At 72.4% G+C, this 45723-nt stretch carries 32 protein-coding genes and 1 pseudogene; 16 read left to right on the forward strand and 17 right to left on the reverse strand.

Annotated features, from left to right (window positions below; translation table 11 throughout):
- Positions 1-347 precede the first annotated feature (347 nt).
- Together ABT023_RS29170 and ABT023_RS23820 are read right to left on the reverse strand one after the other, a co-directional pair.
- A pseudogene (locus tag ABT023_RS29170) lies at positions 348-659 on the reverse strand (CG0192-related protein); the annotation flags it as partial.
- Positions 660-832: 173 nt separating this feature from the next.
- A complete protein-coding gene (locus tag ABT023_RS23820) occupies positions 833-1156 on the reverse strand; it encodes a CU044_2847 family protein (RefSeq protein WP_161689692.1) in 324 nt (107 codons plus the stop codon).
- 404 nt (positions 1157-1560) lie between these two features.
- Here ABT023_RS23820 and ABT023_RS23825 point away from each other — a divergent pair, with 404 nt between their 5' ends.
- Positions 1561-2805, forward strand: coding sequence for an MFS transporter (locus ABT023_RS23825; RefSeq protein WP_350888612.1), 1245 nt, complete (start codon positions 1561-1563; stop codon positions 2803-2805).
- A 115-nt stretch (positions 2806-2920) separates the two neighbouring features.
- On the forward strand, positions 2921-3847 hold the full coding sequence (locus ABT023_RS23830) for an alpha/beta fold hydrolase (RefSeq protein WP_350888613.1): 927 nt from the start codon (positions 2921-2923) through the stop codon (positions 3845-3847).
- A gap of 91 nt (positions 3848-3938) precedes the next feature.
- Here ABT023_RS23830 and ABT023_RS23835 read toward each other — a convergent pair whose 3' ends face one another.
- On the reverse strand, positions 3939-5168 hold the full coding sequence (locus ABT023_RS23835; protein WP_350888614.1) for a PucR family transcriptional regulator: 1230 nt from the start codon (positions 5166-5168) through the stop codon (positions 3939-3941).
- An 86-nt stretch (positions 5169-5254) separates the two neighbouring features.
- Between ABT023_RS23835 and ABT023_RS23840 the strand changes: the two genes are divergently transcribed.
- The 5 genes from ABT023_RS23840 to ABT023_RS23860 all read left to right on the forward strand — a co-directional run bounded on the left by ABT023_RS23840 (position 5255) and on the right by ABT023_RS23860 (position 11028).
- Positions 5255-6346: a ferredoxin reductase gene (locus ABT023_RS23840; RefSeq protein WP_350888615.1), complete on the forward strand. Its 1092-nt coding sequence runs from the start codon at positions 5255-5257 to the stop codon at positions 6344-6346.
- A gap of 14 nt (positions 6347-6360) precedes the next feature.
- A complete protein-coding gene (locus ABT023_RS23845; protein WP_350888616.1) occupies positions 6361-7503 on the forward strand; it encodes a fatty acid desaturase family protein in 1143 nt (380 codons plus the stop codon).
- 333 nt (positions 7504-7836) lie between these two features.
- Positions 7837-8550, forward strand: coding sequence for a cupin domain-containing protein (locus ABT023_RS23850; protein ID WP_350888617.1), 714 nt, complete (start codon positions 7837-7839; stop codon positions 8548-8550).
- 112 nt (positions 8551-8662) lie between these two features.
- Positions 8663-9442 carry a TauD/TfdA family dioxygenase gene (locus tag ABT023_RS23855; protein ID WP_350888618.1) on the forward strand — a complete coding sequence of 260 codons (780 nt, stop codon included), beginning with the start codon at positions 8663-8665 and terminating at the stop codon, positions 9440-9442.
- Positions 9439-11028 (forward strand): pyridoxal phosphate-dependent aminotransferase, encoded by a 1590-nt coding sequence (locus ABT023_RS23860; RefSeq protein WP_350888619.1) that lies wholly within the window; start codon positions 9439-9441, stop codon positions 11026-11028. The genes ABT023_RS23855 and ABT023_RS23860 overlap by 4 nt, the downstream gene beginning before the upstream one ends.
- On the opposite strand, the gene ABT023_RS23865 is transcribed toward ABT023_RS23860, so the two are convergent.
- Complete coding sequence (locus ABT023_RS23865) at positions 11015-12397, reverse strand: aldehyde dehydrogenase family protein (RefSeq protein ID WP_350888620.1); 1383 nt, start codon at positions 12395-12397, stop codon at positions 11015-11017. The two genes, ABT023_RS23860 and ABT023_RS23865, sit on opposite strands and share 14 nt — an antisense overlap.
- Positions 12398-12559: 162 nt before the next feature.
- On the opposite strand from ABT023_RS23865, the gene ABT023_RS23870 reads away from it, so the two are divergent.
- From ABT023_RS23870 to ABT023_RS23885, 4 genes are read left to right on the forward strand one after another with little or no spacing between them, the layout of a single operon-like run.
- Positions 12560-13369 carry a BtpA/SgcQ family protein gene (locus tag ABT023_RS23870; protein ID WP_350888621.1) on the forward strand — a complete coding sequence of 270 codons (810 nt, stop codon included), beginning with the start codon at positions 12560-12562 and terminating at the stop codon, positions 13367-13369.
- Positions 13366-14421 carry an SIS domain-containing protein gene (locus tag ABT023_RS23875; RefSeq protein WP_350888622.1) on the forward strand — a complete coding sequence of 352 codons (1056 nt, stop codon included), beginning with the start codon at positions 13366-13368 and terminating at the stop codon, positions 14419-14421. Before ABT023_RS23870 ends, ABT023_RS23875 begins: the two co-directional genes overlap by 4 nt.
- Positions 14422-14471: 50 nt before the next feature.
- Positions 14472-15494: an LLM class flavin-dependent oxidoreductase gene (locus tag ABT023_RS23880; protein ID WP_350888623.1), complete on the forward strand. Its 1023-nt coding sequence runs from the start codon at positions 14472-14474 to the stop codon at positions 15492-15494.
- Positions 15491-16501, forward strand: coding sequence for an aldose epimerase family protein (locus ABT023_RS23885; RefSeq protein WP_350888624.1), 1011 nt, complete (start codon positions 15491-15493; stop codon positions 16499-16501). Before ABT023_RS23880 ends, ABT023_RS23885 begins: the two co-directional genes overlap by 4 nt.
- A gap of 54 nt (positions 16502-16555) precedes the next feature.
- Here ABT023_RS23885 and ileS read toward each other — a convergent pair whose 3' ends face one another.
- The 5 genes from ileS to ABT023_RS23910 form a co-directional block, all read right to left on the reverse strand.
- Positions 16556-19678, reverse strand: a complete 3123-nt coding sequence (gene ileS / locus ABT023_RS23890) for an isoleucine--tRNA ligase (protein WP_350888625.1) — start codon at positions 19676-19678, stop codon at positions 16556-16558.
- Positions 19679-20016: 338 nt separating this feature from the next.
- Positions 20017-21021, reverse strand: coding sequence for an NAD(+) diphosphatase (gene nudC, locus ABT023_RS23895; RefSeq protein ID WP_350888626.1), 1005 nt, complete (start codon positions 21019-21021; stop codon positions 20017-20019).
- Positions 21022-21023: 2 nt separating this feature from the next.
- Positions 21024-22637 carry a class I adenylate-forming enzyme family protein gene (locus tag ABT023_RS23900; RefSeq protein WP_350888627.1) on the reverse strand — a complete coding sequence of 538 codons (1614 nt, stop codon included), beginning with the start codon at positions 22635-22637 and terminating at the stop codon, positions 21024-21026.
- A 2-nt stretch (positions 22638-22639) separates the two neighbouring features.
- Positions 22640-22951, reverse strand: a complete 312-nt coding sequence (locus tag ABT023_RS23905) for a phosphopantetheine-binding protein (protein ID WP_350888628.1) — start codon at positions 22949-22951, stop codon at positions 22640-22642.
- Positions 22952-23068: 117 nt separating this feature from the next.
- Positions 23069-23593, reverse strand: a complete 525-nt coding sequence (locus tag ABT023_RS23910) for a GNAT family N-acetyltransferase (protein WP_350888629.1) — start codon at positions 23591-23593, stop codon at positions 23069-23071.
- Positions 23594-23684: 91 nt separating this feature from the next.
- Between ABT023_RS23910 and ABT023_RS23915 the strand changes: the two genes are divergently transcribed.
- The 3 genes from ABT023_RS23915 (at position 23685) to ABT023_RS23925 (ending at position 28686) form a co-directional block, all read left to right on the forward strand.
- Positions 23685-24866 carry a hypothetical protein gene (locus tag ABT023_RS23915; RefSeq protein ID WP_350888630.1) on the forward strand — a complete coding sequence of 394 codons (1182 nt, stop codon included), beginning with the start codon at positions 23685-23687 and terminating at the stop codon, positions 24864-24866.
- A 95-nt stretch (positions 24867-24961) separates the two neighbouring features.
- Positions 24962-26830 carry an ABC transporter ATP-binding protein gene (locus ABT023_RS23920; protein WP_350888631.1) on the forward strand — a complete coding sequence of 623 codons (1869 nt, stop codon included), beginning with the start codon at positions 24962-24964 and terminating at the stop codon, positions 26828-26830.
- A complete protein-coding gene (locus ABT023_RS23925; protein WP_350888632.1) occupies positions 26827-28686 on the forward strand; it encodes an ABC transporter ATP-binding protein in 1860 nt (619 codons plus the stop codon). The genes ABT023_RS23920 and ABT023_RS23925 overlap by 4 nt, the downstream gene beginning before the upstream one ends.
- A gap of 82 nt (positions 28687-28768) precedes the next feature.
- Here ABT023_RS23925 and ABT023_RS23930 read toward each other — a convergent pair whose 3' ends face one another.
- The 3 genes from ABT023_RS23930 to ABT023_RS23940 all read right to left on the reverse strand — a co-directional run bounded on the left by ABT023_RS23930 (position 28769) and on the right by ABT023_RS23940 (position 33426).
- On the reverse strand, positions 28769-29962 hold the full coding sequence (locus tag ABT023_RS23930) for a glycosyltransferase (protein WP_350888633.1): 1194 nt from the start codon (positions 29960-29962) through the stop codon (positions 28769-28771).
- A gap of 29 nt (positions 29963-29991) precedes the next feature.
- Complete coding sequence (locus ABT023_RS23935; protein WP_350888634.1) at positions 29992-31152, reverse strand: BtrH N-terminal domain-containing protein; 1161 nt, start codon at positions 31150-31152, stop codon at positions 29992-29994.
- Positions 31153-31293: 141 nt separating this feature from the next.
- Complete coding sequence (locus ABT023_RS23940; RefSeq protein ID WP_350888635.1) at positions 31294-33426, reverse strand: B12-binding domain-containing radical SAM protein; 2133 nt, start codon at positions 33424-33426, stop codon at positions 31294-31296.
- A 705-nt stretch (positions 33427-34131) separates the two neighbouring features.
- On the opposite strand from ABT023_RS23940, the gene ABT023_RS23945 reads away from it, so the two are divergent.
- The gene (locus ABT023_RS23945; RefSeq protein ID WP_350888636.1) at positions 34132-34929 is read left to right on the forward strand and encodes a putative protein N(5)-glutamine methyltransferase; all 798 of its coding nucleotides are present in this window, start codon (positions 34132-34134) and stop codon (positions 34927-34929) included.
- Between the two features lie 26 nt (positions 34930-34955).
- Here ABT023_RS23945 and ABT023_RS23950 read toward each other — a convergent pair whose 3' ends face one another.
- Together ABT023_RS23950 and ABT023_RS23955 are read right to left on the reverse strand one after the other, a co-directional pair.
- The gene (locus tag ABT023_RS23950; protein ID WP_350888637.1) at positions 34956-36641 is read right to left on the reverse strand and encodes a long-chain-fatty-acid--CoA ligase; all 1686 of its coding nucleotides are present in this window, start codon (positions 36639-36641) and stop codon (positions 34956-34958) included.
- A gap of 208 nt (positions 36642-36849) precedes the next feature.
- Positions 36850-37563, reverse strand: a complete 714-nt coding sequence (locus ABT023_RS23955; protein ID WP_350888638.1) for a polyamine aminopropyltransferase — start codon at positions 37561-37563, stop codon at positions 36850-36852.
- Between the two features lie 161 nt (positions 37564-37724).
- On the opposite strand from ABT023_RS23955, the gene ABT023_RS23960 reads away from it, so the two are divergent.
- Positions 37725-38747, forward strand: coding sequence for a zinc-binding dehydrogenase (locus ABT023_RS23960; protein ID WP_350888639.1), 1023 nt, complete (start codon positions 37725-37727; stop codon positions 38745-38747).
- Positions 38748-38871: 124 nt separating this feature from the next.
- Here ABT023_RS23960 and ABT023_RS23965 read toward each other — a convergent pair whose 3' ends face one another.
- The 3 genes from ABT023_RS23965 to ABT023_RS23975 all read right to left on the reverse strand — a co-directional run bounded on the left by ABT023_RS23965 (position 38872) and on the right by ABT023_RS23975 (position 45339).
- Entirely contained in the window at positions 38872-39240 is a 369-nt protein-coding gene (locus tag ABT023_RS23965) for a DUF4180 domain-containing protein (RefSeq protein ID WP_350888640.1), read from the reverse strand.
- Entirely contained in the window at positions 39233-39691 is a 459-nt protein-coding gene (locus ABT023_RS23970) for a helix-turn-helix domain-containing protein (RefSeq protein ID WP_350888641.1), read from the reverse strand. Before ABT023_RS23970 ends, ABT023_RS23965 begins: the two co-directional genes overlap by 8 nt.
- Positions 39692-39873: 182 nt before the next feature.
- On the reverse strand, positions 39874-45339 hold the full coding sequence (locus tag ABT023_RS23975) for an ATP-binding protein (RefSeq protein ID WP_350888642.1): 5466 nt from the start codon (positions 45337-45339) through the stop codon (positions 39874-39876).
- Positions 45340-45723 lie beyond the last annotated feature (384 nt).

The raw sequence follows: 45723 nt of genomic DNA on the forward strand, positions 1-45723 counted from the left end.
GGACACCCTCGTCGCGCAGCCGGTTGAGCACCCGGTCGACCACGTCGAGCTGGCTGAGGGTCAGCGTCTCGGTCACACGTCCCGGTCAGCCGGTGCCCGGTCAGGCCGGTGTCGGCACCGAGGCAGCGGACGACGGCCAGCTCGACCGGGCCGGCGACGATCCGGGTCGGGTCGCCGTCCTCGACCCGGTCGACCGGACCGATCGCCGGGACGTCGGCCGGCCGGGGGCCGTCGGCGGCAACCGCCATGCTGGGTGCCCGGTGTTCGCGTCGGCCGTCCACCTCGACGTACTCCTCCGCCTGGGCGCCGTCGGTGAGGACCGCCCGGGCCAGGGCCGCGGCGTAGACCGGGTCGCCGCAGGCGTCGTACACCCAGCGCCGGCCCAGCACCGAGTGCTCGCAGGTCCCGACGAGCCACGCCTCGCCGCCGTCCAGCGGCGTGCCCCGGTAGGTCAGCGGCACCTGGTGCACCGGTCCCGCCCCGGACCGGACCAGCATGGTCTCGATCCCCACCGCGCCGGCGGGGTCGTCGAACCGGTACGCCGCGACCCGTTCGACCGCGTCCCCGTCGGTGCCCCGGAACCACGGGCGGCCCGGGAGCCAGGTCGCCAGGAGTTCGAGCTTGGTGGGGCGCAGTTCCGCCCGGTGTAGCAACGCCATACCCGGATCATAGGGAGGCCCGGTCGCTCCCGGCCGCCGGGTGAGCGAGGTCGCCACCCGGGTCGGCAACGCCGCCCGCTTCGTTCGTCGGCCGGACAGCGGCCCGGTCGGGGTCCGCGTACGGCGGGGGCGGGGCCCGACCACCGTGCCGGCGGTGTCCTGAGCGGAGTCGGTCAGGCGGTGGGGGACCGGTGCCAGCGCACGGTCACCTGGAGCTGCCCCTGCACCCCCGTGCGGGCGATCAGCGCGCCCGCCTCGGCGCTGAGCTGGACCCCGAAGCTGATCTCCACCTCGTCCGGCCGGTCGGCCATGGACCGGAACTCGGTCAGCGCGGCGGACGCCGCGTCGCGTGCCTGGCCGATCGCCCGGTTGAAGCTGACCCCGGCCTTGCGCAGCACGTCCTCGGCGGCGGAGGCCGGGGCGATCCCCGGCGTGTCGTCCACGGCGACGAGCACACTGCCGCCGCCGTCCAGGGCGAACTCGACCACCTCGGTCATCGGCCACGTCCTTTCTCGATCGACTGCCGTCAGGCGCTGAGGCAGGGTAGCCTCATCCACTGGTCCTCCGGCGTCCGGCCCCGCACGGTATCGAACTCGGTCAACAGCCTGTCGAGCAGCGCGGGATCGGCCAGGCGCTGCAGCACGACGGACTGGAACGCCGTCGGGTCGGTGCCCGCGTTGAGGGTGAACGCCAGTCAGGGGCGCTGTAGTCAGGAGACCCGGTATTCGCACGATCTTCATTGCGTGGGGTGCGGTATCGGCCGTTGCAAGAAATGCGAATCGGGTGCGGAACGATTGGCCCCCACTATTCGGCCAGTTGTGAGTGGCGCAATTCGCGCCGGCCGTGGCCAGCCGAAGTGGTCCGTCCGGCCGCCGCACGGCCGTCGGCTACGCTCGGCCCGGTGACGGTCACCACGGGGGTGTCAGCCGCGCCCGCCTCGCTGTGGCGCAACCGTGGCTTCAACGCGTTCTGGTCGGCGCAGATCCTCTCCGTGCTCGGGGACTCGTTCTCCCAGCTCGCCGTGCCGCTGCTGGTGCTCGACGCGACCGGCTCGATCGCCACGGCCGGGCTGCTCACCGGCGTCTCCGGCACGGCGGCGGTGGTCGCCGGCCTGCTCGCCGGGGTCGTGGTCGACCGGTTCGACCGGCGGGCGCTGCTGATCGGCGCCGACGTGGCGCGGATGCTGCTGTTCGCGGCGGTCCCCCTGGTGTGGTGGCTGGCACCGGCCCCGCCGATCTGGCCGCTGTTCGTGCTGTTGCCCCTGGCTGCGGCGGCCGGGATGCTGTTCCAGGTCGCCGCCGTCAGCGCGATGCGCGGCCTGGTCCCCGGCCCGGAGCTGACCCGGGCGAACGGCCGGCTGTACGCCGGCACCGCCCTGGCCTCGGTCGGGGGGCCCGCGCTGGCCGGCCTGGTGTCCGGCTGGCTCGGCCCGGCGGGCGCGATCGCCGTCGACGCCGCGAGCTTCGGACTCTCCGCGGCGCTGCTGATGCTGGTGCGGCTGCCCGGACGGGCAGCCGCGTCGGCCGACGCGGGCGACCGGACAGGGCCGTTTGCGGAGTTCCTGGCCGGCGCGCGGTTCCTGCTCCGTCACCCGGTGCTGCGCCCGCTGACCGCGCTGCTGACCGTCTTCCTCCTGCTCACCTACGGCATGGACGACGTGGTCATCTACCACCTCAAGCACGGCCTCGGCCAGCCCGACGGCATGGTCGGCCTGGTGCTCACCGCCGGGGCGGCCGGGACGGTGACCGGCTCGCTGGTCGTCGCGCCGCTGCGCCGGCGGTTCGGGTTCGGCGCGTGCTGGATCGGCGCGGTCGCGGTCACCGGCGTCGCCGTCGCGGCGCTCGCGCTGACCGGCCGGCCCGTCGAGGTCGGCGCGCTGATGCTGGTCTACTTCGGCTGCCTGAGCATCGGCGGCATCTGCTCGCTGTCGCTGCGCCAGGAGGTGACCCCGGAGCATCTGCTCGGCCGGGTCACCGCCGCGTTCTGGACGATCCACTTCTCTCTCGGCGGCGTCGGCGCGGCGGTGTTCACCTGGCTGGCCCAGCACCACGGGGCCCCGCTCACGTTCGCCCTGGCCGGCGGCGGCTGCCTGGCCGTGGCCCTCGCCGCCCTGTTCACGGCGGTCCGCCGGGCGGGCCCGGCCTGACCACAAACCGCAGTGGAGGTCGCAGGTGTACGCGGCGACGACGGGCGGTCACCCGATCGGGTGACCGCCCGTCGTTGCGACTCGGGGTCGAACGGTCGCTGCCAGACTCGGCCGCATGTCCAGCACCGGGGAGATCATCGCGCTCAGGGACGGCCGCCGGGCGATGGTGCACCGGCTCGGGGCGGCCGGCAACCGGGTGGTGGTGTTCTGCCACTCCGCCCCGGGGGCGGGCGCCTTCGATCCGGACCCGGCCGTCACCCGCGTCGCCGGGGTCACCCTGCTCGCCGTCGACCGGCCCGGCTACGGCGGCTCCGACCCGGCCACCGGCTGGGCCGACGTGCCCGCAGCCGCCGACGACCTCGCCGAGGTGCTCGACCAGCGGGGCCTCGGCCCGGTGCCCGTGGTGGGCTGGTCGGGTGGGGGACGGGTCGCCCTCGCGCTGGCCGCCCGCCGGCCGGAGTTGGTGAGCCGGCTCGCGGTGCTGGCCACCCCCGCCCCCGACGAGGAGGTCCCCTGGACCGACCCGGGGCAGCGGGACATGATGGCGACGCTGCGCGGCCAGCCGGTCGACCAGGTCCGCGCCCAGCTCGACGCCGGGCTGGCCGGCATGGTCCCGGCCGACCCGTGGGACACGCGGGCGTACCGGATGCTGCTCGGGGCGGGCCCGGCCGACCAGCCCGCGCTGGACGCCCCCGGCGCCGCCCAACGGGTCGGCGGCATGCTCGCCGAGGCGTTCGCGCAGGGCGCGCGGGGGATGGTCGACGACATCGCCGGGTACGTGCTGCGCCCCTGGGGCTTCACCCCCGACCAGGTACACGCGGCCACTTTGCTGCTGTACGGCGCCGACGACGGCCTGGCCGGGCCGGAGCACGGTCGGTGGTGGCGCGACGCGCTGCCCGACGCGCGCCTGGAGGTCGTCCCGGACGCCGGTCACCTGCTGGTGGTGCCGGCCTGGTCCCGGGTCCTCGACCACCTGGTCGGGCCGCCGGCGCGAAGCACCTCCGCCCGGGAGGCGGTCGCGTTCATCCTGCGCGCCCCGTGATCCCGGGGTCCGCGCCGTACCTGCGTGCCGGCCTGAGCCGACGACGGCCCGCCGTCGGGCCGGGGCCTGCCGCCCGTGCCGGACCGGACCGTCAGTCCGGTTCCGTCGGGGCGGGCAGGACCGCCAGGGCCAGCGTCAGGTCCAGCACGGTCGCCGGGTCGTGCAGCCGGTCGCCGTACATCTCCCGCACCTTGGCCATCCGGTAGCGCACGGTCTGCGGGTGCACGAACAGGGTCGCCGCCACGTCGTCGCGGCGACCCTGGTGCAGCAGCCAGGCGCGCAGCGTCTCGGCGAGCCGGTGGGCGGTGGCCGGCGGCAGCGACGCCAGCGGACGCAGCACCTGGGCGCGCAGGTCGGCCAGGGCATCCGGGTCGGCGCTGAGCAGCAGCTCGGCGAGGTGCTGCTCGGTGTCCAGCGGCGCGTCGGCCCCGGTGCGGGACAGCCCGAGCCGCAGTGCCCGGGTGGCCCGCACGTACGACCCGGCCACCCGGTGCCACGGCCGCGCGGGCCCCAGCACCGCCCGGTGCCCGTGCAGCACCCGGGCGAGCGGCCGCCGCCGACCGCCGTGCGCGTCCGGCACCAGCAGCACGGCCAGTTCCTCGGTCGGGTCCACCCCCGACATGTCCTCGCCGCTCTCCAGCGTGTGTGGGCTCAGCGCGGTGAGCACGGTGCGCAGGCTGCTGCGGGGCAGCAGGACGACGGTCAGGGTCTGCGGCACCGGCCAGTCCGCCCGCTCGGCGCCGAGGCGCAGCACGTCCTCGGCCTCGCCGGCCAGCAGTTGATGGGTCAGTCGCTCCAGGTACCGCCGCCGGGCCCGGCCGACGGTGGCCAGCTCGTCGGCGTGCCCCGCCACGCTGGCGGCGGACAGCTCGTCGATGTAGGCGAACATCAGCTCGGCGAACTCGGCGACCGTCGCCGCGGCGAGCCCGCCGCGCACGGTGGCGGTGGAGACCTCCCGCCAGGACACCCGCGCTCCCACCCGGTACGCGGCGAGCAGCGCGTCCATGCTGCGCCCGGAGCGGGCCTCGCCGCTGCCCAGCGCGTACGCGGCCTCCAGGGCCGAGAGCAGCGGGGCGCTCGGCTCCGAGGGCTGGGGACGCCCGAGGAGCTGGAGGAACGTGCCCAGCGCGATGCGAACCGCGTTCTCGATCTTCGCCCGCATCTGGCCGGTCAGTGTGCCGGAGTAGGCGGGCACCTCGGCGGTGATCGCGGTGATCGTCCGCTCGGCGACCAGGGGCAGCGCGGCGCGTAGCCGGGCGGCCATCGGCTCGTCCAGTTCGAGGCGGGCAGCGCGGCGGCTGGTCCCGGACCCTTCCGACATAGATTGTTCTCCCGGAACAAGACCCTGCGGTTGATTCACCTTCCTTGGCCAAGATGTTATGCGATCGGGCGGGTAACCCTGGTGGTATGACCACCACCGTCCCGCGCCCGCCCGGCAAGCTCACAGTCCGGGACAGGCTGTTCCGGCTCGCCGAGACGGCCACCACGCCGCTGCTGCCCGAGGACTACCTCGACCTGGTCGCCCCGCTGCGTTCCGGGGCAGCCCTGCGCGGGCGGATCGTCGACGTCCGCCCCGAGACGCGGGACGCGGCGACGGTGACCATCCGGCCGGGGCGGGGCTGGCGCGGACACACCCCCGGGCAGTACGTCCGCCTCGGCGTGGACGTCGACGGCGTCCGCCAGTGGCGGGCGTACTCGCTCACCTCGGTCCCCGGCCACCGCGACGGGCTGATCTCGGTCACCGTGAAGGCCATCCCGGACGGCCGGGTCAGCAACTACCTGGTTCGCCGGGCGCGGCCCGGCACGCTGGTCCAGCTCGACCAGGCCCAGGGCGACTTCGTGCAGCCCGCGACCGCCCCGGAGCGGATCCTTTTCGTCACCGCGGGCAGCGGCGTCACCCCGGTGATGGGGATGCTCCGCGCCGGCGCGACCGGCCCGGCCGATGTCGTGCTGGTGCACTCCGCGCCGACCCCGGCCGACGTGGTGTTCGCCGACGAGCTGCGCGACCTGGCCGGGCGGGGCGCGATCCGCCTCGTGGAGCGGCACACCGACACCGACGGCGTGCTCGGCGTGGCCGAGCTGGCCGACCTGGTGCCCGACCACCTCGACCGGCAGACCTGGGCGTGCGGCCCGGTCGGCCTGCTCGACGCGGTCGAGGCGCACTGGGCCGCCCACGGGGCGGCGGACCGGCTGCACACCGAGCGGTTCCGGCCCACGGTGATCTCCCCCGGGGCCGGGGGCGCGGTCACCTTCACCCGGGCCGGGGTCACCGTCGACGCCGACGGCGGCGCGGCCCTGCTCGACGTGGGCGAGGACGCCGGGGTGCTCATGCCGTCCGGGTGCCGGATGGGCATCTGCTTCGGCTGCGTGGTGCCGCTGCGCCAGGGCGCCGTCCGCGACCTGCGCAACGGCGACGTCACCACCGCCGTTCCCGGTGACGGCGTGCTCATCCAGACCTGCGTGTCGGCGGCGGCCGGTACCTGCGACATCGACCTCTGACAGGAGAATCGGACTTGACCACGATCCAGAAGAAGCCCGTCAACCCGATCGCCCACCTCACCGCCGAGGACATCGACGCCCTGGGCAGCGAGCTCGACGCCATCCGTGACCGGGTGATCGCCGGCCGGGGGGAGTCCGACGCCGCCTACATCCGCAAGGTGATCTCCACCCAGCGCCGGCTGGAGCTGGGCAGCCGGGCCGTGCTGCTGTTCTCGCTCTTCCCGCCGGCCTGGCTGGTCGGCACCGCCGGTCTCGCCGTGGCCAAGATCCTGGAGAACATGGAGATCGGCCACAACGTCCTGCACGGCCAGTGGGACTGGATGCGCGACCCGAAGATCCACTCGACCACCTGGGAGTGGGACCACGTCTCCCCGGCCGAGCAGTGGAAGCACTCGCACAACGAGCTGCACCACACCTACACCAACGTGATCGGCAAGGACAACGACCTCGGGTACGGCATCATGCGCGTCGACGAGGAGCAGCGCTGGCACCCGATGCACCTGGGCCAGCCGCTGTGGAACCTGGTCAACGCCTGCTTCTTCGAGTACGGCATCGCCGCGTACGACCTGGAGCTGGGCCGCAACCTGCGCAAGGGCCGGCACAAGGCCCCCGAGTTCCGGGCCCGGGCCCGGGCGGTCGGCCGTAAGATCCGCCGACAGTTCCTCAAGGACTACATCGTCCACCCGCTGCTGTCCGGGCCGTCGTTCCTCAGCACCCTGGCCGCCACCTTCACCGCGAACCTGATCCGCAACCTGTGGAGCCACTCGGTGATCATGTGCGGGCACTTCCCGGAGGGGGTGGAGACCTTCGAGAGGAGGTCCATCGTGGGCGAGACCCGGGGCGAGTGGTACCTGCGGCAGATGCTCGGCTCGGCCAACATCAGCGGCAGCCGGCTGATGCACATCATGACCGGCAACCTGTCGTTCCAGATCGAGCACCACCTCTTCCCGGACCTGCCGAGCAACCGGTACCAGGAGATCGCCCCCGAGGTGCGGGCGCTGTTCGCGAAGTACGGCCTGACCTACACCGTCGGCCCCCTGCCGAAGCAGGTCGCCTCGGCCTGGTGGAAGGTCATCCGGCTCTCCCTGCCCAACCGCTCCACCCCGGCCCCGCGCCCGACGGACGACCTGCCCACCCCGGCGCTGGCCCACGTGTAACCGGCCGTAGCGTCCGAGCCCGGCCGGCCACCGCCGACCGGGCTCGACGACGCTGAGCCCGATCCGCTTCGCTGACCGGCCTTCGACCGCCCAGTAGGTCATGTCGTGACCGGGCGTGGCCTCCCTGCGCCCCGGCGTCGTCAACTTGCGCCCCGGCGTCGTCAAAAGGACACGGCCAATGGCTGCCATGGTTATCGGAACTGCCCCGTTGTGGGTATCCTGACCTGGATATATGACAGTGCGTCAATGTGTTGCAGCTTTCGGTGACTTCATAACTGTTTCAAGCTTCGGTAGCCTGATCAACAACCGGCGTGTTGACTACGGAGGGTACCAATGGCGCAAACGAACCGCTCCGTTGTTTCCATGGTGGATTCCTTGAGCCACGAGCTCGAGAACCTTGATCCGCGTGAGCGTCGAGAGCTGTTGATGCAGATGGTCCGCCTCCTGGCGGCCACCCCGGGCACGCACCTCCAGATCGGTGACGGCACGTCCGACCGGGCCGGAGAGAACCGCGCGGTGGCGCTCTGCGAGTGGGCCCTCGACGCAGGGGCCACGGAGAGTGAGCAGCTGCTCAAGGTCGACATGCGGCCCGGCGAGATCCAGATCGCCAAGACGCGCGAGGCGACCGGCCGTTCGTTGATCACCAACGGGTTCCTCGGCGCCGACCTCATCCATGTTCCCGCGGGCGAGGGCTTCGCTCCGCACACCCACCCCGGCGACCACCTTCTCTTCGTGGTGGGCGGTCGCGGCACCATCACCGCCGCCGGCGAGATCCTGGAGACCACGCCCGGCCTGGTGTACATGGTGGACGGCGCGCAACCGCACGCGGTCGGCGCGATCACCGACCACGTCCTGCTCTCGGTGGGCGTCGCCCACCAGCCGCTCGACAGTGCGAACCGGCAGGAACTGAGGCCGTTCGAGGACCTGCTGACCGACGACGGGCACATCGTCTGCCGTATCTGCGGCATCAAGGCCGGCAGCGGGGACGAGTTGCGTGCCGCGGGGTGCTCGCACGGTCCCGTCGTGTTCGGCGCCACCGGTGCCTGACAGCCCAGGGCCGACAACCACGCGGGGGAGCTTTCTGGAGCGACCCCACGACCGGCACGTCCCGAAGCGGGCCGAACTCCTCGGCGGTCGACCGCTGCCCCAGCCCGAGCTGGTGCCGGAGCCCGTGCCGGCCGAGTGCCCGGTGGGTCAGGTCGAGGCGGTGCTGCGGCGCCAGCTCACCGAGCACGGACTCGGCCTCGTCGACCTCGGTGAGCCGATGACCAGCGCTCACCTGCTGGAGCTCGGCCACCGGTTCGGCGAGGTCATGCCGGAGACCGACCCGGCCGTGCTGCCCAACGTCGAGGACGGCCGGATCCTGCACCTGATCAGCGCCGAGGGTGACACCGCCGACGCCACGCGGCAACCGTTCGCCACGAGCGCCCTGAGCCTGCACACCGAGGGCAGCGGGCGGCCGGCCGGTGACCAGCCGCGATACATCGTCCTGATGTGCCTGCACGCCGGGGACGACGAGAACGCCGCGCAGACCGTCCTGGTCCCGTTCGCCGGGGTCGACGAGCGGCTCCGGCAGACCGACCGTGAGATCCTCGCGCACGTCCGGTACGACCGCCCCGGCGTGCCGCCGATCCGGCGACGGGTGGACGGGCGGCCGGTCTTCTCGTTCCGCGACTTCCAGGCCGACACGCTGCGCTGGGTGTCCGACACCGACCGGTTCGACGCCACGGCGGTCCGCGACGCCCTCGCCGCACTGCTCGCCGGGATGTACGAGGGCGGCGTCGCCCGCGGGCTCCAGTGGCGCCGTGGGCTACTCGCGGTCCTGGACAACACGTACGCCTTCCACGGCCGATCCGCGGCGCCGTTCCACGGCTCGACCCGGCACCGGCATCTCAAGCGACTGCGGATCACGGACCGATCGGGGGAGATGGCCGGATGACGGATGTCCAAGGGCTGTTCGGCGACGTCGGAGAGCCTCGGCTGTCGGTCGTGCCCGCCGAGGTCGAGATGCTCGCGGCACAGCGCCCCGACCCCTCGCGGGTGCCGATGGCCCTGGACCCGGGCCCCGACGCGCGCCTGCTGGAGGTGTACGCCCGCGCGGTGAACCCGCAGGACCCGATCGAGCTCCGCGATCTCTACCTGGGCCGGGTCGAGTGCGAACTCGGGGTGGAGAGCCACCGTCCCGACCTGGCGGCCCGGTGGCGACAGTCCCGGCGCAGACGTGAGGTCGACGCCGCCACGGTGCTCAACTCACGGGCGACCGTACGTTTCGTCAAGGAGCTGTTCAACTCCTACTTCCGCGACGACCTCTACGGCGACCTGCGCTCGCAGGCGGGGATCATCCTCTCCAGCGGGTCCGTGGACGAGGAACACTGGGGTCTGCCCGGCCCGTTGAAGGACTGCATCGCGTACGCCCTGAACCGGGACTGGTACGGGTACTCCGACTCCCGGGGCCGCGAGCCGGCCCGGGAGGCGGTCGCGGCGTACGAGTCGGCCCGGCTGCCCAGCGCGGGATACACGGCTGACAACGTCGCGCTGACCATGGGCGCGACGCTGGCGATCAGCACGGTGGTCGACTTCATCCTGCTCGAGGCGAGCCCGGGTGGCGCCGCCTCGCTGTGCGCCATACCCAACTATCCGCCCCTGGTGGAGTCGGTGGCCCGTCGAGGGCCGGTGTCGCTGGTCCCGCTGTCGTCCAGCGCGGACGGTCGGACGTCGCTGCGACCGCTGATCGACGCGCTGCGTCCGGACACGCCGATCGTGTTGCTCCAGACGGCCGCGAACCCGACCGGCGCCCTGGTCTGCGAGGACGAGCTGGAGCTGCTGATCAAGTCCGCCTCGCCGAACACCCTGATCGTGCTGGACGAGTGCCACGAGTGGTTGGGGGAGCCGGTGGCCACCTCACCGGCTCGCGCCGCGGCCAACGTCATCCGGGTCAGCAGCCTGTCGAAGAACTGGTCCGCCCCGGGCCTCAAGGTCGGCTGGTTGCTGGCCGACAGCGGCTTCATCGATCGCTACTACGAGTACGCGTCGACCACCTTCGGCGGGCCGCCGTCGTTCTTCTACACCGTGGTCGAGGTGCTGGCCCGGATGGAACGGTGGCTGGTCAGCGGTGACGAGGAGCTGACCCCCACGCACTGTCGGGAGTTCGAGTCGACGTACGGCCTGCGCCTGCCCGGCCTGCAGCGCGCGTACGACAACTATCGGGTCGAGCGGAGGTCCCGGGAACGGTCCCTGACGCTGATCCGCGACGCCTACCACAACGGCATCCGGTTGCCTGGTGTCTCGGTGCTGCCTGCGCGCTACTCCATCAACCTGACCACGTCGTTCGACGACCACGAGGACTCGTACCTCTGCTTCCGGGAACTGCTGCGGGAGACCAACGTGTCCCTTTTCCCCGGCATCCTGACCTTCTGCCTCTCCGGCGCGTTCATGCGGCTGACGACGTCCCGGCCCTGGTCGGACTTCGCCGAGGCGATGCCCCGGCTGCGGCGCTACCAGGAGCGTGAGGTCAGACCAGCCTGACCGTCACCGTCTTCGGTCGCTGGAACTCGGTGAGGGCGAGGACGCTCAGGTCGGTGCCGTGACCTGACGCTCCTCGCCCGCCGTGTGGCAGCTCGGGGCACTGCTCCAGCACGCAGTTGACCCACACCTCGCCGGCGTCGAGCGCCCGGGCGACGGAGAGCAACTGGCCGGTCGCGGCGCCCCAGACGCTGCCGGCCAGCGCCTGGTCGACACTGTTGGCCAGGCGGACGGCGTCATCGATGTCCTCGGCGGCCTGCACGGTCAGGCAGGGGCCGAACAACTCGTTGGCGACCGCCGGATCGTCGGGTTCCAGGTCGGCCAGGATCCGCCCCTCGGCCCAGTAGCCGTCCTCGTGGGAGTCGTCGCCGAGCGCCAGTCCGGCGGCGTGGCTCACCCCGGCGGCGGAGCCCGAGAGGATCTGCCGGTAGCGGCGGATCTGGTCGGCGTTGTTCAGCGGGCCGAACGAACGGCCCGCCTGCCGCCGGCTCATCGCCTCGGCGAGACGGTCCACCACCTCGGCGTAGTTCGACCGTAGCGTGATCACCCGAGCCGGTGCGGCGCAGCTCTGCCCGGCGTTGTAGGTGGCCGCGCCGGTCAGGTCGGCGTAGGTGTGCTCGGGCGCGTCCGGCAGCACGATCGCCGGGCAGTTGCCCCCGAGTTCCAGGCTGACCCGGCGCAGCCCCGCCCGGGCGGCCACGTCCCGCCCGCCGGCGATGCTGCCGGTGAACGCGATCGCGTCGATGGGACTCTCCACCAGCAGCCGGCCCGTCGCCCGGTCGCCGGGCAGCGCGTTGAGCACCCCCGGACCGAGCGAGTCCCTGGCGTCCCTGGCCAGCAGCAGCGCGCTGTCGGGAGTGCTCTCGGCCGGCTTGAGGAGCACCGCGTTCCCCGCGGCGAGCGCCGGCCCGATGCGCCAGGCGGCCATCAGGATCGGATAGTTCCACGGCACGATCGCGCCGACCACGCCCAGCGGCTCCCACCGCACCCAACTCTCCCGGTCCGGGAGGTGATGCCCGGCAGCGGGGGCCAGCGCGGCGCGCACGGCGCCGGCGTAGAACCGCAACAGGTCGACGCTGTCGCGGATCTCGCCCTCGGCCTCGTGGGCGGGCTTGCCGGTGCCGGCCTGTTCGGCGGCGACGTACTCGCTCAGGGCGCCGTCGATCCGGTCGGCGAACGCCAGAAGACGACGACTCCGCTCGCCCGTCGGCAGCCCCGCCCAGGACCGCTGGGCCTCCCGCGCCGCCTCGACCGTGTCGGTGACCGTCGACTCGCCCGCACCGGCCAGGCCGGCGCGGTTCCGCCCGGTCCGTGGGTCGGTGAGCCGGAGACCGGGCGGCGAATGCGGGACGTCAACGGTTTCTGCGGTCATGGGCATGATCCTATCCGCAGTGGAGAGCCCGATCTGAGTTCCGTGGCCCCGCCTCCCACGCGGTCGGCCGGACACCTGCAAGCCCCGGCCGCCATCGACTACGCTCGCCGGGCACGGGGAACGGCCGACGACAGGGCCCGGCGGGGCGGTGAGGGAGATGCCATGGGACTGCCGGGGCCGACCAGAACCTGTTACGGGGTCGTGCATCTGGCCCCGCTGCCCGGCACGCCGTTCTACGAGCCCGATTCGTTGCGCCACACCCTGGCCCGCGCGGTCGAGTCGGCGCGCGCCCTCGACCGGGGTGGCGCGCACGGCTGCCTGCTGCAGACCGCGGACCGGGTCTACGGGGTCGAGGACGACTGCGATCCCGCCCGGCTCGCGGCCGTCACGGTGATCACCGAGGCCGTCCGGGCGGCGACGGACCCGGCCTTCCAGGTCGGCGTCCAGATCATGCGGAACGCGACCAGGGCGTCGCTGGCCGTCGCGAAGGTCTGCGGCGGGGGTTTCGTCCGGATGGGCGCCATCGTCGGTGAGACGTTGAGCTGGCAGGGCACGGTGCGACCCGATCCCGCCACGGTGATGGCGTACCGCCGGGCCATCGACGCGTGGGACGTCAAGGTGATCGCCGATGTCGCCAGCATGCACTTCAGCTGGCCGAACGGCGACAAGCAGCCCGGCGAGGTGGCCCGCTCGGCGATGAACGCGGGCGCCGACGCCGTCTGCCTGGGCGACCCGGACGAGTCCCGTACCCTCGAACTGATCTCGCAGGTCCGGCGCGCGGCCCCGGCGGCTCCGATCTACCTGGCCGGTCACACGGACCACGACAACGCCGCCCGGCTGGTCGGTGCCGCCGACGGCGTCTTCGTCGGTGGCTGCGTCACCGTCGGCGGCTGGGCCGGGGATGTGTCCGAGCAGAAGGTCCGGTCGTACATGGACATTCTGAACTCGCTGCCGCACCGGGAGACCGCATGAGCGCCTACACGGTGGCCGCGATGCGTGCGGAGGTCGACGGCCTCGCCGCCGACCTGGCCGTGCTGACCGGTGCGCTCGGCACGCGGCTGGACGAACTGCGCTCCGTCGAGCCGGCCCCCCGCCGGATCGTCCTGTCCGGCAGCGGGGACTCCCTGTACGCCGCCCAGGCGGCCGAGTACGCCTTCGACCGGCTGCCGCGCACCACGTGCGTGCTTCGCAGCACGCAACGGCTGCTCGACTACGGCGTCGGCCGATCGCTCTCGGAGCCCGCCGCGGCGACCCTGGTGGTCGGCGTCTCGGCCTCGGGCACCAGCGCCACGCTGGCGGCCGGGCTGGAACGGGCCCGGGCGGACGGCTTCCGTACCGTCGCGATCGTCGGATCCGCCGACACTCCGGTGGCCCGCAGCGCACACCACAGCGTCACCACGGAGCTGCCGAAGCGCCCGCCGTCCCCGGGGATCCGGAGCTACCAGGCCAGTCTTCTCACCCTCCTGCTCCTGGCCGAGGGGTGGACGGACGCCTCGTCGCGCCCCGCCGTGCTCGGGTCCGGCGGGCTCGCCGCCCTGCCGGACCTCGTGGAGCGGACGGTGCGGCAGCAGGCGGAGCCGTGCCGACAGTTGGCGGAGCAGATCCTGCGGACGGCTCCGGTGCAGGTGCTGGGCGGGGGGCCGGCTCTGGGAACGGCACGGTACGCGGCGGCCAAGGTCATCGAGGGTGCCGGGGTCCCGGCGCTGGGCCGGGATCTTGAGGAGTGGTGGCACGTCGAGCGGTTCGCCACCGAGTCCGCCGCCCCCCTGATCGTGCTGGCGCCGCCGGGGCCCAGCCACGAGCGCGCCGTACGGCTGTGCGCGCAGGCCCGCGGCCGCGGTCACCTGGTGGCCGCGTTGGCCGAGCCCGGCGACCAGGAGATCCGGGAGCAGGCGCACCTGGTGCTGCCGCTGCCCGAGGGGGTTTCCCCGGCCTGGTCCCCCTTGATCGAGCACGTCTTCGCCGCGCCGCTGGCCGCCGACCTGGCCGAACTGCTGGGCCGGCCTCCGTTCCACCGTCGTTGACGGCGTCCGCGGGTGGGCGACGGGCCGCCGGAGACCCTAGGGTCGTCGCCATGGACGCTGCCAGCCCGGCCCGCGACGGCCACGCGCACCCCCTGCCCCCGACGAGGCTGTACGGTGACGCCCTCCGGTTCGGGATCCACTCCGGTCAGTTGCACGGCAGCTACGAGATCTGCCGTGATCTCTGGCGGCGGGCGGAGCACCTGGGCTACGACTGGATCTCGCTGATCGACCATCTGAGGCCGCACCTGTACGGCCCCGACCAGCCCTGTTTCGAGGGCATGACGCTGCTGGCCGCTCTCGCCGCGCAGACCGAGCGGATCCGCTGCGCGATGCTGGTCACCGGCGCGATGTGGCGTCATCCCGCCGTCACCGCCGCCGCCATGGCCACCATCGACCACGTCTGCGACGGGCGGCTCGAGGTGGGCCTCGGCGCGGGCGGACCGGATCTGGCCTACGAGCAGTACGGCATCCCGTTCCCCGCCGCCGGGGAGCGGCTGGACCGGCTCGAGGAGACCTGCGAGATCCTCCGGCGGCTCTGGACGGAGCCCGAGACGACGTTCGAGGGGCGGCACTTCCAGCTGGACCGGGCCCGGCTCGCGCCGAAGCCCCGGCAGGCCCACCTGCCCCTCGTGGTGGGCGGGAGCGGGGTGCGGCGGACGCTGCGGACGGCGGCCCGGCATGCCGATATCTGGAACACCCTCGCGACCACCACCGAGGACTACGGTCGCCAACTCGCCGCCCTGCGTGGGCACTGCGTGGAGGTGGGGCGCGACGAGGCCAGCATCCGTCGATCGGTCACGTTCCGGGCGGTGCTGGTCGAGCGTGCCTCCGGCATCGACACGCGATCGGCGGAGCTGTTGCGCGGAGCGCCGGACGAGGTGCGCGCCGAGTACCTGAGCCTCGGTACGCCCGAGCAGTGCGTGGCGGACCTCAGGCCGTATGTCGACCTCGGCGTCCGGGACTTCCTGCTGGCGGTCAAGCCGCCGATCGACTGGCAGACCGTGGAACTGATGATCACGCGGGTGGCCCCGGCGCTACGTGAGTACGCGTCGTCGCGGGAGGTCCGCGGATGACGCCGCCCGACGCGACGCGCGTGCGACAGCGGCAGGTCGGCGTGACCGGCCCCGACGGCCCCGACGCCGGACGCGCCGTCGACGAGATCACGCTCTCGGCGGGTGACATCGACGTGACGGTCTGGACGTACGGCGCGACCCTCGTCGAGGTGGTGGTGCCCGACCGGGCCGGCGACCGCAGCAACGTCGTGTGCCGGCTGCCGGACCTGGCCGCGTACGAGGACCGGGCGCTCAACGCCTATGTCGGGTCCACCGTCGGGCGGTACTGCCGTGGCGTCCGGGACGGGACCTTCCTCCTCGACGGCACCCGGTACACGCTGGACCGCAACGCCGGCCGCCACCACCTGCACGGCGGTACGGACGGTTTCGACCGCCGGGTGTGGCAGGCCCGCGTCGAGGAGGGCCCGGACCAGGTGGCGGCGGTCCTGACGCTGGTCAGCCCGGACGGGGACCAGGGATACCCGGGGGAGCTGACCGCCGAGGTGGCGTACCGTCTGCACGCCGCGGGCCGGCTCACCTTCGAGTACCGGGCGTCGACCACCGCCCCGACGCTCGTCGGTCTGACCAACCACGCGTTCTGGAATCTGGCCGGTGCGGGGACCGTGGACAGCCACCTGCTCGCGCTCAACGCCGAGCGGATCGTCCCGTTCGACGAGGAGCTGTTCCCACTGGCCGGCCCACTGTTCCCGCTGGCCGGGACCCGCCTGGACTTCCGCGTCCCGCGCCGCATCGGGGCCGACCGGCTGGACAACTTCTTCGTCCTCGACGAACCACGGTGGGCCGCCGAGCTGCACGACGAGCGCAGCGGTCGCCGGATGCGGGTGGTCACCGACCAGCCGGGGCTCGGCGTGTACAGCGGCGACGGGCTGTTCGCGCCCCGCGCGGGGCTGGCCCTGGAGGCCGGCGCGTGGCCGGACGCGCCTAACCTTTCGGACGTGCCGTCGGTCCGGCTCGACCCCGGGCAGACCTACCGGCACCGTACGGTGCACGAGTTCTCCGTCGGCTGAGCCGGCCCGTCGCGCCCCGGCCCACCCACGTGGGTGGGCCGGGGCGCCGCGACGTCAGGCCTTGCGGAGCCAGAACGTCAGGCCGAGCGACTCGTCGGCGAACGGCTCGGGGTCGGCCCACGACGGTTCCCCGTCGGCGCAGTCGACGGCCAGCACCTCATCCGCGACCAGGTCGCGGTGCTCGGCGAGGGCCAGGGCCGTCTCCTCACGGGCCGCCCGGTACCGCAGCACGATCCGGTCGGTCACGTCCAGGCCGCTGGCCTTGCGTGCCTCCTGGATCTGCCGGATCGCGTCGCGGGCCACCCCGGCCCGCCGTAGCTCGGGCGTCAGGTGCAGGTCCAGCGCCAGGGTGGCACCGGCATCGCTGGCGACCGCCCAGCCCTCGCGCGGCGTCTCGACGATGATCACCTCGTCCGGGCCGAGGGTGACGGGCTCGTCGCCCACCACGACCGTCGCGGATCCGGACTCCCGCAGCGAGTCCTTGAGGGCGGTGGCGTCGGCCGCCGCGATCGCTGCGGCCACCTGCTGCACGGTCTTCCCGAACCGCCGGCCGAGGGTGCGGAAGTTGGCCTTCGCCGTGGTGTCCACCAGCGATTCGCCGGCCCCGCCCACGGCGGTCACCGACCCGATGTTCAGCTCGGCGGTGATCTCCGCGAGCAGCTCCGCGGACAGCTCCTCGAAGCCCTGTGCCGAGGCCAGCGCCCGGGACAGCGGCTGCCGGACCTTCATCCCGGAGTCGGCGCGGGCGGCGCGGCCCAGCTCGACCAGCCGCCGCGCGAGCGCCGACTGCCGGGACAGGGCCGGGTCGATCAGGGACTCGTCCGCGACCGGGTACGGGGCCAGGTGCACCGACGGCGGCGCGTCCGGGGTGACCGGCACGACCATGTCCTGCCACACCCGCTCGGTGATGAACGGCGTGATCGGCGCCATGAGCAGCGTGACGGTGGAGAGCACCTCGTGCAGGGTGGCGAGCGCCGCCGGGTCGCCCCGCCAGAAACGCCGCCGGCTGCGCCGGACGTACCAGTTGGAGAGGTCGTCGACGAACGCGGACAGCAGCCGGCCCGCCTGGTGGGTGTCGAACGTGTCCATCGCGGCGTCCACCTGCTGGACCAGCGTGTTCAGCTCGGAGAGCAGCCACCGGTCCAGGACCGGCCGGTCCGCGGGGGCCGGGTCGGCGTCGGACGGGGACCAGCCGGCGGTCCGGCCGTACAGCGCCTGGAAGGCCACCGTGTTCCAGTAGGTCAGCAGGATCTTGCGGACCACCTCCTGGAGCGCGGTGTGCCCGACCCGTCGAGCCGACCAGGGCGAGCCGACGGCGGCCATGAACCAGCGCACCGCGTCCGCGCCGTGCTGGTCCATCAGGGGGATCGGTTCGAGGATGTTGCCCAGGTGCTTGGACATCTTCCGGCCGTCCTCGGCCAGGATGTGGCCGAGGCAGACCACGTTCTCGTACGGCGACCGGTCGAACACCAGCGTGCCGATCGCCATCAGGGTGTAGAACCACCCACGGGTCTGGTCGATGGCCTCGGAGATGAACTGCGCCGGGTACCGCTTCTCGAACAGCTCGACGTTCTGGTACGGATAGCCGAACTGCGCGAACGGCATGGAACCCGAGTCGTACCAGGCGTCGATCACCTCGGGAACCCGCCGGGCGGTCGCCCCGCAGTGGCAGGTGAACGTGACGTCGTCGATGAACGGCCGGTGCGGGTCGAGGCCGGTCACGTCGGTCCCGGTCAGCTCACTGAGCTCGGCCAGCGACCCGACGCAGGTCAGGTGCTCGTTGTCGCAACGCCAGATCGGCAGCGGGGTGCCCCAGTAGCGCCGCCGCGACAGCGCCCAGTCGACGTTGTTGTTGAGCCAGTCGCCGTACCGGCCGTACTTCACCGTGCCGGGGTGCCAGGTGGTGCGGTCGTTCTCGCGCAGCAGGGCCTCGCGCACCGCGGTCGTCCGGACGTACCAGGAGGGCTGGGCGTAGTAGATCAGCGCGGTGTGGCAGCGCCAGCAGTGCGGGTAGCTGTGCTCGTACGGGACGTGGCGGAAGAGCAACCCCCGGGCGGCCAGGTCGTCGATGAGCGGGCGGTCCGCCTCCTTGAAGAAGACGCCACCGACGAGGGGCAGTTGCGGCTCGAACCGGCCGTTGGGCTGCACCGGGTTCACCATCGGCAGACCGTACGACCGGCAGTTCGCCAGGTCGTCCGCGCCGAAGGCCGGTGCCTGGTGGACCAGGCCCGAGCCGCTGTCCGTCGTCACGTACGACGCGAGGATCACGATGTGCGCGTCGGGGATGTCGACCAGGTCGAACGGCGCGTGGTAGCCCCACCGCTCGAGCTCCTGGCCCTTGAACGACTCCCCGGTGAGGTCCCAGCCGTCGCCGAGCACCTGGGCCATCAGGGGCTCGGCGACCACCAGCTGCTCGTTGCCGTCGGTCGCCACCACGTACGTCACGTCGGGGTGCACGGCCACCGCGACGTTCGACACCAGGGTCCATGGCGTGGTGGTCCAGACCAGCAGCGACGCCCGCCCGGCCAGCGGCCCCGAGGCGAGCGGGAAGCGGACGTACACCGACGGGTCGACGACCGTCTCGTACCCCTGGGCGAGCTCGTGGTCGGACAGGCCGGTCTCGTCCCGGGGGCACCACGGCGCGACCCGGAAGTCCTCGACCAGCAGGCCCTTGTCGAAGATCTGCTTCAACGACCACCAGACGGACTCGATGTACTCCGGGTCCATCGTCCGGTAGGCGTCGTCCATGTCCACCCAGTAGCCCATGCGCTCGGTGAGGCGGGCGAACGCGTCGGTGTGCCGGGTCACCGACTCGCGGCAGCGGGCGTTGAACTCCGCGACACCGAACTTCTCGATGTCCTGCTTGCCGGAGAAGCCCAGTTCCTTCTCGACGGCGAGCTCGACGGGCAGGCCGTGGCAGTCCCAGCCCGCCTTCCGGGCGACGTGGAAGCCCTTCATGGTCTTGTAGCGCGGGAAGACGTCCTTGAAGACCCGCGCCTCGATGTGGTGGGCGCCCGGCATGCCGTTGGCCGTGGGCGGCCCCTCATAGAACACCCACTCCGGGCGGCTGCTGGACTGTTCGAGGCTGCGCGCGAAGACGCTGTTGGCGTGCCAGAAGTGCAGGACCTCGTGTTCGAGATCGGGCAGATCGACCTGGGTCGGGACGCTGCGGTACATGGTTCCTCCGACGGATGCATGGGGTGAAGCTCCGGCGGAGGGACGAGGCCTGCGGCCCCGCGGTACCACCCTCCTTGGCCGCGTGCGGCCCTCTCTCTTCGGGTGCGGTCGGTTCTACTCGGCCTCGCGGCCTTTCCTCCGACGGCTCCGGGGTGATCTTCCCGCCGTGCAACACCCCCGGGCTTCCACCATCCCCGGGTCGCTCCTGGCTGCGTGCGGCGGTACTCGTCCCCATCTGCGCCTCGCGGCAACATCGTAACCCACGCGCCACATCGCCGGAGCGGCCCCGAGGCCGGCGGCCCGGGGGCGACCGGTGGCGTCGTTCCGGCGCCCCGCCGTCACGCCGGCCCTTCGTCCGCCGCCGGGCGCCGCCCGGTCGGTGCCGAACGACCAGCCGGGCCGCGCGCCCAGTCGGCGAGCAGCGACCAGGCCAGCGACGCCCGTGGGGGCAGGGCGAGGAGTCCGCCGGCGACGGTCTCCACCGGGGCGCCGGCGAGGGCCTCGGCGATCTGCCGACGGGTGAACCAGCCGGCGGCGGCGATCTCGGTCGGGTCGGTCCGGATCGGTTCCCGGGGATCCGCCAGGGCGCGGAAGCCCAGCATCAGGCAGCCGGGATACGGCCAGGCCTGGCTGCCCGCGTACCGGAGGCCGGTGAGCGTGACACCGATCTCCTCAGCGACCTCCCGGGCCGCCGCCTGCTCCGGCGACTCCCCGGGCTCGACGAATCCGGCGACGCTGGAGAACTGCCGGGTCCCCGCCACCATCGTGCCCGGCGCCCGGTGCGCCAGCAGGCAGCGCCCGTCGGGCCCGGACCCGCCGTCGTGCACCAGCACGAGAACCGCGGGGTCGACCCGCGGCCGGACCAGGTCGCCGCGGTCGTCGGCCCTGGCCCAGCCGCCCGTGACGGGCCTGGTCACCGCCCCGGTGGCGGGGGAGTACCCGGCGGCGGCGTGCCAGTTTCCCAGGGCGGTCGCCACGGTGAGCAGCGCCGCCTCCGTCTCGGCGAGCCGGTGCCCGATCCCGCGCAGGTTCCCCCTGCCCGTACCCGCGACGACGGGCAGGGGGGCGACGACGGCGAAGACGGGTGTGCCGTCGATCGCGCCGAGGAACAGCCGTTCCCCCGGCGGCGCGTCGGCGGAATCCATCAGCGGCAGCGTGGCGGACGCGCCGTCGGCGTCAGGCCGGTCGGAGTCCCGGACCAGGACGTCGCCGCCCCCGGGAACGTCGATGACCAGGACACTCGCTCGCCGCCAGGCGTCGTCGACCCATCGCTCGTCGCCGCGGCGATGGCGGCACCGGTCCCACGAGCCCTGCGGCGCCAACGCGGCGGTCCGGTCCGACACCGTTACGGCAGCGGTGCGTCGAGGTGCGCCGCGACCTGTTCGGCCAGCCTCGGCCGGAGGATCTTCCCCGTGGCGGTCCGGGGAATGGCATCGAGCGACAGGACCCGGCGCGGCACGACGGTGGTGGCGAACGAGGCGCGCAGCGCGGTGCCGACATCCGGCCGCTCGCCGGGGGCGAACACCACCGCTGCCACGATCTCGTCACCAAGGAACCGGTGCGGCAGGCATACGCACGCCGCGTCGCGAACGCCCGGCAGTGCCCGTAGCGCCCGCTCCATCTCCTCGAGGGAAACCGTCTCGCCACGTACCTTGGCGATGTTCTTGCTGCGTCCCGTGATGACGAAGTAGGGCCGGTCGTCGTCCGGGTCGCGTACCGCGAAGCCCATGTCCTGCGAATGGAACCAGCCGTGTCGGAAAGCCTCGGCGGTGGCGGCGGCGTTGCCCGCGTACCGGCTCATCACGTTGTGGCCACGCATGCAGAGCTCGCCGACCTGGCCAGGCTCGGCCACCCTGCCGTCCTCCAGCAGCACGGCGACCTCGTTGCCGGGCATCGCCGCCCCGATGGACGGGATGTCCGCCTCCAGGACCAGTCGGCGGTAGGTGTCCGGCGGGACGTCCGTGGGCACCGTGGTGGAGAAGTTGGTGGTCTCCGTCAGCCCGTAGCCCTGCAGGACCCGCACCCCGAGACGCCGCGACACCTCCCGCGCGGTCTGGGCGGTCAACGGCGCGGCGGCCGAGACGAAGTATCCGAAGTCTCCCGGCAACCGCGGCGACCGCCACGTGTGGGTGAGGGCTTCGAGGAGACTCGGCACCACGCTCGCGATCCGCGGCCGGAACCGTTCGAGCAGCCGGGGGTAGCCGAACGGGTCGAACGCGTGCGCGAGCAGCACGTGGGCACCCGCCGCGAGCGGGCCCAGCACGGTGAAATGGAGGCCGTTCACATGGTGGATCGGAAGGCACCCCAGGATCCGCTCGCCCGGCCTGATCCGGTGATGGGTGCGCAGCGCGGCGGCGTTCGCCACGACGTTGTAGTGCGACTGCGCCACGAGCTTGGAGGCGGCCGTCGATCCGGAGGTGCCGATGAGGAACGCGTCGGCGCCCGGCTCCACCGGCGCGTCCGCCTCACCCGCCGTCGGGTCCGCCAGGGTGGCCGGGTCCGGAATGACCACCGGCGTCAACGACGGGTCGAGGGAGACCGCCGGGGGGTGCAGGACCACCTTCGCCCCGGCGGACTCGACCTGCGGGCGCAGCCGGGCGACCGGATCGGCCGGGCTGAGCAGCAGCACCGCGCAGCCCGCGCGGAGGGACCCGAGGATGCCGACGACCGACCGCGCGTCGTTGACCGGCGCGAGCGCCACGACGTCGCCCGCTCCCACCCGCGCCTCCCGGCGCAGCCAGGCGCCCACCCGCCGGCTCAGGCGATCCACGTCGCGGTAGGAGAGCGTCGTCGTCTCGCCGTCCGCCGTGGCGGTCGTCAGGAAGGCGGCGTCGCCGAGCGTGGCGACCTGGCGCAGGAGAGTCGCCACGATGGTGCCGCCGTACTCCCAGGGCGGCCCGAACGGGTGGCCGAGGTAGCTGTGGGCGAGCTCGTGATCCGTGCTCTGAGCTGTGCGCATGTCTAGGCGAGCCGATTCGGGGAGTGGGGACGATCGAGGTCGCTCGGATCGGGCCCGTCGGCGCGGGTGGGTCCGCGCAGGGCCTCGACCGTGTCCGCGATGGACGTGACGGTACGGAAAGTGGACCAGTCGAGCATGTCGGACGCGAACGTGACCGAGAACCTGTTCTCGAGCAGGACGATCAGCTCGACGACGGCGAGGGAGTCGACGCCGAGCGCGGCCAGCTCCGCGTCGGGATCGTCCAGGGCGCGCGCGTCGGCAGCCTGGACGTACGGCCGCACCAGCTCGGTGATGGTCTTTCTCAACTCGTCCACTACAGAGTCCCGTTCCCTTCGGACGACAGCCGTGGGCTGTCCGTACCCGGCGGACCCCGTCGGGTCACGTCGCTGATTCGTCGTCGCTCGTCGTCGCCCGTCGCCCGCCGCCGCAGGCTAGCCGGTGACGGGCTTCTGCAGGTGGACCCGGCGCACGCCGCCCTCCGCCAGGGTCGGCCCGTGCTGGGTGAATCCGAGCGTGTCGAGCATCCGCCGCGTCGCCAGCAGATCGGGGTTGGCTTCGCAGCGCAGCACGTCCGCACCCTGTTCCTGAGCGAGCTCGACGGCCCGGCGCAGGCACCGGACACCGACGATCGATCCCTCGTACGCCGGCGCGACGGCCAGTCGTTGCAGGTAGACCGGTCTGGTGGCGGGCGGGTAGACGGATAGGTCCAGGCCGTGCGGGGGCTCCTGGGACAGCGTGAACGATGCCGCCGCCCCGGTGCCGTGCCGCAGCAGGTGCACCGAGCCCGCCCGCACCCGGCGTTCGGTGGTGTCGAGGTTGCGGACGGGAGCGACCATCCCGTACCGGGCCGCCTGGTGTCCGTCACTGGCACACAGCAGGGCGTGCGCCTCCGACGGATCCGTGGCGACCGCCCACGTCCACTCCGTCAGTGCGCCGTCTGAGCTCTCACTGGACACAGCGGTGAATCCTGCCCGGCCGGTTCTTCCCTCGTCAAGCATGCCGTGGCGGCCGGGTCCCAGGTGATCAACGGTGGATACAGTGATCTCCATGACCGCCCACGATGTGTCGACGCGTGCCCGGCCCACCTCGGCCGCCGAGCGTCCGTTCGACCCGCCGGTTCGGCTCTCGGCCTGCGTCATGGCGCATCCCGCCCGGCAGTCGGCCGCGGAGCGTCTCGCCGTGGCGCTCGCGGACTTCGACGCGGGGGTGGCGACCGACCCGGAGCCAGGCCGGCCCGGCGGCACGCTGCGCACCTCGCGCATGGCGTGGTCGCGGGTCGCGCCGGGCGCGACGCACCACCTCGTCGTCCAGGACGACTCCGTCCTGGTTCCGGACTTCGTGCGGCACGTGCTCGCCGGGACGCGCGCGCTGCCGGGGCATGCCCTCGGTCTGTTCACCGAGTGGGGGTCGTTCACCTCGTACGCCCTGCGGGTCGCCGCGCTCGTCGGCGCCGACTGGGTCGAGGTCGTCGACGGGTACATGCCGGCCCAGGCGCTCATCCTGCCGGCCGACGTCGCCCGCGAGTTCGACCGGTACGCCGCACGGGCCACCGCCGGCGACGAACCGGACGACGAGGTGCTCCTGGGCTTCCTGCGGTCGATGGGCGTGCCGATGGTCGTGCCGGTGTCGAATCTCGTCCAGCACGGCGACGGGGTGAGCCTCACCGGCAACGGCTGGCACGGCCTGCGCAAGGCCGCGTGCTGGCGGGCCGACCCGGTGACGCCGGGCGGGACCGTCCTCGACCGGATCGCTCTCGTGCCGTTCTTCTCCTGGTTCACCGGGGATGCCATCTGCCGGTTCCGCGATCGGCCGGCCAGCGATGACTGGCAACAGGTGCCGGCCATCGACCTGTTGCGGGCCTACGGCCTCGGGGACGACGACGTGCGGCGGCTGATCGCCGACGGATGCCCGCAACGCCCGGGCGACGCCGAGGTGCCGGCCCACCTGACGCAGGCCCTTGTCACGGCGGCGGTGGCCGTGGGGCTCCTGGCGGGCGAGTGCGGTGCCCCGGCCGACGGCGGGCGGACCAAGGAACCGGTCGCGTCCGCCGCGCTGGCCACGCTGGCGCCGGGTGGACTGCGCAACTTCGTGGACGGCCATGCCCTTCCCGCGGTGAGCGAACAACTCGCACCTGTGGTGGACGCGGCGGTGCAGTGGGGCCTGGAAACGGCGCGACGGACGTCCCGCTCCGGCCGCGACCTTCCGGCGGCGCGTCACTCTTCCCGGTAGACCTGCGCTGTTGATGATCAATCGGGCCGCCGATAGGCTCCCCGAATTTGGTGTCGGCCCCCACGCCGACGACCGTGGGTGACATGGGAGGTTCGGTGGCACCTCTGGCGCTCGCCATCAGGGATCGGTCCACCCGCTGGCTCCAGATGCTCCGCCTGTTGTCGCACGCGGGGCGCGGAGCGGCCCTCGGCGCCCTCGCGCTGAACGTCACGCTCGGCCTGCTGCCGTCGGCGTTCATCGTCTCCACCAGCCTGCTGCTCTCTCGCGTGCCGGCCCTCGCCGCGGAGCCCACGGGGCTCTCGTGGGACGGCATCGTGGTCGTCTTCGCGGTGGCCCTGGGCGCGTTCACCCTGCAACAGCTGCTGACGCCGTTCCAGTCCGCGGTCACCGAGGTCATCGCGCGCCGGGTCGACGAGGTGTGTATCGGGCGGCTGCTCGACGCGGCGCTGGACGACGCGCCGATCGCCCTGCTGGAGAACCCCGAGGCGCTGGACCTGCTCGCCGACGCGCGGGCGGCGTTCGAGCGGCAGGCGTACACCCCCGGCGATGCCGTCGGCGCGATCCCCGCGTTGGTGTCCCGCTACTGCCAGCTGACAGCTGCCGTGGTCCTCGTCGGTGTGGTGTTGAGTCCGCTCGCGGGGTTGATCCTGATGATCACCGCACTGGTCATCCGGGTGGGAGTGCGCGGCACGCTCGGGCGGTTCGCGGCGGTGTCGGAGTCCCTGGCCGGGCATCGACGCAGGGCCGGGTACATCGGTGGCCTGGCGACCGGTGCGACCGCCGCCAAGGAGATCCGCGTGTTCGGGCTGCTCGGTTGGCTGCGTGAGCGGCTGCGCTCCGACACCATGGCCAATCTCCGGCCGATGTGGGCCGGTAGCCGACGCCTGCAGTTCTGGCCGTTCGTCGGGTTCTCCGCGGTCGGCTTCGTCGGCGGAGCGGTCGCCATCACGATGCTGGCCGTGGCGGCCGGCCGGGGGCAGGTCGACCTCTTCGAACTCGCCGTCGCCCTGCAGGGGATCCTGATCCCCATGCGCTTCGGCGTCTACTTCCCGGAATGCGATGTGCAGACGCAGTTCGGACTGCACTCGTTCCACGCCCTCAAGCGGTTCGAGCAACGAGCGGGTGCCGCCCGGCCGGTCGGTGCGCGGGCGACGACGATGCCGGTGCGGCCGAGCCGGGAGATCCGTTTCGACAACGTGAGCTTCCGGTACTCCGCGGACGGTCCCACCATTCTCGACGGCCTGGACCTCACCCTCCCGGTCGGCCGTTCCACCGCCATCGTCGGCCTGAACGGCGCCGGCAAGACCACCCTGGTGAAGCTGCTCGCCCGCCTCTACGAGCCGACGAGCGGGCGGATCACCGTGGACGGGGCTGAGCTGGCCTGCTTCGACCCGGATGAATGGCGTCGCCAACTCGCGATGACCTTCCAGGACTACGTCCGCTACGAGCTGACGGTGGCGGAGAACATCGGTCTCGGTGCGCCGCGGCTGCTCGCGGACGACGAGGCGATCACGGCCGCGGCCGAACGGGCCGGTGCCCTGGACGCGTTGCGCGAAGCGCCGGACCCGCTCCGGACGCCGCTGTCCGCACGCTATCCCGGTGGCACGGACCTGTCGGGCGGCGAATGGCAGCGGATCGCCCTTGCCCGGGCGCTGCTGGCCGTCCAGGGCGGCGCCTCGGTGCTGGTGCTCGACGAGCCGACCGCGCAGCTCGACGTCCGGGCGGAGGTGGAGTTCCACGACCGGTTCCTGGCCACCGCGAAGGGGATCACGAGCGTCCTGATCTCCCACCGTTTCTCCACGGTCCGCCACGCGGATCAGATCGTGGTGATCGAGCACGGCCGGGTCGTCGAACGTGGTAGCCACGACGAACTGATTCGGCGCGACGGCCGGTACGCCGAGCTGTTCGAGTTGCAGGCGAGGAGATTCCGGATGGATGCGGCCGAACCGACGGCGGTGGGATGAGAAAGATCGCCCTCGCGGCCGCTTTCCTCCTGCGCCTCGGTTACCGAACCGACCGCCGCAGGCTGTTCACCGCGATCGTCCTGATGACCGTGGGCTATCTCGCGACGCCGTTGATCGGTGTCGTCCTCGCGGCTTTCACCAACGCGGCGATCGGCCGGGACGGCACGATGGCCGTGCTGCTGGCCGTGACCGTAGCCATGCTGCTGGTCTTCGAGCTGACCATGATGCACTTCGCGCACCTGTCCTACTTCGAATTGGGAGACCTGGAGCAACTGGCCATCACCGACGAGGTCGCCTCGATCGTCCACGGCAGCGCCGGCATCGACCACTTCGACGATCCGAGGTTCGTCGAGGCCCTGACCCTGGTGACCGAGAACCTGATCCGGGTGCGGAACGCGCTCGAGTCGACGCTGCAGTTGGGCGGCGTCGTGCTGCAGATCGGTCTCACCGCCGTGCTGCTGGTCAGCGTCGACCCGTGGCTCGTCATGCTGCCGCTCGCCGCCCTGCCGCCGGTGCTGCTCAGCAACCGCGCGCAGCGGGTGATCGACGACGCCCAGGAGGCCGCCGCCGTCGACATCCAGGTGTCCCGGCACCTGGTGAAGGTGGCTACGACCGGAAGCTCCGCGAAGGAGATCCGGCTCGCGGGTGCCCGGGAGGCGGTGATCTCGCGGCAGCGAGCAGCCTGGTCAGCGACGACCGGCCAGCTGTGGCGGGCGCACTGGCGCAGCGCCCTGTTGCGTGCCGGCGGGCAGGTGCTGTTCGCGGCTGCGTACGGGACGGCGATCTTCCTCGTCGTCCGCAGCGCGGTGCGCGGCGAGGCGAACATCGGGCAGGTCGTCCTGGTGCTCACCCTCGCAGTTCAGGTCAGCGTGCAGGTGGCCGGTCTGCTGGGGATGCTCGGGACGTTGCAGCAGATGGGTCGTACCGTCGAGCGCATCGACGTGTTGCGGACGTTGACGGCCGGTCCGGGGCGTGCCCCCGCGATCGGCCCGGTCCCTCCTCCTGACGCGTCGCCGCCGACGTCGGATCCGTTGCGGGAGCCGGCCGGCCAGAAGGTGGTGTCGCGGACGCCCGCCCGGCTGCGTCGGGGGATCCGGCTCGAACAGGTCTCCTTCGCATACCCGGGCGCCGACGCGCCAGTGATCCGGGACGTCTCGATGGAGATCCCGGCCGGCAGCACGTTGGCGCTGGTGGGTGAGAACGGTGCGGGCAAGAGCACCCTGGTGAGGATGATCTGTGGCCTCTGCCAGCCGACCTCGGGCCGGATCACCGTCGACGGAATCGACCTGCGGGAGTTGACCCCCGAACACTGGCGGTCCCGGGTCGCCACGCTGTTCCAGGACTTCGCGCGCTTCGAACTGCTGCTTCGGGAGAACGTCGGGCTGGGCCGGCCGGCGGCCGTCGACGCCGACCAGGAGATCATGACGGCGCTCGACCGGGCCGGCGCGCGGGGCATCGTGCGGAGGGTCCCCGGCGGCCTGGACGGTCTGCTCGGGCACAGCTACGGGGACGGGACGGAGTTGTCCGGCGGGCAGTGGCAGACGTTGGGGCTCGCCCGCACCCTGATGCGACGCGACCCGCTGCTCGTGGCCCTCGACGAGCCGGCGGCGGCCCTGGACGCCCTGGCGGAACACGCGCTGTTCGAACGACTCGTGAACACCGCCGCGGACGTGCGCGGAGAGCGCGGAGTGATCACTCTCTTCGTGTCGCACCGCTTCTCCACCGTCCGGGCGGCGGATCAGATCGCCGTCCTCCACGGCGGACAGCTGTGGGAGATGGGCAGCCACGACGCGCTGATGAGCGCGAACGGCCTCTACGCTGACCTGTTCACCGTCCAGGCAAGCGCCTACCGGTGACGGTGGCCGCGCGTCGGCGGCCGGGTCGCCCCGGCCGCCGACGGTGAGCGGCGTCAGATCGACGGCCACCCCGGCAGACGCCCTAGCTCGTGCGGGCGAATCTCCCGTCCACCGGGTACCGGACCTCGGTGCGGGAGGACGCCGCCATGAACTCGCAGTAGGCGAGGTGATAGGCGAGGCCGGCGAAGTGCGGAACCGTCTCGTTGAAGAGATACGTGAAGTGGTCGATCTCGACGCGCCCACGCCAGTCCTGCAGGAGAAGACCGGAGTTGCGGCGGGCGACCCCGCGCAGGATCTCGGCCGCGGCCCCGTACTCCTCCCGGGCCTGGCGGATCAGCCCGCGGTTGATCTCGGCGTGCAACAGGTCGGGTTCCAGCGCGAGCGCCCCCGTGAAGGCCGCTTCGGCCTCGTCCAGCTCGTTGAGCATGAGGTGCATGACGCCGACCATGTTGAGGAAGATGGAGTCCTCCGGGGCCAGCTTGGCCGCCGTCTGGAACGCCGCGAGGGCGTCGTGCGGACGATCCGCCGCACGGAGCACGTGGCCGTGGTAGGCCCACACCCGCGGTGCCGACGGGTCCGACTCGACGGCCTTGGAACTCCACTCGACCGCCTGCTCGAAGTTGCCGAGGGCGCGGTGCAGGAAACCCGCGTAGGCGGGCCACAGACCGAGGTCGGGGTAGTCGGCGATCTGCTTCTCGGTGAGGTCGAGGTAGCGCCGCAGCTTGGCGGTGCGGTCCGCGACCGGTCGGACGTTGCCGGGATGGTTGAGGACCAGCCCCGAGGACGCGATGACGCCCCCCATGTCCTGCACCGCGTCCTCCACCGATTCACCGACGAGCCGCCGGTACCGGATGTCCGGGTGGCTGCGGAAGAGCCGCGTCGGGCGGTCGACCCAGATCGCTCCCACGGCCGTGAGATTGAAGCGCAGGACGGTGTAGGCGAGATGGTCGTCGGGCGCCTGCTCGATGAGGGCGGCGACCCGTGGCCACTCGGTGGCGGGAAACTCCTCGTCCACGTCGAGGAACAACACCCAGGGCGTCTTCACCTGCTCCAGGGCCAGGTTCCGCGCGGCCGAGTAGCCGCCGTCCATCGTCGTCTGGACGAACGTGTCGGTGTGGGAACGCGCGATGTCCTGGGAGCCGTCGGTCGAACCCGTGTCCACGATGACGACGTCGCCGCAGACGGGCCCGGCCTCCGCGAGGCACCTCGGGAGGAACGCGGCCTCATCCTTGACGATGAGGCACAGCGTCAGCTCCGGAATTTTGATCTTGTTCACCATTTCTCCATCTCTCGGATCAGGCCCGGCTAACCGCGCCCCATCGCCCGCCGGACCGTCGTCGCCCAGGCCCGCTCGGCGGCCAGGGCGTCGTCGTAGGTCTGCGCGAGCGCGTCGTCGAGCTTCCCGCCGTCGGCCAGCGCCCGCTCCACCAGCGCGCGCCACCGGCCCGCTGCGGCTGCCGCCGCGAGCTGGCAGGCCGCCGCGTCGGCGGGGCTCGCCCCGGCCCGGTACAGGACCAGCCGCGCCGCGGCGCCCAGGATGTGTTGGCTGTCCACGTACCCGAACTGACGCCACGACGACTCCGGCACGACCCCGGCCAGGAACTCGGCCTTGGCCCGTACCGGCTCCTCGCCGGCGAGAACCGCGTCGGCCACGTCCGCGAGCTCGCTCGCGGCGGCGCGGACCACCTCGGCGGCAGTCGTCGGCGTCGGCCCGGCCGAGACGGTCAGGACCTGCCCGACCAGGTAGGGAACGCCGTGGGCCGCCCAGGCCGCGTGCGCGCGGGCGAGGTGCTCGCTCGGCACGTAGGCCGTCGTGCAGATGTCCCCGAGGACCTGCCGGAGGGTGACCGTCGGTTCGAACGGCACCGCGAACCGCAACGGGGTCTCCCAGGGATCGAGCGGCGCCTGCCCGCCCGTCGAGTCGACGTGGAACAGCCTGGCGTTCGTCAGCGACTCGAGATGCAGCCCGTCCAGCACGGTGAACATCTCGCGCTGCTTGCGGTAGCCGGTCACCACGGTGACGTGCCCCGAGTGGTGGCCGTCGTAGTAGGCGCGGCACGACGGCAGCTCACCCATGTCCATGGGGAGCAGCGGGACGCGGCCGTCGCGCAGGAGCCCGGCGAGTGTCTCCACCACGTTGTCGCCCCCGGAGCTGAACGTGTCGAGACGCAGTCCCAAGTGGGTGCGGAAGATGCGGTCCTGCACCGCGTCCACCTCGGCGCCCAGCCCGGTGTCCCAGCCCGTCGCGCTGTCGGCGCCCCGCCAGCGATCACCGACGTCGTAGCGATCCCACCGGTGGTTGTAGTGGACCCAGAGCTGGAAATGGACGTAGAAGGCGTCGTGCCGCTCCCGGCCCCACCGGGACGCGGCGAGCGCCCGGGGCACCCAGAAGCAGTGCAGCCCGTCCCGGTCGTACATGAGTGGGACGTGGGAGTGGGTGAAGCCGTCCAGGTCGATGTCATCCATGTGTTCCCCCGCGCCCGTGGTCGTGCGGCATCGGCTCATCCGATGTCCGGCGTCCGGATCCGGTGTCGACGGTCATGCGTCTCCCGCTCGGGGTCAGCGGGCGGCGTCGGGACCGTCGTGCGCCGACGCCGCCCGCCCCGATCAGGCCTGCGGGGACTCCTCGCGGAGTTCGAGGTGCCGCCGCCGGTTCGCGTTGGTGCTGGCGAAGCTGCGCAGATAGATGCGTCGGATGTCGTCGTTGCCCCGTGCGTCCCAGAGCCGTTCGTGGTGCTGGTAGCCCTCGATCCGCAGGGAGAACTTCGCCGGTTCGACGAGGGCGAAGTCGGCGAGCGGCTGCCTGAAGTTGGAGTTCTTCCATCCGACCAGGTCGTAGCCGGACTCCAGGACCACGGTCTCGGGCACGGGCTCGTGCAGCGGGATGAACGACTGGATCTGCAACTGGGTGATCACGTCCAGCTGCTCCCGGAACGAGTCTGACGGCGCCTCACCGGTCAGTTCGCGGTGCAGCCGGAGGCCGCTCTGCGCGAACTCGTGGACGACCTCGGCGAACCGGCCCTCGGTGAACAGGTCGCTGAAGACCGCGTACTGGTAGCGCATCGCCCCGAACTGGTTGTCGGTGACCTGCTCGGGTTGACTCTCGGCCAGCTCGCGGATGAGCTCGGCGACCTCCTCGCGGGTGTCGCGCATCATCGCCCGGTGGCCGGTGAGGAACCGACCGGCGAACTCGGCCAGGGTCGGGCACTGTTCGGGATCCGCCAGCATGGAGCGGATCACGGAGGTCGCCCGGACGCCGTTGGTCTCGAAGAAGAAGACCAACTCCCGCAGCCAGCCGTAGAACAGCGCGAAGTTGAAGAAGAAGATGAACTTGAAGAACCGGAGGTACTCCTGCTCCGGGATCGTCGAGGTCGCGACCACGAGCTCGTCCATCTCGAAGGTCTGCACGGAGTCGTACTCGGAGTAACCATTCTCGGACAGGGCGAAGCGGGTCTTCAGCCCGAACTTCTCGCGGTACTCCGCGAAGGCCATCTCGGCCTGGTCGAGGATGTTGAGCGCGTAGATGACGACGTTGTCGAAGCGGTGGTCGAGAACCTTGTCCAGGGAGTTCGTGAAGGACTCGATCGTCTCCCCGGGCAATCCGAAGATCAGCTCGGTGGAGAGCACCAGGCTGTGTTCCCGGGCGAAGGCCGCGGCCTCCTCGATCGCGGTGTCCTTGACGTTGACCCGCTTGATGTTCTTCAGGACCTGCTTGTCCAGCGACTGGAAGCTGATGTTGAGCGGGATGAGGTCCCGCATGAGCAGGGTCACCTGCTTGACGTTCTTGGTCAGGTGCTTGTCGGTGTAGACCTGCACCACGGAGGGGTAGGAGAACGTGTCCTTCACCTTCCGGATGTGTTCGGCGATCTCGACGTCGCGGGGGAGGATCCCGAAGTTCTCGTCGGCGATGCGCAGCAGGGGATTCGACGTTCGAGCCTGGATGTAGTCGATCTCCTCCTTGACGCGCTCCACGCTGAACGCCCGCAGCTTGGACCACCAGTCGTGACCCGCCACGCAGAACGTGCACCGGTACGGGCAACCGCGTGACGTCTGGAGCAACGGGATGAACTCGGGATTCGCCAGGAAGTCGTCACACAGGCCGGTCAGGTAGGGCGACGGTATCTCCTCCAGGACGCCGACCCGGTCCAGCGGGTCACCCTGGAGGATCAGCCCCTCCTTCGTGAGCGAGTAGCACCCGTCCACCACCGTCCCCTTGACGTCGCTGGGGTCAGCCAGGCCCAGGCACGTCTCGACGAGGTTGGCGAGCGGGTGCTCGCCCTCGCGGGAGATGTAGAAGTCGGCGGCCTGGTTCCTGCGCAGGCCGGCCTGCGCGATGGGCTTCTCGGTGGGGATGTTCGGCCCGGCCACCGCGACGACGACCTTGGGGTGTCGCTGCTTCACGACGCCGATCACCGCGTTGGTCAGTGCGGTGTTCCACGAGTAGTTGCCGAACGCGAAGACGTCGGGCACCTGCTCGTTCAGCGCTTCGGTGATCTGCTGCGTCGTGGCGAGTTGCTTGATCTGGATCGCGTCGCCGAACCGCGCCTTCAGATAGGAGTGCACGTAGGTCATCCCGAGCGGAACCGTCACGCGCAGGTTCTTTCCGGTCGTGCTGTGCAGGTGCGCCAGGAAGACGACCAGCGGCCGGCCGATCGTGGCTGCCCGGGTGCCGTGCCCGAGAGTGCGAGCGTTGAGGCTCTCGACTGGGATGAAGGTTTGTCCGGGCTGCTCGATGACCATGTTTGCCTGCCCTCTCGGCATGGTGGACCGGCGACTCGTCTGCCAGCTCGGTGGAGCTGCCCGGGACGGTCGCTCGACGTGGGGGACGAAGGACCAGAGTGGATCGCCGCGGCCGGCGTGAGCGTCGACAGCGTCAGGCCGGACATCATCGCGCCGCTGTGGTGCGGAAGTGCGCCGACCGGCGTGCTACGTCGGGTGTGCCGACGTGGGAGGGGAAGCGCGACGCCGCCGGCTCCCCACGGATCGGGCCGTCAACGGACCCGATCCGGGGCTGCCGCGCCGAGGCCGGCGACAGGCTCAGGCGGAGGGTGGACAGGGGATACCTTCAAGCCGCTTCCTTCCCGTGGAACGCCGGTCGGCGCGGTGATCTTGCCGAGGTCGGTTCGACGTTACGCGATCTGTCGTCCTGGCACGACCCGTCACGGGCCTCGATTTCTCTGCGGCGGCGGATCCGTTCCGGGACCCATGACGGTGTGAGACGTTGACGTAGCGAACGGTGCGGTGCCGCGGCGGGCGACGGCAGGATGGCAGGATATGTATAGCCGCTGTCGGCATTTGCCAAGTCTTGGGTAGGTTCATGGAAATCGGTCTGGTCAGCCTCGCCGACCTCACTCCCGATCCGCACACCGACCGGCCGGCCACCGCCGAACACCGGATCCGCTTCGCGGCGGGGGGCCCGCGATGACCTCCCCGGCCACGGACCCCATGACCGCCACGGTCGGCCGGCTGCGCGCGGTCGGCTGTGTCTTCGCCGAGGACGAGGCGCGGCTGCTCCTCTCAGCGGCGCGCACGCCGGACGAGCTGGAAGCCATGACGTCCCGCCGGGTGGCGGGCGAGCCGCTGGAGGTCATCCTCGGCTGGGCGGAGTTCTGCGGGCTGCGCGTCGCGGTCGAGCCCGGTGTCTTCGTGCCCCGACAGCGAACCGCGTACCTCGTCGAGCAGGCGGTGGCGCTCACCCGGCCCGGTGCCGTCGTGGTCGACCTGTGCTGCGGCACCGGCGCGATCGGCGCGACGATCGCGGCCCGGGTGCCCGGCGTCGAGCTGTACGCGGCCGACATCGAGCCGGCCGCGGTGCGCTGCGCCCGCCGCAACCTGGAGCCGCTCGGCGGGCGGACCTTCGCCGGTGACCTGTACGACGCGCTCCCGGGCGAGCTGCGCGGGCGGGTGGACGTGCTTCTCGTCAACGCGCCGTACGTGCCTACCGACGACATCGCGATGATGCCGCCGGAGGCGCGGGACCACGAGCCGCTGGTCGCCCTCGACGGCGGCCCGGACGGCGTCGGCGTGCACCGCCGGGTGGCCGAGGACGCATCCCGGTGGCTGGCCCCGGGCGGTCACCTGCTCATCGAGACCGGCGAGCAGCAGGCGACGTTGACGGCGGCGGCGGTGTCCGCCCACGGCCTGCGACCGCGCGTGGCCACCTCCGAGGAGCTGTACTGCACCGTGGTGATCGGCACCCTGCCGGCCCTGGTGGCCCCGGGACCCGACGACGCGCGGGCGTGACCTGCCCGGTGGGGCTCTCGTACCCGTCAGTGTCCGGCGAGCAGCCGGTCGCGGACCTCCCGGCGCAGGACCTTGCCGATCTGTGAGCGGGGCAGGTCCTCGACGATCACCACCCGGCGGGGGACCTTGTAGCCGGCCAGGTGCTTCCGGCAGCCGGCCCGCAGCGCGGCCTCGTCGAGGTCGGCGTCGGGGTGCGGGACCACCGCCGCGACGACCTCCTCGCCGCCGTGCTCGCCCGGCAGGCCCACCGCGGCGGCGTCGCGTACGCCGGGCAGCCGGCGCAGCGCGTCCTCCACCTCGGACGGGTAGACGTTGAAGCCGCCGGTGATGATCAGTTCCTTGATCCGGTCGACCACCGTGACGAAGCCGTCGGCGTCCATCGTCACGATGTCGCCGGTGCGCAGCCAGCCGCCGGGCAGCAGCACCTTCGCGGTCTCCTCGGGGCGTCGCCAGTAGCCGGTGAAGACCTGCGGGCCGCGGACCAGCAGCTCCCCGGACTCGCCCGGGGCCCGATCACGGGACGGGTCGTCGGGGTCGACGACGCGCACGTCGGTGGAGGGGAAGGGCACCCCCACGGTGCCTGGCCGGCGGGCGGGGGAGACCGGGTTGCCCAGGGTGACCGGCGAGGACTCGGTCATGCCGTACCCCTCCACCAGCAGGCCGCCGGTCACCGACTCCCACAGCTGCACGGTGGCCGGTGGCAGGGCCATCGCGCCGGAGAGGGCGTACCGGACGGAGGTGAGGTCGACGCCGCGCTCCCGGGCGGCGGAGGCCAGCCGCTCGTAGATCGGCGGGACGGCGGGCAGGAACGTCGGCGGGCGGCGGCGGGCCGCGTCGAGGACCTGATCGAGGTCGAAGCGGGGGAAGAGCACCAGCGTCGCCCCGATGCTCACCGAGAAGGTCAGGCAGAGCGTGAGCCCGTACGCGTGGAACAGCGGCAGCACCGCGTACACCGTCTCCGCGCCGTCGCGCAGGCCCGGCACCCACGCGCGGCCCTGCGCCGCGTTGGCCCGCAGGTTGCGGTGGGTCAGGACCGCGCCCTTCGGGGTGCCGGTGGTGCCGCCGGTGTACTGCAGCAGCGCGGTGTCGTCCGGGCCGGGCGCGGGATGGTCGTCCGGCAGCGGCCCGGCGGCGGCGAGCAGGTCGGCCCAGCGCGTCGCGCCCGGGGCCGGGCCGGTCATCGCCGCCCGGGTCGCGCGGGCGCTGGGCAGCGGCAGCCGCAGCGCCCACCGCTTGAGCCGGGGCAGCGCGCCGGTGAGGTCCACCGCCACCACGGTCTGCACCGCGCCCCGGCCCCGCACCAACGGGGCGATCTTGTCCCAGACCACCGCCACCCGGGCGCCGTGGTCGGTGAGCTGCTGGTCCAGCTCCTGGGCGGTGTAGAGCGGGTTGTGCTCGACCACCACCGCGCCCAGCCGCAGCGCCGCGTAGAAGGCGACCACGTGCTGGGGGCAGTTCGGCAGCACCAGCGCCACCCGGTCGCCCCGGGCGACGCCGAGCCGGCGCAGCGCCTCGGCCGCGCGGGCCACCTGGCCGGCCAGGTCCGCGTACGTGGTGGTGGCGCCGTAGAAGTCCAGCGCGACCCGGGGACCGAACCGCCGGGCGGCGTCCCCGAGCAGGTCGACCAGCGAGCCCGGGGGCTCGGCGACGGTGGCCGGCACGCCGGGGGCGTAGCTGCGCAGCCAGGGCCGGTCGGCGGCGGTGGGTTCCACTCGGCTCTCCTCGGGCGTCGGACGGCCGGCGGGTGACGTCGTCGACCGGCCGCCAGCTTAACCCTACGCCCCGGTAACCTACGGTTGCGTAGGTCACTCGGCGCCCCGGGTGCCGGGCGTCCACCTCCCGTTGACCGAGGGACCGCCCGTCCGGACGGCCTTTCCCGGTCCCGCCCCCGCCATGCCTGCCCAGGCGGGCGGGGGCCGGCTACCGGCGGGCGACGTAGACGGTGTTGGCGGACTCCCGGCCCTGCAACGGGTTGGGAAAGCGGACGACGTGGGCCAGCGAGGTCGGGAAAACCCCGGTGAGCACCCGCTGGAAGTTGGTGTCCGGCGGGTCGTTGGACCACAGCGCGAAGACCCCGTCCGGGCGCAGCAGGTCGGCGAGGCGGCGCAGGCCGTCGGCCGTGTAGAACGGGGCGTGACTCGGGTGCAGCACGTGCCGGGGGGAGTGGTCCACGTCCAGCAGGACGGCGTCGAACCGCCGGCCGGCCTCGTCCGGGTCGAAGCCCGCCCCGTCGGCCACCGCCGCGAAGAAGTCCGCCTTGACGAACCGGGTGCGCGGGTCGTCGGCCAGCCCCGACGCGAACGGCAGCAGACCCCGCCGGTGCCAGTCGATGACGTCCTCGATCGCCTCCACCACCACCAGGGAGCGGACCCGGGGGTCCTCCAGGGCGGTGCGGGCCGTGTAGCCGAGACCCAGGCCGCCGACCACGACGTCGAGGGCCGTGCCGGCAAGCGGCGCGAGCCCCAGCCGGGCCAGCTCGATCTCCGCCACCGGGAAGAGGCTGGACATCAGGAACTCGTCGTCCAGCTTGACCTCGTACACCTCGCGGTCCAGCGCGGGGTCGTGCCGCCGGCGCAGGCTGATCTCGCCGATCGGGGTCTCCCGCCAGGCCAGTTCCTCGAATCGCACGCCCACGCGGTTTCCTCACTTCGGCCGGGTTCCGAGCGGATGCTACCGCCCGCGCCGGCCCGGCCGCCGCAGCAACCCCATCCGGTACGCCCGCGGCGCATCCTCCGATCCGTCCCGGGTAACCCCTGCGCAAGCGATCGTGCCGGGGCGGCCGGCGGGGAGGGGCGGTGCTCGTGGCGGCGGACATGCTGGCCGGACGGCTGCACGTGGCGGACCGGAGACTGCGGATGGAGACCGTGCCGGTCCCCGAGCCGGACCGGGGCCAGGTGCGGATCAGGGTCGAGGCGGCCGGGGTGTGCCTGTCCGACGTGCACCTGATCGACGGCACGCTCACCCCGCTCTACCTGCCCGGCGACGTGGTGACCCTCGGCCACGAGGTGGCGGGGGTCGTCGACGCCCTCGGCGACGACGCCGACGGCTGGGAGCCGGGGCAGCGGGTGCTGCTCCAGGCGGGGGAGCGGGACCGCACGGGGACCGTCTTCACCAGGGGCGTCGACTACGACGGCGGCTGGGCCGAGTACGCACTGGCCCGCCAGGACAGCGTCGTGCCGATCCCCGACGACCTGCCCTTCGAGCAGGCGTGCATCATTCCCGACGCGGTCTCCACCCCGTGGGCGGCGATCACCGACACCGGCCGGACCCGCCCCGGCGAGGCGGCCGGGGTGTGGGGCGTCGGCGGCCTCGGCGCGCACGCCGTGCAGTTGCTGCGGCTGGTCGGGGCCGCCCCGGTCATCGCGGTGGAACCCCTCGCGGCGGCCCGCGAGCGGGCGCTGACCCTCGGCGCGGACGCCGCCCTCGACCCGGGCGACACCGCGTTCCGGGACGCGGTCCTCGAACTGACCGACGGGCGCGGCCTGGACGTCGCCTTCGACTTCGCCGGGGTCACACCGGTGCGGGAACAGGCGTTCACCGTGCTGGCGCGGCGGGGCCGGCTGGTGCTCGCCGGCATCGCCAACAAGCCGGTCACCATCGCCTCGGACAGCACTTTCAACTATCTCCAGCAGGCGGTGCTCGGCCACTACGGCTCGGAGGCCGGGCACGTCGGGCAGCTCGTCGCCCTGGCCCGGCAGGGCCGCCTCGACCTCGCCGCCTCGATCAGCGACGTGCTGCCGCTGGCCGAGGCGGAGCAGGCCGTGACACGGGTGCAGTCCAAGCAGGGCAACCCGATCCGCCTGATCCTGCGCCCCTGACCCACCCACCCGCCCGCACCCGCACCGTCCGCCCCAACATCGTGCTCGTACCCGGAATTAGTGGTCTCCCATGCGCGGGAGGCCACCAATTCCGGGTACGAGCACGATGTTGGGGGAGTGGGGTTCAGGTGCGGGCGGTGAGCCGGGCTTCGAGCGCGTCGAGGTCGGGCAGGAACCATACGTGCGCGGCCCGGTTCGACTCGTGGACCAGGGCGCGCAGGGCCGAACTGGCCGCCAGGTGCCGCGAGATGTCGCCGAGGACGGCGAGGCGTAGCTGGTAGTTGACGAATTTCTGCATGACCTCGCCCGCGAAGCCGGTGCCCAGGGAGAAGAAGTCCTCGTCCAGCCGGCTCGCCGGCACGGCCACCACCTCGGCGCCGAGGAAGGCCGCGCCGATCAGGTCCAGCGCGTCCTGCGTGGTCGTCACCGGCGGGCCGGCCGGGTCGCAGACCAGCACGGCCACCCCGGCCAACTCCCGCACCTCGTCAGGCATGGTCGACCTCCCCGGCGAACAGGCCGTTGTCGCCGTCGAGCACGGCGTCGAGCAGGCGCAGCAGGTCGGCGGTGGTGGCGGCGTCGCCCAGGATCACGATCTTCATTCGGTCTCGTTCCTCGTCGTGGACGGTCTGGATGCGCAGCGGGCGCGCGGGGTCGTGACCGGTGTTCGCCCCGGCCAGGACGAGCGTGCCCAGCCGGTCGGCCGCCGCCCGGTCGACGCCGTCGATCTGCACGATGCTGGACACCTCCACCGACGCGCCACCGGCCCGGGTCGGCAGCGGCTGGGACCGCCCGGTCAGCGCGTCGAGATCGGCGCGGGCGATCCGGTACTGCTTGCCGATCCGTACCGCCGCGAGCCGGCCCGAGCGGATGTAGCCGCGGACCGTGCGCACGTGCAGGCCGAGCAGCTCGGCCACCCGCTCGACTGAGTACATTTCTTCCTTCATCGCGCCCAATCATAGGCACAATGGGGAAGGATAGGGAGTCAGGAGTAGGTGGCGACGGTCAGGTCGTGGAGTTCGCCCACGGCGACGTCACCCAGGCGGGGTGCGGGGATCGCGCTCGAACAGGAAACCGTGGCCCCAATCGCGCGGAGGCCACGGTTTCCTGGATGTTGCAGCGGGGATCGTCAGCGCAGGCGGGACTCGATCGACTCGATGATCCGGGGGCGCAGCTCCGCGGCGCGGATGACGGCGTCGACGGAGCCGACCTCGACCGCGCGGTGAATGTTGTGCACGCGGTCGAACTCCGTGGCCACCTCGCCGAGCTTCTCCGGGCGGACCGTCGCGCGGAGCTCGTCGAGCTCGGCGGTCAACGCGGCGCGGTCGGCGCCGGAGGCCGCCGCGACGCGGGCCTCCAGGTCCCGCACCCGCGGGTCGGCCGCGGTACGGGCGTTGACGTCGCCGGAGAACACCACCGCGGCGGCGGGAGCGCCGCCGAGCACCGAGGCGAACGAGCCTTCCAGGGCGAGCACGGTCATGTTCGGGTTCAGCGCCTTCGAGAACACCACGAACGCGCCGCCGTGGTACCGCGAGATCACGCAGAACACGATGGGCCCACGGAAGTTCACGATCGCGCGGCCGATCTCGGCCCCGTACTCCAGCTGCAGCTTGCGCATCGACTCCGGCGAGCCGTCGAAGCCCGACAGGTTCGCCAGCACCACCAGCGGCCGGTTGCCGCTGGCCGCGTTGATCGCCCGCGCGGCCTTCCTCGACGACTGCGGGAACAGCGTGCCAGCCGTGTAGGTGTCCGGGCCGTCGGTGGGCGGGAAGCCCCGCCGCTGCACCGACCGCGACTCGATGCCGAGCAGACACACCGGAATGCCGCCGAGATGCACGTCCTGCACCACCGCGGTCTCCGCGTCGGCCATGCCCGCCCAGCGTTCCAGCACCGGGTGGTCCTGGTCGGAGAGCGCCCGCATCACGGACCGGATGTCGAACGGCTTCTTGCGGTCCGGGTTGGCCTCGGCGGAGAAGATCTCGCCGACGGTGGTGAAGTCGCTGCCCGCCACCGTGTGCGGGAAGTCGGAGATGTCGCGGTCGACGGGGTCGTTCGTCCTCGCCCGCCGCGGCCCCTCCTCGCCGGGCGCGACGTACGTGTGGTCGTAGTGCGACATCAGCACGGCCCGCGCGGCGGTCAGGCTCGGCGCCCAGTACTGCGCCTGCCCGTTCGGGCCCATCACCCGGTCGTAGCCGCCGATGCCGAAGTTGTCCTCGGCCGACACGCCACCGGAGAAGTCGAGCGACTGCTTGCCGGTGAGCACCATCGCCGAGTCCGGCGTCATCACCAGGATGCCCCTGGTGTGCATGAGCATCGTCGCCTCGGCGTTCCAGTACGGCTGCGCGCCGACGTTGATGCCCGCGACCACGATGTTGATCTCGCCGCCGTCCTGGGTGAACTCGACGATCCGCTTGAGCGTCGCCGCCACCCAGTCCATGTTCTCCGTGCCGGACTCCATGGAGATCCGCGCGCCGGAGGACAGCGCGTACCACTCCAGCGGCACCTGCATCCGCTCGGCCAGGTCCAGCGCGGCGATCACCCGGCGGCACTCCGGCTCCGACAGCGCCCCGAGCGACTTCGTCGGGTCGCCGAGCAGCACGACCCTGGTGACGCCCTGCGGGTGTCGCGGGGTCGGCGTGGCGACCACGCCCGCGACGATCGCAGCCCGGTTCCGGCCCTTGGGCCGGTCTACCGGCACCAGCACGTGGTTCTCGTCGAGGTCGTGCTCGACGAAGTCGCCGAGCAGCCCGGTCAGCTCGTACGGGTACACCGTGTTGCGGCTGCTCGCCCGCAGCACCTTCAGCCGGTAGTCGTCGAGCGGCTCGACCGGCTCGTCCGACGGCTCGCCGATGGTCAGCTCGGTGCCGCCGGTGGCGTCGAAGGAGATGCGTACGGCGATCTTGTTCAGCTCGCCGGTCGTCCGGTCGCGCTGCCGCGCGATGAACAGGATCTCCTCCAGCCCGGCGCCCGCGGTCGTCGGCAGCACGCGCCCGGCGATCGTCTCCAGTTCGGCGCGGGTGAGGTCGCTCGGCGGCCAGACGTAGATGACGATCCGGTTGGTGTTGAAGCGCTTCTTCGACGGCCGCCGCGACTGCGCGCGGCGGATCGAGTCGAGGCAGGTGGCGACGGTGTCCTCGGCCGTCAGCAGCGCGACCAGCCTGCCGTCGTGCTCGCGCAGCTCGGCCAGGTCGCGCACCTGGGCGAACGCGACGAGCCGGTCGTCCGACGGGTTCTCCCGCGCCTCGCACTGGAAGAGGTAGACCTCCTCGTCCGACGACGGCAGCCGGGTGAGGTCGAACTTGCGCAGCCGCTCAAGCTGCATCCGCTGCGCGATGTACGGGTGCAGGCCGCGGATCAACCGCTCCTCGGCCATCCCGGTGGTCGACGGGCGGAACGTGAAGTGGTGGTGCATCACCGCGCCGCGGCTGCCCGCGACGGTGGCGGTGAGCCTGCTGACGTGGCTCGGCAGCGGGTGCGCGGCGATGACCTCGTGCAGGGCGGCGGCCATCGCGTCGGAGTCCTCGGGCTGCCCCTCCCACGCGAGGTAGATGTCGGCGTCGATGGCCTCCTGGCCGCTCGCCAGCTCGGCGAGCCCGCGCAGCGCGTCGCCCAGCGTCTCGAACCGCACCGCGGAGGTCACCAGCCGCGAGCCGGCCCGCTCGGCGACCACGAATCTGCAGCCCGATACGTCGCTGGTGCGGACACCGGTGAGGCCCTTGTTGCCGTAGTACCGCCGGGTCAGCACCTCCAGCAGCACCGAGTTGTCCACGGCGCCCCGGACGAGTCGCTGGCCGAGCAGCCGTACCAGCGGCTCGGTGCTGCGTACCATCTCGGCGATGCGCTCGGCGCGGTCCGGCGTGTCCGGGTGCTCGTCGAGGAAGCGCAGGTGCTTGCGGACGCCGGCGTACACGAGGGCGCGGTTGCGGCGCAGCAGCGGCTGGCCGAACCACGCGAACACCACGCCGCGGGCGAGGTCGGCCACCACGGGGAAGCGGACCTGCGTCGCGGCGACCAGCCGTTCCAGCGCGAGACCGGCGGGCTCGCGCAGCGTCTCGTCCGGCGGCGGCTCGCGCAGCCACGCCCGCAGCAGCGTCGTGACGACCATGGCGTCCGTCGACGCCCGCTGCAGCGCGAGGAAGATCCGGAACACCGCGGCTTCGAGCTCGGGCGAGCGCTCCAGGTCGGGTACGCCGTAGTGCCCGAGCGCCTTGGCGAGCTTGGCCTGGAACGCCTCCGGCAGCCCGGCCCGCTCGACGTCGAGGCTCTGCAGGTAGGTGTGGAAGTGCTCGCGGTCGCTGTGCACGTGGCCGTCGCCGCCGCCGTCCTCACCCGCCGGCCGGTTGCGGCTCAGCTCCGTCAGGTCGGCGAACAGGGAGACGAGTTCGAGCTCCTCGGCGAGGGGGCGCGCGCGGTTCTCGGTGATCTTCCGGCGCGCGGCGAGGTAGTCGTCGAGCACGCGGCGCTCGTCGTGCGGGTCGACGTCGTAGCCCAGCAGCAGGCTGCGCAGGTCCTCCTGGCCGCGCCGGGTGCGCTCCCGTGCCGGGACCTCCGTGGGCGCGGCGGGCAGGTCCAGCTCGACGGCGCTGCCGGCCGCGGTGTTCTCGGCCTCGGCGTCGTCGTCGGCGAGCGGCTCCAGCCGCAGCAGCGGGGCGCCGGTCTCCACCTGGCTGCCCACGAGAACGAGGCATTCCTTCAGCCGTGCCTTGAACGGCGCCCGCAGCACCGTTTCCATCTTCATGCTCTCCAGCACCAGCATCGGAGCGCCCGCCTCGACCTCGCCCCCGACCTTCAGCGGCGTCGCGACGACCAGCGCGGGCGCGGGGGAGCGGACGACGCCGCCCTCGTCGCGGCTGACCCGGTGCGTCACGCCGTCCACCTCGACCAGGTGGATCGGCCCGTACGTGCTGGTGAGCAGGCGGTAACGGGTGCCGTTGACGAGGATCTGCCCGGTGTGCCGGTCGAAGCGGTCGAGCTCGACGTCGGCGGTGCGGACGTCGTCACCCGCCTCGACGCCGACGCGGAACCGGTGCGCGCCGATTCGCGCCACGCGCACGCGGTAGCCGGCACCGCGCAGCTTCAGATCCAGCGGGCGACCGCTCTCGTGCTGCACCTGCGGGCGTCCGCCGAACGCCGTCGACACCAGTCGCTGCCGCTCGGCGCGCTCCTCCTCCTCGTACGCCTCGATGGCGGCGGCGGCCAGCGCGACGGCGGAGTGCCGGTGCGTGACGAGCCGGCCCTCGCCCCGGACGCGGTCGATCCAGCCGGTGTCCGCGCTGGCGTCGATCACCTCGGGCTGGTCGAGCAGGTCGAGCACGAAGCTCTTGTTCGTCGCGCCGCCCTCGATGATCACCGTGGTCTGGGCCATCGCCCGGCGCAGCCGGCCGAGCGCCTCGTCGCGGTCGCGGCCGTAGGCGATGATCTTCGCGATCATGGAGTCGAAGTCGGCGGGGATGGTGTCACCCTCGCTGACTCCGGTGTCCACCCGGATGCCCGGCCCGGCGGGCAGGGCCAGCCGCGCGATGCGGCCCGGGGAGGGCGCGAAGTCGCGGTCGGGGTCCTCGGCGTTCAGCCGGGCCTCGATGGCGTGCCCGCGCTCCGCCGGCGGCTCACCTTCGAGCCGCCCGCCCGAGGCCACGTGCAGCTGCGCCTTGACCAGGTCGAACCCGGTGGTGGACTCGGTGATCGGGTGCTCGACCTGCAGGCGGGTGTTGACCTCGAGGAACGCGAACAGCCTGTCGCCGGGGTGGTAGAGGAACTCGACGGTCGCCGCGCCTCGGTAGCCGACCGCGAGGGCCAGCCGTTCGGCGGACGTCTTGAGCTCGGCCGTCTGCGCGGGGCTGAGCACCGGCGACGCCGACTCCTCGATGACCTTCTGGTTGCGCCGCTGCACCGAGCAGTCGCGGACCCCGAGCGCCCAGGCCGTGCCCTGGCCGTCGGCGATCACCTGGACCTCGACGTGCCGGGCGCCGGTGACCAGGCGCTCCAAAAACACGACGCCGCTGCCGAACGCCCGCGCGGCCTCCTGGCTGGTGCGCTCGTAGGCGTCGGCGAGTTCGGCCTCGTTCGTGACCACGCGGATGCCGCGCCCGCCGCCGCCCGCGGTCGCCTTCAGCATCAGCGGGTAGCCGATCCCGGCCGCCGCCGCCAGCGCGGCGTCCAGGGTCTCGACCGCGCCGCGGCTCCACGGCGCCACCGGAACGCCGACCTCCTCGGCGATCAGCTTCGCGCCGATCTTGTCGCCGAGCTTGCGCATGGCCTCCGCGCTCGGCCCGACGAAGGTGACTCCGACCTTCTCGCACAGCTCCGCGAACGCCGGGTCCTCCGCGACGAAGCCCCAGCCGACCCAGGCGGCGTCGGCCCCGGTCTCCACCAGTGCGCGTTCCAGCACCTTCAGGTCGAGGTACGGGCGCGCGGACGCGGGACCGAGGTCGTAGGACAGGTCCGCCTCGCGGACGAAGGTGGCCGCCCGGTCGACGTCGGTGTGCAGGGCGACGGTCTCGATCCGGGTCCCGGTCTCCGCGGCGATGTCCCGTACGGCGTGGATGAGCCGCATGGCGGCCTCACCACGGTTGACGATGGCGACACGACTGAACACCCGACCGAGCCCTTCTGTAGTCCGACGACGGGTGTGCCGCGACACGGCGACCCCCGGCAGTGTTCACCCTTCCGTCTGCCGCTGGGGAATGCCATGTCGCAGACATCGCACGCTGGGCGGCGCCAGTTGTAGGAAACCTACAAAGACCATTGGCCGCACACGCCTAACCAGGGCGGGTGCGAACGAGTGGGGGGGCAAGTTATTGCCGTACGTCGCCTGTGACGCGGATCACGATCGTGGCGGCCGGCGGCGCACGCCGATCCCCGGCCCGCCGCCCCGCCGGTCAGTCCCACCGGTCCTGGTTGAGGAACCGGGCGAAGCCCCGCCACGAGTTCGGCCCCATCGCCCCGTCGATCGGGCCGGTGTAGCCGTAGCCTGCGGCGA

It is taken from the genome of Micromonospora sp. NPDC002296, assembly GCF_040296145.1.
In the GTDB taxonomy this organism is placed as follows: Bacteria; Actinomycetota; Actinomycetes; order Mycobacteriales; family Micromonosporaceae; genus Micromonospora.

What these genes read in the sequence shown, in the direction of transcription:
- ABT023_RS23820 (WP_161689692.1), bottom strand. Translation starts at nt 1,156, where the DNA reads ATGACCGAGGTGGTCGAGTTCGCCCTGGACGGCGGCGGCAGTGTGCTC.
- ABT023_RS23830 (WP_350888613.1), top strand. Translation starts at nt 2,921, where the DNA reads ATGTCCAGCACCGGGGAGATCATCGCGCTCAGGGACGGCCGCCGGGCG.
- ABT023_RS23835 (WP_350888614.1), bottom strand. Translation starts at nt 5,168, where the DNA reads ATGTCGGAAGGGTCCGGGACCAGCCGCCGCGCTGCCCGCCTCGAACTG.
- ABT023_RS23840 (WP_350888615.1), top strand. Translation starts at nt 5,255, where the DNA reads ATGACCACCACCGTCCCGCGCCCGCCCGGCAAGCTCACAGTCCGGGAC.
- ABT023_RS23850 (WP_350888617.1), top strand. Translation starts at nt 7,837, where the DNA reads ATGGCGCAAACGAACCGCTCCGTTGTTTCCATGGTGGATTCCTTGAGC.
- ABT023_RS23860 (WP_350888619.1), top strand. Translation starts at nt 9,439, where the DNA reads ATGACGGATGTCCAAGGGCTGTTCGGCGACGTCGGAGAGCCTCGGCTG.
- ABT023_RS23865 (WP_350888620.1), bottom strand. Translation starts at nt 12,397, where the DNA reads ATGACCGCAGAAACCGTTGACGTCCCGCATTCGCCGCCCGGTCTCCGG.
- ABT023_RS23870 (WP_350888621.1), top strand. Translation starts at nt 12,560, where the DNA reads ATGGGACTGCCGGGGCCGACCAGAACCTGTTACGGGGTCGTGCATCTG.
- ABT023_RS23875 (WP_350888622.1), top strand. Translation starts at nt 13,366, where the DNA reads ATGAGCGCCTACACGGTGGCCGCGATGCGTGCGGAGGTCGACGGCCTC.
- ABT023_RS23880 (WP_350888623.1), top strand. Translation starts at nt 14,472, where the DNA reads ATGGACGCTGCCAGCCCGGCCCGCGACGGCCACGCGCACCCCCTGCCC.
- ABT023_RS23885 (WP_350888624.1), top strand. Translation starts at nt 15,491, where the DNA reads ATGACGCCGCCCGACGCGACGCGCGTGCGACAGCGGCAGGTCGGCGTG.
- ileS (WP_350888625.1), bottom strand. Translation starts at nt 19,678, where the DNA reads ATGTACCGCAGCGTCCCGACCCAGGTCGATCTGCCCGATCTCGAACAC.
- ABT023_RS23900 (WP_350888627.1), bottom strand. Translation starts at nt 22,637, where the DNA reads ATGCGCACAGCTCAGAGCACGGATCACGAGCTCGCCCACAGCTACCTC.
- ABT023_RS23915 (WP_350888630.1), top strand. Translation starts at nt 23,685, where the DNA reads ATGACCGCCCACGATGTGTCGACGCGTGCCCGGCCCACCTCGGCCGCC.
- ABT023_RS23925 (WP_350888632.1), top strand. Translation starts at nt 26,827, where the DNA reads ATGAGAAAGATCGCCCTCGCGGCCGCTTTCCTCCTGCGCCTCGGTTAC.
- ABT023_RS23935 (WP_350888634.1), bottom strand. Translation starts at nt 31,152, where the DNA reads ATGGATGACATCGACCTGGACGGCTTCACCCACTCCCACGTCCCACTC.
- ABT023_RS23940 (WP_350888635.1), bottom strand. Translation starts at nt 33,426, where the DNA reads ATGGTCATCGAGCAGCCCGGACAAACCTTCATCCCAGTCGAGAGCCTC.
- ABT023_RS23945 (WP_350888636.1), top strand. Translation starts at nt 34,132, where the DNA reads ATGACCGCCACGGTCGGCCGGCTGCGCGCGGTCGGCTGTGTCTTCGCC.
- ABT023_RS23965 (WP_350888640.1), bottom strand. Translation starts at nt 39,240, where the DNA reads ATGCCTGACGAGGTGCGGGAGTTGGCCGGGGTGGCCGTGCTGGTCTGC.
- ABT023_RS23970 (WP_350888641.1), bottom strand. Translation starts at nt 39,691, where the DNA reads ATGAAGGAAGAAATGTACTCAGTCGAGCGGGTGGCCGAGCTGCTCGGC.